Annotated in this window: 48 protein-coding genes (1 of these 48 cut by a window edge); 26 read left to right on the top strand and 22 right to left on the bottom strand. The window is 66.2% G+C overall.

Going from position 1 to position 56,932, the window contains the following annotated elements:
• Positions 1–692: the 3' portion of an IS30 family transposase gene (locus ACFPN5_RS11305; RefSeq protein ID WP_379783217.1), read on the top strand. It extends 469 nt beyond the left edge of the window; the window shows 692 of its 1,161 coding nt (coding positions 470–1,161); its start codon lies off the left edge, out of view; the stop codon is at positions 690–692.
• A gap of 91 nt (positions 693–783) precedes the next feature.
• Here ACFPN5_RS11305 and ACFPN5_RS11300 read toward each other — a convergent pair whose 3' ends face one another.
• The 3 genes from ACFPN5_RS11300 to ACFPN5_RS11290 all read right to left on the bottom strand — a co-directional run bounded on the left by ACFPN5_RS11300 (position 784) and on the right by ACFPN5_RS11290 (position 3,482).
• Positions 784–1,257 (bottom strand): hypothetical protein, encoded by a 474-nt coding sequence (locus tag ACFPN5_RS11300; protein WP_379783215.1) that lies wholly within the window; start codon positions 1,255–1,257, stop codon positions 784–786.
• Positions 1,258–1,619: 362 nt separating this feature from the next.
• Complete coding sequence (locus tag ACFPN5_RS11295; RefSeq protein ID WP_379783213.1) at positions 1,620–2,096, bottom strand: hypothetical protein; 477 nt, start codon at positions 2,094–2,096, stop codon at positions 1,620–1,622.
• 990 nt (positions 2,097–3,086) lie between these two features.
• A complete protein-coding gene (locus tag ACFPN5_RS11290) occupies positions 3,087–3,482 on the bottom strand; it encodes a helix-turn-helix domain-containing protein (RefSeq protein ID WP_379783211.1) in 396 nt (131 codons plus the stop codon).
• Positions 3,483–3,562: 80 nt separating this feature from the next.
• Here ACFPN5_RS11290 and ACFPN5_RS11285 point away from each other — a divergent pair, with 80 nt between their 5' ends.
• Positions 3,563–4,039, top strand: coding sequence for a DUF2938 domain-containing protein (locus tag ACFPN5_RS11285; RefSeq protein ID WP_379783209.1), 477 nt, complete (start codon positions 3,563–3,565; stop codon positions 4,037–4,039).
• A gap of 24 nt (positions 4,040–4,063) precedes the next feature.
• Positions 4,064–4,294: a DUF2798 domain-containing protein gene (locus ACFPN5_RS11280; RefSeq protein WP_379783207.1), complete on the top strand. Its 231-nt coding sequence runs from the start codon at positions 4,064–4,066 to the stop codon at positions 4,292–4,294.
• A gap of 202 nt (positions 4,295–4,496) precedes the next feature.
• Here ACFPN5_RS11280 and ACFPN5_RS11275 read toward each other — a convergent pair whose 3' ends face one another.
• From ACFPN5_RS11275 to ACFPN5_RS11265, 3 genes are all read right to left on the bottom strand, one after another.
• The gene (locus ACFPN5_RS11275; RefSeq protein ID WP_379783205.1) at positions 4,497–4,757 is read right to left on the bottom strand and encodes a TfoX/Sxy family protein; all 261 of its coding nucleotides are present in this window, start codon (positions 4,755–4,757) and stop codon (positions 4,497–4,499) included.
• Between the two features lie 157 nt (positions 4,758–4,914).
• Positions 4,915–5,736 (bottom strand): ethanolamine ammonia-lyase subunit EutC, encoded by an 822-nt coding sequence (eutC, locus tag ACFPN5_RS11270; RefSeq protein WP_379783203.1) that lies wholly within the window; start codon positions 5,734–5,736, stop codon positions 4,915–4,917.
• Positions 5,737–5,746: 10 nt separating this feature from the next.
• Positions 5,747–7,138 carry an ethanolamine ammonia-lyase subunit EutB gene (locus ACFPN5_RS11265; RefSeq protein ID WP_379783201.1) on the bottom strand — a complete coding sequence of 464 codons (1,392 nt, stop codon included), beginning with the start codon at positions 7,136–7,138 and terminating at the stop codon, positions 5,747–5,749.
• A gap of 543 nt (positions 7,139–7,681) precedes the next feature.
• Here ACFPN5_RS11265 and ACFPN5_RS11260 point away from each other — a divergent pair.
• From ACFPN5_RS11260 to ACFPN5_RS11240, 5 genes are all read left to right on the top strand, one after another.
• Positions 7,682–8,287, top strand: a complete 606-nt coding sequence (locus tag ACFPN5_RS11260) for a TonB family protein (RefSeq protein WP_379783199.1) — start codon at positions 7,682–7,684, stop codon at positions 8,285–8,287.
• A 518-nt stretch (positions 8,288–8,805) separates the two neighbouring features.
• Positions 8,806–9,021, top strand: coding sequence for a hypothetical protein (locus ACFPN5_RS11255; protein WP_379783197.1), 216 nt, complete (start codon positions 8,806–8,808; stop codon positions 9,019–9,021).
• A gap of 149 nt (positions 9,022–9,170) precedes the next feature.
• Complete coding sequence (locus ACFPN5_RS11250; protein ID WP_379783195.1) at positions 9,171–9,932, top strand: peptidylprolyl isomerase; 762 nt, start codon at positions 9,171–9,173, stop codon at positions 9,930–9,932.
• Between the two features lie 20 nt (positions 9,933–9,952).
• Positions 9,953–13,024 (top strand): peptidase domain-containing ABC transporter, encoded by a 3,072-nt coding sequence (locus ACFPN5_RS11245; protein WP_379783193.1) that lies wholly within the window; start codon positions 9,953–9,955, stop codon positions 13,022–13,024.
• Positions 13,021–14,322: a sigma-54 interaction domain-containing protein gene (locus ACFPN5_RS11240; protein WP_379783191.1), complete on the top strand. Its 1,302-nt coding sequence runs from the start codon at positions 13,021–13,023 to the stop codon at positions 14,320–14,322. The genes ACFPN5_RS11245 and ACFPN5_RS11240 overlap by 4 nt, the downstream gene beginning before the upstream one ends.
• Positions 14,323–14,348: 26 nt before the next feature.
• Here the strand turns inward: ACFPN5_RS11240 and ACFPN5_RS11235 are convergent, their stop codons facing one another.
• The 7 genes from ACFPN5_RS11235 to ACFPN5_RS11205 form a co-directional block, all read right to left on the bottom strand.
• Complete coding sequence (locus ACFPN5_RS11235) at positions 14,349–15,122, bottom strand: PP2C family protein-serine/threonine phosphatase (RefSeq protein ID WP_379783189.1); 774 nt, start codon at positions 15,120–15,122, stop codon at positions 14,349–14,351.
• 18 nt (positions 15,123–15,140) lie between these two features.
• Complete coding sequence (locus ACFPN5_RS11230) at positions 15,141–15,434, bottom strand: hypothetical protein (RefSeq protein ID WP_379783187.1); 294 nt, start codon at positions 15,432–15,434, stop codon at positions 15,141–15,143.
• 126 nt (positions 15,435–15,560) lie between these two features.
• The gene (locus ACFPN5_RS11225; RefSeq protein WP_379783185.1) at positions 15,561–15,749 is read right to left on the bottom strand and encodes a hypothetical protein; all 189 of its coding nucleotides are present in this window, start codon (positions 15,747–15,749) and stop codon (positions 15,561–15,563) included.
• 265 nt (positions 15,750–16,014) lie between these two features.
• Entirely contained in the window at positions 16,015–16,209 is a 195-nt protein-coding gene (locus tag ACFPN5_RS11220) for a hypothetical protein (protein WP_379783183.1), read from the bottom strand.
• A gap of 79 nt (positions 16,210–16,288) precedes the next feature.
• Positions 16,289–16,540: a hypothetical protein gene (locus tag ACFPN5_RS11215; protein WP_379783181.1), complete on the bottom strand. Its 252-nt coding sequence runs from the start codon at positions 16,538–16,540 to the stop codon at positions 16,289–16,291.
• A gap of 16 nt (positions 16,541–16,556) precedes the next feature.
• Positions 16,557–16,832 (bottom strand): hypothetical protein, encoded by a 276-nt coding sequence (locus tag ACFPN5_RS11210; protein WP_379783179.1) that lies wholly within the window; start codon positions 16,830–16,832, stop codon positions 16,557–16,559.
• A 55-nt stretch (positions 16,833–16,887) separates the two neighbouring features.
• Entirely contained in the window at positions 16,888–17,169 is a 282-nt protein-coding gene (locus ACFPN5_RS11205; protein WP_379783177.1) for a hypothetical protein, read from the bottom strand.
• 346 nt (positions 17,170–17,515) lie between these two features.
• On the opposite strand from ACFPN5_RS11205, the gene ACFPN5_RS11200 reads away from it, so the two are divergent.
• Positions 17,516–19,570: a serine/threonine-protein kinase gene (locus ACFPN5_RS11200; protein WP_379783175.1), complete on the top strand. Its 2,055-nt coding sequence runs from the start codon at positions 17,516–17,518 to the stop codon at positions 19,568–19,570.
• A 17-nt stretch (positions 19,571–19,587) separates the two neighbouring features.
• Here ACFPN5_RS11200 and ACFPN5_RS11195 read toward each other — a convergent pair whose 3' ends face one another.
• Positions 19,588–20,712, bottom strand: a complete 1,125-nt coding sequence (locus tag ACFPN5_RS11195; RefSeq protein ID WP_379783173.1) for a formylglycine-generating enzyme family protein — start codon at positions 20,710–20,712, stop codon at positions 19,588–19,590.
• Positions 20,713–20,831: 119 nt separating this feature from the next.
• On the opposite strand from ACFPN5_RS11195, the gene ACFPN5_RS11190 reads away from it, so the two are divergent.
• The 6 genes from ACFPN5_RS11190 (at position 20,832) to ACFPN5_RS11165 (ending at position 28,189) form a co-directional block, all read left to right on the top strand.
• Positions 20,832–21,293: a DUF4399 domain-containing protein gene (locus tag ACFPN5_RS11190; RefSeq protein ID WP_379783171.1), complete on the top strand. Its 462-nt coding sequence runs from the start codon at positions 20,832–20,834 to the stop codon at positions 21,291–21,293.
• A 67-nt stretch (positions 21,294–21,360) separates the two neighbouring features.
• On the top strand, positions 21,361–21,759 hold the full coding sequence (locus ACFPN5_RS11185; protein WP_379783227.1) for a DUF4399 domain-containing protein: 399 nt from the start codon (positions 21,361–21,363) through the stop codon (positions 21,757–21,759).
• 18 nt (positions 21,760–21,777) lie between these two features.
• A complete protein-coding gene (locus ACFPN5_RS11180) occupies positions 21,778–23,742 on the top strand; it encodes an HD domain-containing phosphohydrolase (RefSeq protein ID WP_379783169.1) in 1,965 nt (654 codons plus the stop codon).
• Between the two features lie 25 nt (positions 23,743–23,767).
• On the top strand, positions 23,768–25,210 hold the full coding sequence (locus ACFPN5_RS11175; RefSeq protein ID WP_379783167.1) for an efflux transporter outer membrane subunit: 1,443 nt from the start codon (positions 23,768–23,770) through the stop codon (positions 25,208–25,210).
• Positions 25,211–25,225: 15 nt separating this feature from the next.
• Positions 25,226–26,794 (top strand): FHA domain-containing protein, encoded by a 1,569-nt coding sequence (locus ACFPN5_RS11170; protein WP_379783225.1) that lies wholly within the window; start codon positions 25,226–25,228, stop codon positions 26,792–26,794.
• 9 nt (positions 26,795–26,803) lie between these two features.
• Positions 26,804–28,189 (top strand): HlyD family efflux transporter periplasmic adaptor subunit, encoded by a 1,386-nt coding sequence (locus ACFPN5_RS11165; protein WP_379783165.1) that lies wholly within the window; start codon positions 26,804–26,806, stop codon positions 28,187–28,189.
• Between the two features lie 8 nt (positions 28,190–28,197).
• Here the strand turns inward: ACFPN5_RS11165 and ACFPN5_RS11160 are convergent, their stop codons facing one another.
• Both ACFPN5_RS11160 and ACFPN5_RS11155 read right to left on the bottom strand, forming a co-directional pair.
• A complete protein-coding gene (locus ACFPN5_RS11160; RefSeq protein ID WP_379783163.1) occupies positions 28,198–28,488 on the bottom strand; it encodes a TehB family protein in 291 nt (96 codons plus the stop codon).
• Positions 28,489–28,499: 11 nt separating this feature from the next.
• Complete coding sequence (locus tag ACFPN5_RS11155) at positions 28,500–28,874, bottom strand: group III truncated hemoglobin (RefSeq protein ID WP_379783161.1); 375 nt, start codon at positions 28,872–28,874, stop codon at positions 28,500–28,502.
• A 201-nt stretch (positions 28,875–29,075) separates the two neighbouring features.
• Between ACFPN5_RS11155 and ACFPN5_RS11150 the strand changes: the two genes are divergently transcribed.
• From ACFPN5_RS11150 to ACFPN5_RS11105, 10 genes are all read left to right on the top strand, one after another.
• Positions 29,076–30,080: a glycoside hydrolase family 43 protein gene (locus ACFPN5_RS11150; protein WP_379783159.1), complete on the top strand. Its 1,005-nt coding sequence runs from the start codon at positions 29,076–29,078 to the stop codon at positions 30,078–30,080.
• 17 nt (positions 30,081–30,097) lie between these two features.
• Complete coding sequence (locus ACFPN5_RS11145; RefSeq protein WP_379783157.1) at positions 30,098–31,399, top strand: extracellular solute-binding protein; 1,302 nt, start codon at positions 30,098–30,100, stop codon at positions 31,397–31,399.
• A 12-nt stretch (positions 31,400–31,411) separates the two neighbouring features.
• Positions 31,412–32,347 carry a carbohydrate ABC transporter permease gene (locus ACFPN5_RS11140; RefSeq protein ID WP_379783155.1) on the top strand — a complete coding sequence of 312 codons (936 nt, stop codon included), beginning with the start codon at positions 31,412–31,414 and terminating at the stop codon, positions 32,345–32,347.
• The gene (locus tag ACFPN5_RS11135; RefSeq protein ID WP_379783153.1) at positions 32,344–33,177 is read left to right on the top strand and encodes a carbohydrate ABC transporter permease; all 834 of its coding nucleotides are present in this window, start codon (positions 32,344–32,346) and stop codon (positions 33,175–33,177) included. The genes ACFPN5_RS11140 and ACFPN5_RS11135 overlap by 4 nt, the downstream gene beginning before the upstream one ends.
• 30 nt (positions 33,178–33,207) lie before the next feature.
• Positions 33,208–34,353, top strand: a complete 1,146-nt coding sequence (locus ACFPN5_RS11130) for an ABC transporter ATP-binding protein (RefSeq protein WP_379783151.1) — start codon at positions 33,208–33,210, stop codon at positions 34,351–34,353.
• Between the two features lie 52 nt (positions 34,354–34,405).
• Positions 34,406–35,374 (top strand): glycoside hydrolase family 43 protein, encoded by a 969-nt coding sequence (locus ACFPN5_RS11125; RefSeq protein ID WP_379783149.1) that lies wholly within the window; start codon positions 34,406–34,408, stop codon positions 35,372–35,374.
• 84 nt (positions 35,375–35,458) lie between these two features.
• Positions 35,459–37,159 carry a hypothetical protein gene (locus tag ACFPN5_RS11120; RefSeq protein ID WP_379783147.1) on the top strand — a complete coding sequence of 567 codons (1,701 nt, stop codon included), beginning with the start codon at positions 35,459–35,461 and terminating at the stop codon, positions 37,157–37,159.
• A gap of 108 nt (positions 37,160–37,267) precedes the next feature.
• Entirely contained in the window at positions 37,268–38,584 is a 1,317-nt protein-coding gene (locus tag ACFPN5_RS11115; RefSeq protein ID WP_379783145.1) for an MFS transporter, read from the top strand.
• A gap of 81 nt (positions 38,585–38,665) precedes the next feature.
• Complete coding sequence (locus ACFPN5_RS11110; RefSeq protein WP_379783143.1) at positions 38,666–40,276, top strand: phytoene desaturase family protein; 1,611 nt, start codon at positions 38,666–38,668, stop codon at positions 40,274–40,276.
• A gap of 61 nt (positions 40,277–40,337) precedes the next feature.
• On the top strand, positions 40,338–42,752 hold the full coding sequence (locus ACFPN5_RS11105) for a glycoside hydrolase family 31 protein (RefSeq protein ID WP_379783141.1): 2,415 nt from the start codon (positions 40,338–40,340) through the stop codon (positions 42,750–42,752).
• A gap of 50 nt (positions 42,753–42,802) precedes the next feature.
• Here ACFPN5_RS11105 and ACFPN5_RS11100 read toward each other — a convergent pair whose 3' ends face one another.
• Genes ACFPN5_RS11100 through ACFPN5_RS11080 form a run of 5 tightly spaced genes read right to left on the bottom strand, consistent with a single transcriptional unit; the run spans position 42,803 to position 53,398 of the window.
• Entirely contained in the window at positions 42,803–44,878 is a 2,076-nt protein-coding gene (locus ACFPN5_RS11100; protein WP_379783139.1) for an SWIM zinc finger family protein, read from the bottom strand.
• Positions 44,875–46,002, bottom strand: a complete 1,128-nt coding sequence (locus ACFPN5_RS11095; RefSeq protein ID WP_379783137.1) for a VWA domain-containing protein — start codon at positions 46,000–46,002, stop codon at positions 44,875–44,877. The genes ACFPN5_RS11100 and ACFPN5_RS11095 overlap by 4 nt, the downstream gene beginning before the upstream one ends.
• The gene (locus tag ACFPN5_RS11090) at positions 45,999–48,476 is read right to left on the bottom strand and encodes a DUF5682 family protein (RefSeq protein ID WP_379783135.1); all 2,478 of its coding nucleotides are present in this window, start codon (positions 48,474–48,476) and stop codon (positions 45,999–46,001) included. Before ACFPN5_RS11090 ends, ACFPN5_RS11095 begins: the two co-directional genes overlap by 4 nt.
• On the bottom strand, positions 48,473–49,576 hold the full coding sequence (locus ACFPN5_RS11085) for an ATP-binding protein (protein ID WP_379783133.1): 1,104 nt from the start codon (positions 49,574–49,576) through the stop codon (positions 48,473–48,475). The genes ACFPN5_RS11090 and ACFPN5_RS11085 overlap by 4 nt, the downstream gene beginning before the upstream one ends.
• A 36-nt stretch (positions 49,577–49,612) precedes the next feature.
• A complete protein-coding gene (locus ACFPN5_RS11080; protein ID WP_379783131.1) occupies positions 49,613–53,398 on the bottom strand; it encodes a DUF4132 domain-containing protein in 3,786 nt (1,261 codons plus the stop codon).
• 279 nt (positions 53,399–53,677) lie between these two features.
• Between ACFPN5_RS11080 and ACFPN5_RS11075 the strand changes: the two genes are divergently transcribed.
• Positions 53,678–54,745, top strand: a complete 1,068-nt coding sequence (locus ACFPN5_RS11075; protein WP_379783129.1) for a glycoside hydrolase family protein — start codon at positions 53,678–53,680, stop codon at positions 54,743–54,745.
• Between the two features lie 19 nt (positions 54,746–54,764).
• Here the strand turns inward: ACFPN5_RS11075 and ACFPN5_RS11070 are convergent, their stop codons facing one another.
• Positions 54,765–56,225: a tetratricopeptide repeat protein gene (locus tag ACFPN5_RS11070; RefSeq protein WP_379783127.1), complete on the bottom strand. Its 1,461-nt coding sequence runs from the start codon at positions 56,223–56,225 to the stop codon at positions 54,765–54,767.
• Positions 56,226–56,932: the final 707 nt, after the last annotated feature.

The raw sequence follows: 56,932 nt of genomic DNA, 5'->3' as shown, positions 1-56,932 counted from the left end.
AGCAGGCATACACGGGTAATAAGGACTTTCATGTGTCGCACGAAACGATCTATCGTAGCCTGTATATCCAGGCCCGAGGCGCTTTGAAAAAGGAATTACTCGAGCACTTGCGGCGCAGCCGAAACATGCGCCGATCTCGCCATCACACACAAAAGACCGACGACCACGGCAGGATTAATGGGACGGTATCGATCAGCGAACGTCCTGCCACTGCTGAGGATCGAGCAGTACCCGGGCACTGGGAAGGTGACCTTCTCTTTGGTAGCCACAACAGCCAGATTGCCACCTTAGTCGAGCGCCAGACACGTTACGTCATGCTTGTGAAAACTGCTGGCAAAGACACCGCGTCGGTCGTTGATGCACTCATCTTGAATGCACGAAAGCTGCCACAGGAGCTCTATAAATCACTGACATGGGACCGCGGAAAGGAAATGGCTGACCACAAGCGCTTTACTTTGGATACCCATATCCAAGTATATTTTTGCGATCCTCATCAGCCTTGGCAACGTGGCTCGAACGAAAACACCAACGGACTCTTGAGGCAGTATTTTCCAAAAGGTCTGGACCTCTCAACGTACTCGCAGGAGAATCTGGACGACGTAGCCAGGCTGCTGAACGAGCGCCCACGGAAAACTCTCAACTACCAAACACCCGCGCAGCGATTTCATGAATGTGTTGCGTCGACCGGTTGAATGCGCAGTCAAAAGCGGACGCTACAATAGTTTCGCCATCGGCCAGGAGCGAATTTATGATGCTTGATATGTCAATGACGAAATGCAAATATCAGATGGGTTTAGCAAGAGCCTTCTTATACAAGTATTTTTGCGCATCATTCCAGAAGCGGACGAACTCTGTGCAACTGGCTTCGTTATCGTCATCTTCGACGGGAACCTTGCATGGAGCAGGTTGATCAGCGTAATCAGGAATAGTCCCTCTGATCAGCCGCCCTTTTTTGAAACTTGCTATCGAAAAGGGCTTTGCCGGCCCGTGTTCAAGCATCCACGCATATGCACAGCCAGAGTAGCCCGCCGGTATGGTGGCCGGGTAGAGCACGAATCCTGGCAGAATTGCGCCAGGTTCGGCAATGATTTTTCCGTCTGCCGGCATCGGAATGAAAGGACAATTTGGCACAGGTGAATTGTTTTGATCAGCGTGGGCGTTGCCGTGCACCAGGATGATTCCCACGCACGCAATAAGTAACCAAGCTCCCATCACTTTAGACATAACTAAATACCTCAAGCTGGGCAATTTCTGCATGTTTGCCTCTTAATCCCATCATGATTAGGAGTTCGGATGTGATCCGCGCCGACGAATGCCATCGTTAACGATACCGAGCCAGAAGGCGAGATTCCGTGATGGTCCACTAGATATGCGACAGGCAAACCGCCGGCCACAAAGGTGCACCCCTGAACGCAGTCCATGCTTGCTGGTATCAGCGCGACGACCTCGCGCGGCACAAGGCTAGAGAGCAACGTTGCCGTCATACCTGCAAAAAAGTGCAAGGAAATCTTCTTCATGGGGGTTGCGCTCATCGATAAATGAGGCGGGTTCTAAAAAGGCAGCTTCTGGCCGAATGCTCCCGGCCGCGACCGATGGATCCGGCTACTCATGTCCGGCGATTATTCGCTCCAGCGATTCTTCAATGCCACGTACCTTCGAAAGTCATTCATCTGACGCTCCGGAATCAGGCCCTTTGCAAAGGCTGCTTCTACTCGGCTTCTATAGGTTTCTGTGAATTCCCTTGAGCTATGCTGAATCACGAGAAATGCCACCTCAAGGTTACTGCCTATAAAGGGTCCGTCTTGAGGCCAACCGCATGCTGCAACGATCGTGTCGAGCTGCGCCTGGTTCTCTACGTCCTGTGCTAAAAGTCGATGGCGCAACTCCATTTGACGGTCTTGACCTGCTACGTTGAACTCTGCAGCTGCAATGGGCCCGCGCAGTTTCTGATCCTTTACGAAGAGGTCGCGATAGAAGGACTTCTGGGCTTCGGCCGAACAAGATTCCAGCGCTGTTTGGGCATAGGGGAGATTACCACTGCCAGCAAGCAGGGCGATGCTGATCAGAATTGCAATATTTTTCTGCGTTCTCATCATTGAATTGTAATCTTTGCTTGCGCCCAAAAGCGGCCGGCGTTTAGCGACGCACGACCTGCGCGCGAAGCATCATTAAGCTCGTTGCGCAAGCATCCGAATCGACACCCATGGCTTGGCGTTTCAGTTCGCGTTTGGACCCTTTTCTTTTTTGAACCTAGGGCATCAATAGTACGTCCGCTTCTGGCCGAGGCTGTGTAAAAACGCCAGATCCGAATGTGTTCAGGGATCTTTTTACCATTCCAGACCTTGAGAAAGCGCCGTAGCGACTGTTGTGAGAGGTCGAGTGTTGCGAGCGTGCCGTTCGTTTCGCGTTTTTACACAGCCTGGGCCGTTTGCGGACGTTATAAGGCCATCAGTCTGCCGAAATTGTTGCTTTATGGGGAAGTTTGGCGTGCCTGAGAGAGGCGAACTGACCTCGACTTCCGGCCCGAAGCGGACGCAAGCTGAACAATGGGGCGCTCAAGGATTCCGACGCTGGTGTTGGGTTCACAAATTTGCCTCCTAGACAGCGCGCCCCTACCGTGTGCTCCGCATCCCATGCTGTTTCACAGCCAAGCTCAGTCAGCGTTCCACCACCAATCTGGGTGACGACAAGAAAGATGAGTTTCACATGCTTCCATCCTTCCTTCAGCAAGGCGATATTCGGAAACGGATGCCGACGGTATCGAATTCGCCTCGCCGATGTCCGTCCAGACACATGTCCGGAATGTTCAAACACTGCCTGCGTGACGATGGGAAGCCATCCAGGTAGAAGACCGGGTATCGCGCATGCGGCCGTTAATGCAGCAGGGCCGGGGGCCTTAGGCGGGCCAAAGCTGCAGGCGGTACCAACCGTTGCCCCAGCCCGTCAGGTGACATAGAGTCAAGGCCCTTCAAGCTGACGCGAACGCGATAGGAGCCCGAAGGATAATCCTGGACGCAGCGACTTCGAGCGGTTGCATCAGCGTGCGCGGCTGCGCCGCTGGCAGGGGAGTCGATGCGCCAGGACGGTCATCTATCGAGTCTGGCAGCGCCCTTCAGCCCCAGCAGGCGCTGGAAGGTGGGACATTCCATGTGAGTCGGCGCCGGACAGGCGGCAGCGTGGCGCAACCCGTCGCGCATGGCGGTAAGCTTGTGGATGGTGACATCGAGTTCATCCGCTTTGCTGCTGAGCATGCCGCGGTCTATCTGCGGGCCACCATCGGGCCCGAACATCGTTGCAATCTCGTCCAATGAAAAACCGGCGGTACGGCCCAGCCTGATCAGGGCCAGCCGCTGCAGTACATCATTGCCGAACAACCGGCGCAGGCCCCGTCTTCCAACCGAACTGATCAAACCCTTCTCCTCATAAAACCGCAGTGCCGAGGTCGATATTCCGGAACGCCGCGCCACTTCCCCAATGTCCATGATATTTCCCTTGACTTCAAGTTGACTTGAAGTCGTACGCTACCAGTACTGCATGACAAACGCAAACCGGTGGGGAGATCATGGAACTGACATTCGCAGTACTCGTCATGGGTGTGGGCGCCACTTGGACAGTCGACGTATGGGCCGTTGTCCGCCAACTGTTGCTTGGCGTGCCCCGGCCGAACTATGGACACCTTGGGCGCTGGCTGGGGCACATGACGCGGGGCCGGTTCCTGCACAAGTCGATCGCTGCGGCTGCGCGGTATCCGGGTGAGGCGGTGATCGGCTGGATTGCCCACTATCTGATCGGGATCGTGTTTGCCGCGCTACTGCTGGCCGTCACGGGCCCAGGCTGGCTGGCCCAACCCACCATCGGTCCGGCTCTGTTGTTTGGCATCAGCACTGTGCTGGCGCCGTTTCTCTTGATGCAGCCTGGAATGGGGGCCGGCATCGCGGCCGCGAGGGCGCCGCGCCCGGCCTTTACGCGCTTGCAAAGCGTCTTCACCCATGCAGTGTTCGGCCTTGGACTGTATGCCAGCGCCTGGCTAACACATTAATCATTTTCAACCAGGAGAGTCACCATGCAAATTCAGGCCCGCTTCGCACCAATTCTCTTCAGCGCCATCTTGTCGGCAATCATGGTCAGTATCGTCTCGGCGTTCGTACTGCTTAATACACAGGGCCTGCACCCCGGACTTCCCGGGCAGTGGGTGCGCAGTTGTCTAACCACCTGGCCGGTTGCGTTTCCCACTGTCGCGATCGTCGCGCCCCTCGTGCGCAAGCTGGTTGCCAGGCTCACCATGCAAGTCTAGCTACCTACGGAGCTAGCCAGGCATGGCCCGCAAGCATGCCGATGAGCGCCAGAGCGACCGCCGGCAGCAGACATGCAATCCATCGTGCACCTCTGCACTAATCCGATTTCTCGACGCTTGGAACGGCCCCCTTCTGGCCGTTCTCGGCCGATCATTGTATGGAAGCTGTCCGCCCATTCGGGACGTTCGGGTAAACCACCAGTTAACCCATGTGTTCAGCCTGATCCAAAGCGATCAGCAGGCGCGTTCTCTCGATTCTCGCAACATCTTTCCAATGTCGGCCCGTAAGAGCGCCTTCCAGAGCCCATAAGAGGTTCAGGCTCGCAGGCTGACCTGTCCGTTTCACGGCAATAAACGCCTGAACAGAACCCGCTATCCGTAGCTCTTTTTCTGTAGTAATACCTGCACGGGCGAGCATATAAGCGGATTTCGGTCCAAGGCCCGCCATGTCCTCTATTCGCATTGTTCAGTTGCTCGATCAAAAAGGTTCATCGCAGCCGGTCGGCACGGGAGCGGCCGCTCCTGGTCGACAGACCGGCAAATCACATTGAATCGGCCTTCCTTTGGCTTGCCTGCTCGCTCATCTGTTGGAGGTAGGTCGAGAGGTCTTGTCGGGCGTTCTAAAGCAGGAACGCGCGCCCGCCAGCAGGCGCGAGCGCGCCGACACCTATCGTCTCGTCCTTGAGATGGATGCCGGTCAGCCGCCGCCTGCGCGCCTCGGCCAGCAAGTAATGCAGCTTGCCCGCCGCGGCGTCGATGGACAGCCCGGCCGGCCGGACGTTCGAGATGCAGTTGCGGCGCTCGTCGGTCAGGCCCACGCGCGGCGCCCAGGTGATGTACAGGCCCATGCTGTCGGGTGAGCTCAGGCCCGGCCGCTCGCCGATCAGGACCACAACGACCTGCGCACCGAGCAGTTCGCCGACCTCGTCGCCGATCGCCACACGGCCCTGCTCGACAATGGCCAGGGGCGCGAGCGTCCATGCCTCGGCCGACAGCCGTTCGCGCAGCGCCTGCAGCAAGGGGGTGGCGTTCTGCTCGATGCCGAGCGCGCTTAGGCCATCCGCGACGACGATCGACAGGTCGTATCCCCTTTCGCCGCCGCGGTCGGCGCGGAGCCGCGCGCGCGAAGCGTCATCGAGCCTGCGGCCGAGATCGGGACGTTGCAGGTAGACGTTGCGGTCCGCCGCCGCGCTGTGCAGCAGCAGGGGGGAAGGTACCTCCGGCCACGCCGCCCCGAGCGCGCGCGCGAGGCTGGCGGTATCCAGGGCCTGGTGCACGGCGTCGCGCGCCCGGGCGTGGGCCAGCTGGAAGTCGAGCTGGGCGCTCGTGCGCTGGCTGACCCCGCTGTGCCCGAGCGCGATGCGGGCGGCGGTGAACTGGCGCAAGGCCTGCCAGGGGTCGGCATTTGAATCAGGATCAAGTTCGGTCGTGATGTCCGCCATGTTGTCTCCTTCAGGGAAGCTGGAGCAGCGCGCGCTGGAACGGCGCCGGCACCGCGCCGCCCAGCGTCGCCCGCGCGTTGTCCGTAAAAATACCCAGGCCGCGCAGCCAGGCGTGGAATTCCGGCGCCGGCTGCAGGCCGAGCGCACGCCGCGCATACAGGGCGTCGTGGAAGGACGTGGTCTGGTAGTTCAGCATGATGTCGTCCGCGCCGGGCACGCCCATCACGAAGGTGCAGCCGGCGGCGCCCAGCATCGTCAGCAGCACGTCCATGTCGTCCTGGTCGGCTTCGGCATGGTTGGTGTAGCACACGTCGACCCCCATCGGCAGGCCGAGCAGCTTGGCGCAGAAGTGGTCTTCCAGGCCGGCGCGAATGATCTGCTTGCCGTCGTACAGGTATTCCGGCCCCATGAAGCCGACCACGGAATTGACCAGCAGCGGTTGATAGGCGCGGGCCACCGCATAGGCCCGCGCTTCAGCTGTCTGCTGGTCGAGGCCGTGATGCGCATTGCTTGACAACGCGCTGCCCTGGCCGGTCTCGAAGTACATGACATTGTCGCCCAGCGTGCCGCGCCCGAGCGACAGGGCAGCCGCCCGTGCTTCACCCAGCTGGGCCAGGTCGATGCCGAAGCTGGCGTTTGCGGCCTGGGTGCCGGCTATCGACTGGAATACGAGGTCGACCGGCGCGCCGCGTTCGATGGCGGCCATCGTATTCGTGACATGGGTCAGCACGCACGACTGGGTCGGGATCGCGTAGCGGCTGATGATATCGTCCAGCATCGTGACCAGCTTGATCACCTGCGCCACGTTGTCGGTGGCCGGGTTGATGCCGATGACGGCGTCGCCGCTGCCGTACATCAGGCCGTCGAACAAACTCGCCGCGATGCCGGACGCGTCGTCCAGCGGGTGGTTCGGCTGCAGGCGGGTCGACAGCGTGCCGGGCAGGCCGATGGTGCCCCGGAAACGCGTGAGGACGCGGCACTTGCGGGCGACGAGCACCATGTCCTGGATGCGCATGATCTTCGAGACGGCGGCCGCCATCTCCGGCGTGATGCCGGGGGCGATCCGGGACAGCATAGCGTCGTCGGCCGCGTCGCCGAGCAGCCAGTCGCGCAGGCCGCCGACGGTCAGGTGTCGGATGGGGGCGAAGGCCGCCGCATCGTGGCTGTCCATGATCAGGCGGGTGACCTCGTCCAGCTCGTAGGGCACCACGGCCTCGTTCAGGAAGGTCGTCAGCGGCAGGTCGGCCAGCGCCATCTGCGCCGCGACCCGTTCCTCGGCGCTGCCGGCCGCGACACCTGCCAGGTAGTCGCCGGAGCGCGCGGGGGAGGCTTTGGCCAGCAGCTCGCGCAGGCTGGTGAAGGTATGGGTGCGACTGCCGACAAGGTGGGTGATCTGGCTCATGGCGTGCTCCTGGTTCGCCGCTCATCTTGCCACATTTTTTGGTGCTTCCTACAAGAAGGACAGCGGCAGGTCGCATGAGAGAGCGTTACTGGACGGATACCCGCCGTCTGGGCACCCTTAAAAACCTCAGGGACAGGTACGTGCATGTGAACGGCGGCCCGACAGGCTTTTGACAGCCGGGATCGCTTCGACATGCGGCATGTTCGCATCCACAAGGCGACGGAATGCTGGCAGCGTTAATGCCGGCTCGATCCCACAGGATCTGGTCTTGCTCACGGAGCCGGCGCAAGCCTGCCTTATGAATGCGCTGCCAGATACGGGCTTCCATTCATCGACTGCCTCATGGTAAGCCACCCGACCGTGCGGTTGATTATTTACGGGAACGAGACAGTCATTCAGAATTAACCGCTGTGTTGCAAACTGCCAGCGTTAAAAAACCGCTATTGATATTTAAAGTTGGGTTTTATTAACAAAGTTATTCTAATGATTTCTGTTCCGAGTTGCCTGGTCTTGCTTGCGGCCTTGTCATGTATGGCGATACCTGTGGGCGCTATCGATGCAAAGCTGCTCGCCAAATTCGACACCTGCGAACGTCCCGAATACCCGGAACGAGCCATGAAGGCTTCAGAAGACGGGATTAGCCTGCTCGGCTTTCTCGTGGGGGGCGATGGCGCGGTTGTGGATGCCGTGGTACTGAATTCCAGCGGTTCGCGCCACCTGGACCGCGCAGCGACCCTTGCATTGTCCAAATGCGCGTTCCAACGGCCTGGCGACATCGACAAGGCTGCCAATCTCTGGGTGAGCGTTACCTATATTTGGGGGTGCACCGACGACCCGGGCATGCTTCGCGCAATGCGCGCCGCGGCCGTCGCTGGAGGTAGAGGCAACGTCTCCGCACGCTATCACCTTAGTCTTCTTCTATTTTCTACGGCAAAGACCGATGCCGACCGCGGGAAGGCCTTGATCGTGCTACGCAGCGCCGCCGAATTGGGGCACGCGCACGCACAGTTCGATCTGGGCAGGCGTCACGAAATTGGCGATGGGGTCGAGGCTAATCTCGACGAAGCACTTCGCTGGTATCGGAAATCTGCCGAACAAGGCGATCCGCTTGCCAAGCAGCGTTTGACGCTGGGGATGCTGCTAAGCTGAACTTCCACTTTATCCAGGCACTGAATTCATAAAATAATAAGTCCGCTCCTGGCCTATTGTGGTGAAAAACTTGGCTAAGTTGAACGCTGGATAGAAACCCTGGCAGGCTCGACTGATCAGAACAGTTGCTATCGAACGATCTCGAAGGTGTTGAACCCCTAAGGCGTCCTAAAACTGTTGCCGTCGGACTTTTTCACCACAATAGGTCGGATGTAGCCCCCAGAACGGCGCAGTGTAAGTGCTGTGTGATTGTTCCAGCAAGCTGGAACGTCGGTTGGACGTCCTGCATCATGGCGATGTTGGGTCGCGCCCAACCAAATTGGTCAACCTGTCGTTTCAAATACAACTTCCAGTCCACTCAGAAAAGTCTTCAAGTTCGCCGCTCGCCGACTTCCCCCGAGCATCCTTGATCGTGATGGAGTTGCGCTCGAACCCTGGCACATTCCATGCATGGAGCATAGGGTGCGCACACATGGCGCTCATTCCCTTCACCTTCATCTGTCTTAAGGAGCACGATCATGAAAACCCTGGTCATCAAGGATCTGCCGGTCCCGCACGGCTCGGCATGCAGCACCGGCACCGAAGTCCGTTCGCTGTCGCGAGAGGAAATGAAACGGGTGCAGGGAGGCCGGCTCATCTCCGTCCTGGTCGACGGCCAGCCCGGCGGGGTGGTCGACGATTTTGCGCTGGACATGGCGATCTTCAAGGGCGACATCGGCGTCCGGGTCGTCTAGCCGGCATGAGGCCCGCCGCGGCGGGCCTCATGCCGGTGGCAGGGATGCGCATGGAACAAATCCGGCGCAGGGAAGTCCCACGATAAAGAGCGGCGGCATTGAAATCCGTTCGCCGGGCTGCTACAACAAGTAGGGTGCAAGGAGAATTCATGGCTGGGATTGTGCGCATCGACGATGAGGTGATCGACACCGACTACTTCATCCGGACCCTGAAGCTCACCGGGCAGTTCGAAGCACTTGTCGAGCAGCTGGTGCGCGAGAAACTGACGGTGCTTGCTGCGAAGAAGCAGGGGCTGGTGCTCGCGCATGAAGAGATCCAGGAGCGTGCCGACCAGTTCCGCCGCATCCAGGGACTGCACCGTGCCGCCGACATGAACCATTACCTCGACGCGCTCGGGATCAGCCTGGACGAATTCGAAGACTACGTGACCGAAGAGCTGTACCACGAAAAAATGATGGCGCAGGTCTGCAGCGACAAGGCGGTCGACCAGTATTTCAAACTCAATTCGCCGAAGTTCGACAGCGTCGACATCAGCCATATCGTGCTCGATTCAGAAGGCAAGGCGAAGGAAATGATGTCGGCCCTCAGCGACGATCCGGACAGCTTCGCCGAGATGGTGGAGGAACATTCAGTGGGCGACGCGCGCGAGAACGGCGGGGTGATTGGCAAGGTGCTGCGCGGTTCGCTCAGGCCCGACCTCGAGGCGCGCGTCTTCAGCGCCGCCGCCGGCGACCTGCTGGGGCCGTTTCCATCGCCGGACCGGTCCCTGTACGAGATCTTCGTCGTCAACGCCCGGCATCCGGCGGCGCTCGACGATGAGACGGCAGTCGAGGTGCGGCGCCTGCTGCGCGAGGAATGGCTGGCGGCGCGGGCGCAGGAACACATCATCGAAACCTGTCCCGCGCGCTAGGGCGGCCGGCCACACGCCAGATGGAATCCTCCACAGCGCAACGGCAGACTTCCGCCGACTTCCTGTCGTCGGTTGAAATCCTCTCGAGCTTCACGCCAGAGGAACTGGAGCAGCTGGCCGAGGCGGCTGAAAAACGCGTGTTCGCTTTCGGGGACACCGTCTGCAGCGCCGGCGACGCGGCCGAGGGCCTGTATGTCGTCAAGTCGGGGTCGGTACGCGTGTTCAGCGAGGAACACGGCAAGGAAACCAGCATGGGGGTGCGCAAGGCGGGCGAGGTATTCGCCGAGATCGCCATGCTGCGCCCCTGGCGCCACGAACTGTCGGCGCGTGCCGCCCTGAAGACGGAGTTGTGGTTCATCCCCCGCGCCGCGATCGAGCCGGTCCTCGCCCGCAACCCCGCGGCACTCGAATTCATCAACAACTACGTGGCCATCAGCTCGGCCGGCGGGCTCGTGGCGCGCCTGTTCGACCTGCGCGGCAAGGTCAGCAAACCCGAGCTCGACGAGTTCGTGCGCAGCGTCGGCGTCAAGCGCGTCGGTGCCGGCAAGGAGATCCTGAAGCAGGACGCGCGCGACGACCGCCGCCTGTACGTGGTGCGCCAGGGGCAGGTGCGCGTGGTGGTGCACGATGCGGGTGACGAGTATCTGCTGGCTACCCTCGGTCCGGGGGAGATTTTCGGCGAGAAAGCCTGCCTCATGCGCCAGCAGCAACCTGCGCAGGTCGTTGCCGCGACCGACGCGGTGCTGCTCGTCATCCCGGAAAAGTGGGCGCATTTCATCCTCGAGCGCAATGCCAAATTCCGCGAGGTGATCGAGGACCGGGTGCGCTTTTTCGAGCGCGAGCTGCAGCGCCAGAAACGGCTGGCCGAACGCCGCCGGCGTCCCGTCATCCTCGACCTGGCATCGACGCCGAAGGCCGGCGAAAAAATCATCAAGCGCTTCGCTTGGGTCGAACAGGCCGAAGAAATGGATTGCGGCGCGGCCTGCCTGGCCATGCTGTGCCGTCACTACGGCATCAACATCACGCTCGGCAAACTGCGCGAACTGGCCAACGTCACCACGCAGGGGGCAACGCTCGACAGCCTGGCGCGCGCCGGCGAAGCGTTGGGTTTTGGCGCGCGCGGTGTCCAATGCACTTTTGATGCGCTGCTCGGCTTCGAGCTGCCCTTCATCGTGCACTGGGAGGGCTACCACTATGTCGTCGTCTACGGCGTCTCGCCGAACGGGGTCTGGGTGGCCGACCCGGCGGTGGGTTTCCGCAAGATGAGCACCGAGGAGTTCGAACGCGGCTGGAGCGGCACCTGCCTCGTGTTCACGCCTGGCCAGCAGCTGGCGCAACTGGACGTTGCGCGCTCGCCCTGGCTGCGCTTCGTGGGCTACCTGCAGCCCTACAGGAAAATCCTGCTGCACCTGTTCCTCGCGACGTTTGTCATCCAGATGCTCGGCATCGTGCCGCCGCTGATCATCCAGAACATCCTCGACGGCGTGCTGGTGCACCAGAACCTCGGCCTGCTGCACCTGCTGATCCTGGGCCTGGTCATTTCCACCGTGTTCAGCCAGGTCATGTCGACGCTGCGCGCCTACCTGTCGAACTACATGGTGCGCAACCTCGACTTTTCGATGATGGCGCAGTTCTTCAAGCATACGATGTCGCTGCCGTATTCCTTCTTCGCCAAGCGCAAGACGGGCGACATCCTCGCGCGGTTTTCGGAAAACCAGACGATTCGCGCCTTCCTCACCGAGTCGACGGTGACGACGCTGCTGAACCTGCTGATGGTCTTTATTTACTTCACGATCCTGTTCTTCTACAACGTGAAGCTGACCCTGCTGCTGATCGGGTTCGTCATCCCGATCATCGCGCTCACCGTGCTGGTGACGCCGAAAATCAAGGACTACGCGCGCGAGGTCTTCACTGCCTCCACCGACGCCCAGGCCTTCCTGATGGAAGCGCTGGGCGGCATCGAAACCATCAAGGGGATGGGCAGCGAGCGCCCGGTGCGCCTGAAATGGGAAAAGAAATACGTCAAGGCGCTGGAAGTCCAGTACCGGTCGCAATCCTTCAACATCCTCGTCGGGCTGGCCAGCCAGGTCCTCAATTCGGCCACCACGATCGTGATCCTGTGGGCCGGCGCGACCCTGGTGCTCGCGCGCGAGCTGACGATCGGCCAGTTGATGGCCTTCAACGCCCTGATGGGCAGCGTACTCGGGCCGCTGATGGGCCTGGTCGGCCTGTGGAGCCGGATGGCCGATGCGACGGTTGCCATGGAACGCCTGGGGGACGTGCTCGACATCGAGCCCGAGCAGAAACCGGCGGACCTGGCCTCGCGCGTGGTACTGCCCGACCTGCAGGGGGAACTGAGGCTCGAGCGCGTGTACTTCCGCTACGGCGGCGAAGACACGCCCTGGGTGCTGGAAGACATCAGCATCGACATCAAACCAGGCGAGCTGGTGGCCATCGTCGGGCGCAGCGGTTCGGGCAAGACGACGCTGGCAAAACTGCTGGTGGGCTTCTATCCGCCCGTCGAGGGGAAAATCTTTGTCGACGGCTACGAGATGGGCGCCATCGACAAGGATTACTACCGGGCGCAGGTGGGCTATGTCATGCAGAGCAATCTGCTGTTTTCGGGCACGATCGCCGAGAACATCGCCAGCGGCGACGACAGCCCCGACCGGCGCCGCATCGAGGAAGTGGCGAAGATGGCCGACGCCCACGCCTTCATCGCGAAGATGCCGCTCGGTTACGAGCAGGTGGTGGGCGAGCGGGGTGTGGGCCTGTCGGGCGGCCAGGTGCAGCGGCTGTGCATCGCGCGCGCCCTGTACCACGACCCGCGCCTGCTGGTCTTCGACGAAGCCACCTCGGCGCTGGACACCCAGTCGGAGAGCAACATCATGGCCAACATGGAGGCGATCCTGGCTGGACGCACGGCGGTCATCATCGCCCACCGGCTCAGTACGATCATGCGGGCCGACAAGATCGTCGTGCTGTACGAAGGGAAGATCGTCGAGCAAGGGCGCCACGAGGAACTCCTCGCGCGCCGCGGCATGTATTACGAACTGGTGCAGAAGCAATTGGGCGCAGGATTAGACTCATGAAACTCTACAACCCCGGTGGCGAGCGCGGATCGGCGATGTCCTACGCGGCGCTGCTCGAGAAGATCGAGATCATGCGTTCGACGCTGCGCTGGGCAAGCAGGATCGAACGGCCGGAGGTCGAGAAGCTGCTGCGCCAGGCCAATACGCTGCGCGACGAAGTCATGGGCCTGTCGCACAAGGAGCGCTTCGTGCAGGCCTTGGGTGCGGAAACTGCGGGCGACCGGCGCGCCGAAACGCCGGCCGAGCTGCCGCCTGTCGAACGGGCGGCCGGCGAACGGCGCCAGGCGCTGCTGGCGCGCAGCTTCGTGTTCGAAGGCACCTTCGGCGATAACCCGAAGCTGCTCGACGCCCTGGAGATCGCGGAAAAGGCGGCGCCGACCGACCTGCCGGTGCTGGTCGATGGCGAGAGCGGCACCGGCAAGGAACTGATGGCCAAGGTCATCCATGCCAACGGGGCGCGCGCCGACAAGCCCTATATCTCGGTCAATTGCGGCGCGATTCCCGACAGCCTGCTCGAGTCGGAACTGTTCGGCCACAAGAAGGGCGCCTTCACGGGCGCCGCCAACGACCGCAAGGGGAAATTCGAAAGCGCGCACAAGGGGACGATCTTTTTGGACGAGATCGGCGAACTGCCCCTGCCCGGGCAGGTCAAGCTGCTGCGCGTCTTGCAGTCGCACGAGATCCAGCGCGTCGGTTCCGACGAGACCATCTCCGTGGATGCGCGCATCGTCGCCGCCACCAACAAGAACCTGCGCCGGCTCATCGAGCAGGGGACCTTCCGCGAAGACCTGTTCTACCGGCTCAGCGTGATCCACGTGACGCTGCCGCCGCTGCGCGACCGCAAGGACGAGATACCGCTCCTGGTTGCGTATTACGGCGACGAGTCGGCCGAGGCCCTCAAGCGCCGGCCGGTGACCTTGACACCGCGCCTGCGCGCCTTCCTGATGGCCTATTCGTATCCAGGCAACATCCGGGAACTGCGCAACATCATGTACCGGCTTTCCTGCCTGGCCGGCGAGACGGCGGACCTGTCGCACCTGCCGGAAGATATCCGGCAGGAGGTCGGAGCCGGGGCCATTGCGGCGCCGAAAGCGCCGGCACCTGCCGCCGAGATCACACTGGCCGAGGCGAAGCGGCTTGCCAGCGATGAGGCCGAACGCAGTTGCCTGGAGCGCGGCCTGCAGGAAGTTGGCGGCACGGTAGCCGAGCTCGCGCGGCGCTGGGACATGAACCGCTCGCACCTGCAGATCCTGCTCAAAAAGCATGGCTTGCACTCGAAGGATTTCCGCAAGCATTAGGAGCACCTGACGCTCGACCCTGCACATCACAGCGAAGGGTTGATGATCGCCGGGTTAACGATTGTCTTGTCGCTCGACATGTCGTCGACCCGCACCACGATCACCGTGATGTTGTCGCGTCCGCCACTGGCCAGCGCCAGCGCGACCAGCTCGTCGGCCGCCCTGGCGCAGTCTCCGGGCGCCAGCGCGGTCATCAGCGCGGGCTCCTCGACCGGATTGCTGAGACCGTCGCTGCACAAGAGGAACATGTCGCCATCGCGTACCGTGAGCGTCACCGCGTCGACATCGATCGCCTCGGCCGCGCCGACTGCGCGCGTGATCATGTTGGGACTGGCCATGCTTGCCGCCATGTCAGCGCCGCGCGCCTTGAGCGCTTCGAGCTGGCTGTGGTCGCGCGTGAGCTGCTGCAGGCGGGCCTGGCGGTACAGGTAGATCCGGCTGTCGCCGGCCCACAGGCAGGCAGCCTCCATGCCGCGGACGAGCAGGGCGGCGACGGTGCTCCCGATCACGGGCACCTGGCGCGCGCGCGCTTGCGCCCGCAAGTCCTCATTCACGCCGTGCAGCCGCTGGCGCGCTTCTTCAATGGCGTCTGCCACCGTGCCGCCCGGCGGCAGGCTGGCAAGCGCATCGACCACGGCGCGGCTGGCGACGTCGCCGAAGGCGTGGCCGCCCATGCCGTCCGCCACGGCCCACAGGCCGCGCTCCGGCTGCGCGAGATACGCATCCTCGTTACGGCTGCGCACCAGGCCGACGTCCGTGCGCGCCGCGCAAGTCCAGCGCAATCCGCTGTCAACACCCATCGCATCGTCCAGGTTAATTCACATCCCAGCCGCCGTCAGTGCATTGTTCACGCTGCTCTCGTCCACGGTCACATTGAGCGTGGCGTTGGCGCCGGAATTACTCACCGACACCGTCTGGAACTGATTGATCATCTGCTCCGCGAAATTATTGATTTGGAAGAAGTTGATTACCGGGCGTTCGCTTGGCGCCAGGTCGACATAGGGCCGGATCCATCCAAACACCCAGGGCGCGCCGGCGCCGCGGATGGCCGACATCGCCTTGCGGTCCAGGGGCGTACTGGATGGAAGGTCGTGGATCGTTAGGCTGGACATGATGGGTCTCCGTGCTCGATAAGGAGGTTGACACTGGGGAGAGCGGACCGGTATCCCCAGTGTAGGCCAACTTGGGCGAAACTTCGATGGGTGGCGTGGGGTGGCGTTGGGTGGCGTGTAGCGGCATCAGGCACGCTGCGGCAGCGTGGGTGCGCGCACGACTATCGCCCTCGGGTCGGCCGCCGCGCCGTCGCGTGCGACGGACGTCGATCGTTCCGCGTCCGCTTCCCGAACGCTGTCGAGCGCGAAGGTGCCGGTGCTGACGACGACCAGCGTGACGACGAAGATGGCTTCCATGTGCTTGTGGATGTTCATGATGTTCCCCCTGGATGGTTAATGTCGAAAAAGGCGGCGCGTTTCGTTTCGCCCGCGACGTCAATACAGCACGAGGCGTGCCAGCTCTTTCGGACATGGCGCTACGAGGGGAGAGGGCGTCCGCCGGCCGCAAAGCGTCGGGGCAGGGGCAACAGCCTGGCGGAAGGTGTCGGCCCTGGCCCAACACCGCACCGTAGCGCTCAGCGGACGGACGAAAAAAAAACCGTCCGGCTTGCGACCGGGCGGTTGGGTGCGCAACGCGCGGTCAGCGCGCTGGCGGCCTGGCCGCGGGCTGCCTGGCGGTGGCGGGTGCGAGCTCGAACAAACGGACCTTGGGCGCGGCAGGCCGCACGACGGCCGTTGCGCCGGCGCGAAAGCGCGCGCCGCCGGCGATCGCGAGCATTGCGCTGCGATCGAGTTCGGTACTTTCGGTTAAATCGTTGATGACGATGGTGGCCATGGTGCCTCCTTGGTACGGCAAGTGTTAACGACCTCCATCCCATTGCTGGGATGGAGGGTGAAACTGCGGTGCGGTGTGATCAGAATACCACCTTGTTCTCCGCCCACAGTGCGGCGGCGACATCGATGTCCGGGCCCTTGAAACCGGCCCCGATCACGCCGTTGTTGTTCAGGACGTTGATGCCGATCTGCTGGAACTGCCCGATCTGCTGGTTCACGTCGACATTGACGTTGACGTCCTTGCCGAACCCGCTGCCGCCGCGGACGGCCGACATTGCACGGCGGTCCAGTTCGGCGTTGTGGGCCAGGTCGGAAATGGCGATGGATGACATGTCTGTCTCCCCGCGCTTAGCCGACGATCGTGTTGCGGCCGTCCTGGTCGACGTCGCTCTTCACATGCACGCCGTGCACGAACGCCGAGCCGTTGGCGGTGGCCAGGGCCACGCTCTGTTGCTGCAGCAGGTTCTGGGTGGCGGTGATCGACGAGTCGTGGCTCGGGGCGTAGCTCAGGTCGCCAAACTTGTAGGAGGGCGCCTTCGTGCTCCAGCCGCCGCGCACGCCGGCCATGGCGCGGCTGTCGAGTTGTTCGGTACGGGCCAGGTCTTTGATGGTCAGGGTTTTCATGGTAATGCTCCTTGAATTGATCAATACGTAAATGGGTCAATGATTTCTGGACAGATCAGGACCGGCGCACGATCTTGTTTTGGCCGTCCTGGTCAACGTCGCTGTTCACATGCACGCCGTGGACGAAAGCCGAACCGTTGGCAGTGGCCAGCATGACTTCCTGCATCTGCGCCAGGTTCTGCGTGGCCGTGATCGACGAGTCGAATTTCGGGGCATAGCTGACGTCGCCGTGCGGGTAGCCGGGCGTGCCCATCTTGAAGCCGCCGCGGACCAGCGTCATCGCGCTGCGGTCGAGTTCTTCGGTGCGGGCCAGGTCGGTGATGATCAAGGTTTTCATGGTGATTCTCCTGAAGTAGTAAGTAGTAAGTGGTTTGGGTTGAGGCATTTGGTTTGCGCTCGATGGACATATAGCGAAAGGCGTGCCAGGTCCCGGCGCCACTCGAGCGAGTGGCACAAGTCATTGAATTGAAAGAGATTTCCTAAGATCGTGTGGAGGCCGGGAATGAACTGGCAAGAACCGCGAATGCCGGGGTGACGGGTCTCCCCCAACACGTTTCGAAGACCTGTTCGGCGCCGTCCAACAGGGCGTGCGGCATGGCCGGATTGAGGTGCCGCAAAGGCTTCATCATCCGCCGCTTCATGCTAGTCTCAAGCTGGCGGCTTGAAATCCAAACAATCACATCATGGAAAGTTTCGCTCAGGCGATACATCAGTTGCAGAGCGGCGCCTTGTCGCATCCCGCGTTTTTCGCGCAGCTCGACCGGGTGCTGGAGAGCGCCCCGGAAAGCGCCGGCCGCCTGCTCGAGCTGCTGAGCGAGGAGCACGCACGTCACCCCTTGCCGGGTGATGTCTACCGGGAAGTGCAGCAGCGCATCGGGCGCCTGATCGCGGCGCGCCAGCGGCTCGGCGGGGACGACACCTACGTCCAGACCAGGCCCGGCGCGCACGCCGGCCTGCACACTTCGCCAATGCCGCCGCACCAGGGGAGCGAACCGGTCGACACCGAGCCGGAGCGGGTGAAAGGGGTCGGCGAAACGCTGAACGGCCGTTTCGTGCTGGAAGAATGCATCGGTTTCGGCGGCATGGGCACGGTGTACAAGGCGCTCGACCTGCGCAAGCTCGAGGCCTCCGACCGCAAACCGTATATCGCCATCAAGGTGCTGAACGTCCAGTTCCGCGGCCACCCGAAGTCGCTCATCGCCCTGCAGCGCGAAGCCCGCAAGGCGCAGGCGCTGGCGCATCCGAATATCGTGTCGGTCTACGATTTCGACCGCGACGGGCCGATGGTCTACCTGACGATGGAATACCTGCAGGGCAAACCGCTGAGCCAGGTCCTGCGCGCACCGGGCTTTACGGGCATGCCCTACGAGCAGGCGCTGCCCATCGTGACAGGCATGGCCAATGCACTGGCTTACGCGCACGAACGCGGTTTCGTCCACTGCGACTTCAAGCCCGGCAACGTGATCGTGACCGACGCCGGCGTCGTCAAGGTCATCGATTTCGGGATCGCGCGCGTGTTCCAGAAGACCGAGGCAGACGCCGACGCCACGGTGTTCGACCCGGGCAGCCTCGGCGCCTTGACGCCGGCCTATGCCAGCCCGGAAATGCTGGAGCAGCGCGAACCCGACCCGCGCGACGACATCTATGCGCTGGCCTGCATCACCTACGAACTGCTGACCGGGCGCCATCCATTCAACCGGATGTCCTCCGCCCAGGCGCGCGGCACCGGCATGAAGCCGCAGCGCCCGGCCAACCTGGGGCGCATCCAGTGGCAGGCACTTAAATGCGCCCTGGCGCTCGAGCGCGACGCGCGTACGCCCACGGTGGCCCGGTTCCTCGCCGACTTCGGCAAGGGCGGCTTCCAGGCGCGCTACGGTCCCATGGCGGCAACAGCCGCCGGCATCGTTGTGATTGGCGTGCTGGCGGTGGCCGGGGGGCGCTACCTGGGAACCGGATCTGGGGGCCAGGCATCCGCGCCGGCCGTGGTGGAGGCGCCGGCCATGCCGCCGGCAAGCGCACCGGCGCCCGAGCCGACGGTGTCCACTGCGCCCACCGTGCCCGTACCGGCAGCGCCCGCCATTGCCGCCACCCTGGCACGGATTCCCTGCTCGGCGCTGGCCGCCGATGTGCGCGCCGACAGGGTCGAGGTGCAAGGTGTCGTGTCGAAGGCGGTGGGCGCCGCCGGTGTCCGGGAGCGGCTCCTGGCAATGCCCGGCATGCCGGAAGTAGACCTCGATGTGCGCGAGGTCGATCCCGGCATGTGCCCCGTGATCTCGACGTTCGCGCCGTACTGGCTGGCGCACCGGCAGGCGGGCGGGGGCGCGGCCCTTCGTCTTGCGGGCGCCGCCGCCGGCAAGGCGGCCCTGGCCGAGGGAGACTCGCTGATGGTCGAGGTGACGACGCCGGCGGCCGCATCCTTCATGACGGTCGATGCCTATTTACCCGGTGCCGGCGTCATCCACCTGCTGCCGAATGCGCTGGCGCTGGACAACCGGGCGCCGCCCGGCCGCAAGGCGACGATCGGCAGGCCGGGCGACTGGACGATCGGCAAGTCCAGCGGAGCCGGGCTGGTGGTCGTGCTCGTGACCACGCCGGCGCCGCTGTTCGAGACGCTGCGGCGCGAGTCGGAACCGGGCGCCGGATACCTGGCGGACGTTGCGAAACGCCTGGAGCGGATCCGCGCGCAGAGTGGCGCCGGCAAGATCGGCGTCGAATTCCTGCCGGTCGCTACCCGCTGAGCGAAGCGGGGATCACCTCACTTCAGGCTGCGGGCAACCCTGAAACCGTTCTGCCACTGGCGCACGCTGGCGTCATACCGGAAGCGCGTGGACGCCACCATATACGCGGCCCCTTCGCGCCACGATCCGCCGCGGATCACCCGCACCCTGCAATTGGGCTGGTCCCACGAACTGCCGTCGACGGGCGCATTCTTGAAGTTGTTGTGCCAGCAGTCGCTAACCCATTCCCACAGGCTGCCGCTGGTGTCGTGCACGCCGTAGGGGTTGGCGGCAAAACTCCCCACGCCCGCCGGCCTGTCGGCGCTCCAGGGAGGGCCGCAATCCTTGCAGTTGGCTTTGCCGGGGACCATTTGTTCGCCCCACCAGTAGCGCGTCGCGGTGCCGCCCCTGGCCGCGAACTCCCATTCGGCCTCGGTGGGCAGGCGGTAGGGCTTGCCGCTGGCGGTGCCGAGCCACTTCACATACTGCTGGGCGTCGTCCCAGCTGAGGTCGCGCATCGGCGCATTCGGGGGGGTATTCGCAGGCTGCGCGATTGCCGGGCAGCCGCGGGCGTCCACGCAGGCATTCCACTGCTGCACGGTGACCTCGAATTTTCCGATCGCAAATGGTGTCGCGATGGTGACCTGGTGCGCCGGCTTCTCGCTGGGGTCGCTGGTATTGTTCCCCATCGTGAACGAGCCGGCGGGGATGGCGACCAGCACCGGACAGGCCGGGCAATCCCTGATTTCCGCGCCCGCTTTTGCGACGGCAGGCGTAGCGGCCGCGGCCGCAGGTGGGGCGGCAGGTGAGGCGCCAGATGAGGCGGGCGCGGCTGGCTTGGCTGGCGCCTGTTTCGCTTTGGCAGCCGGCGCCGGTGGGCCCTGCGCCGCGGCGCCCTGGGCCGGCGGGGCACGCAGGCGCGCCATCCGGGCTTGCGCCAGTGGCGCGAAGCGCCCCTTCGGATAGGCCTTCAGGTAGGCCTCGTAATCGCTGGCGTGGGTGCTGTCCTTGATCGAATTCCAGAACGCCAGTTCGAACTGTTCGGGACTGGCTTTCGGAACGATGCCCGGCGCCTGCATGTCGGGCGCGCGCCCATGCGCGTTGCCGCAACACGCGAAGGCGGGCCCAACCAGTACGCAAACCTTCAACAGCGTGTGCCACATGTCCCGCTCCTCGTCCGTGTTGCCTTTGACAGGAATTGACTTGCGATCTGACTGAGAGTGTGCCAGATTTAGATGTATCGATGCGCACATCCATACGACCCCGGCTGGAGTTTCCCATCATGCGCCAGACCACCGTCTTTTTCGTGCTGTTGGCGGCAGTCCTGCAATCCGCGCTGGCCGGTGCCGGCGCGATCGCCGCGCCCGCCGCCGCAGCTGCGGCCGAGTCTGTACCCAATCCCACGAATGCCCAGGTCTACTTCATCTGGCCGCAGGACGGCACCGTCATCAACGGCGGGAAATTCTGGCTGCGCATGGGATTGCGCAACATGGGCGTGGCGCCGAAGGGCACCGACATTCCGAATACCGGCCATCATCACGTGCTGATCGATACCGAACTGCCGTCGATGACGGAACCGATTCCGAACGACCGCAACCACCTGCATTTCGGCGCGGGCGAAACCGAGGCCCGCATTGAACTGCCACCCGGCACGCACACCTTGCAATTGCTCGTGGGGGACATGAACCACGTGCCGCACAAGCCGCCCGTGGTGTCGAAGAAAATCACCGTCACGGTCCGCTAGCTGACGATACCCCGGCGCCGCCCCAAGGGAGAACACCATGCGCACACCGTTCGCCGCCTTCGCCCTGATGCTGCTGCTTTCCGGCGCAACCGCTGGGGTTGCCAACGCCGTGAACGCTCCCGCCAACGCCTACTGCTACATCGGCTGGCCGAACGACGGCCAGGTGCTGGCGGCGGGCAAGCCCTTCCGCGTGTGGTTCGGGCTTCGCCACATGGGCGTGGCGCCGAAGGGCGTGCGCTTCGAGAACACGGGCCACCACCACCTGCTGATCAACACCGAATTGCCGCCCGCCGGGCAGCCGATTCCATCGGACCGCAACCACCTGCACTACGGCGCCGGCGAGACCGAGACGATGATCGAGCTGCCGCCCGGGAAGCACACGCTGCAGCTGTTGATGGGCGACGAAAATCACGTCCCGCATACGCCCCCCGTGATGTCGAAACGCATCACGGTCACGGTCAAATGAGCCGTCAAGTGAGCCGTCATGGAACCGAAGGCCGCATTGTCCGCTGCATTCTCCGGCCCTGAGGGGACCGGCGATCCCGTCAGGGCCTATATCGAATGGATGGGTGCGCCGTCTCCCGGGCCCGCGGTGTTTCCCCTGCACGACGAAGCGGTGCTGGGGCGCGACCAGCAGGATGCGCTGGCCTCGAGCAAGTACATCTGCATTCCCGAACAGACCATCAGCCGCCGCCATGCCCGCATCCGGCGCCGCGGGGCCAATTATTTCGTCGAAGACCTGCATTCGCGCAACGGTACCTTCGTCTGCGGCGAGCGGCTTGCGCCGGGCGCCTGGCATCTGCTGCGCGATGGCGACGAGCTCGCGCTGGCGTCGGCGCAACTGGTCTTCCACTCGCTGATGGTGCCCGAGCGCGGCAACCTGGACACCGTGATCACGCGCTCGGTCGATGCCACCCAGTTTGCACCCGTGGTCGACCCCGCCCGCGCCGGGCGCAGCGACCTGGAAAAGACGGTGCACCGGCTGCACGCGATGGCCCAGGTCAGCATCGCGCTCGGTGCAGTCACCGACCAGGCCACGCTGATCGAAAAGATCATGAACTTCATCTTCGACCTGTTCCCGCTGGCTGAGCGGGCCTTCATCATGCTGCGTGGCAGCGAGCAGGACCCGCCGCGCCCCGTCGCCGCGCGGCGCCGCGGCGGGGCGATCGAAGACCCCGCGCAGGTGCGGATCTCGCGCACCATCGTCGACCAGGTACTGGTGAAGAAGCGCGCGGTGCTGTCGGTCGACACGCTGTCCGACCGCCACTATGCGGCGCACGAGTCGATCGTCGCGCAGGCGATCCTGAGCGTCATGTGCGTGCCGCTGATCCTGGGCGACGAGGTGCTCGGCCTGATCCAGGTCGACACGTCTTCCGACCCGCACGCCTTCCAGGAAGCCGATCTCGAAATCCTGAGCGGCGTGTGCGCCGAGACCGCTGTCGCGCTGCGCAACTTCCAGCTGTATTCCGACATCAAGGGCCTGCTCGACGGCTTCGTGTGCGCATCGGTGCAGGCGATCGAGGAACGCGACCCCGTCACGGCCGGGCACTCGTTCCGCGTCGCCGACTACGCCGGACACTTGGCCATGGCGCTGGAACATGCCGACGATCCTTCGCTGCGGCGCGCGGCCTTCAGCCCGGCCCAGCTGCGCGAGATCCGGTATGCGGCGCTGCTGCACGATTTCGGCAAGGTCGGCGTGCGCGAACACGTGCTGCGCAAGGAAAAAAAGCTGCACCATGCCGACATGCGCCTGCTCGAGGGGCGTTTTCGCTACGCCCGTGCCTGCCTTGAACGGCATGCCTGGCGCGCCCTCGCGCAGCAGCACCTGCAGGGCGAGCTCGGCATGGAGGCATTTCGCCGCGCGTGCGAGCGCATCGAGGCCGAGCTGCAGGCGGAAGGGGAGCGCCTCGACGCCTTCCTCGACACCATCGTGCGCGCCAACGAGCCGTCGGTGTCGCATACGGCACCCGTGTCCGGCCTCGACACGATCCGCAGCCACCGCTGTGCGGGACTGGACGACCGGGAGTTCCACCTGCTCGGCGACGACGAATTCGCCGCGCTGAACATCGGCAAGGGCTGCCTGACGCCCGACGAGCGGCGCCAGATCGAGGCCCATGTGGCCGATTCCTATTCCTTCCTGATCCTGATTCCCTGGACACGCGAACTGGCCGGCGTGCCCGCCATCGCCCATGGCCACCACGAAAAGCTCGACGGATCGGGATATCCGATGGGCCTGAAGGGCGACGAGATCAGCCTGCAGACCAGGATCCTGACGATCAGCGACATTTTCGACGCGCTGACCGCGCGCGACCGTCCCTACAAGGAGGCCGTCCCGGTCGAGCACGCGCTCGACCTGATCGCCGAGGAATGCCGCGTTGGCCACCTCGATGCACGGCTGTTCAAGGTGTTCGTGGATTCGAAGGGATGGGAGGCGCGCGCCCACGCATGATCGGGGCTGGCCGGGGAGCTTGCATATGACGGTACCAGGGAAGTCGAGGAGGAGCCTTCGGAAGGGCGCGGCAGCGGTGGTGACTGGCGCGGCCCTGCTGTGCGCCTGCGCCGATGTCAGCATGAAGCCCTATCAGACTCCCGACAGCCCGGGGAAGGCGGCGTGGTCGAGCCAGCAGGGCTTGCCCGTCGCTCCGAGCGAGATGATCGCGGCCGACTGGTGGAAGCAGTTTCGCGATCCCTACCTCGACGGCCTGGTCGAGCGCGCGCTGGCATCGAACTTCGACCTGAAGGTGCTGGCGGCGCGCATCCGCGTGGCGGGGGCGCAGATCGGCGAAGCGCGCGCCGGCGCCCTGCCGACCCTGGAGGCGGGGGCGGGCGCGAGTTTCGAGAAAAGCACCGGGCAGAAATTCAGCAAGCAGTTCAATCTCGGCACCCAGGTCAACTGGGAGATCGACGTCTGGGGCCGCGTGGCCAAGGGCGTCGAGGCGCAGACCGCCGAGTTCAAGGCCACCGAGGCCGACTGGCGCGCGGGATACCTGTCGCTAGTGTCGGATGTCTCGACGACCTATTTCCAGATCCTGCAGTTCGACGAGCAGATCCGGCAGCAGCAGGCGAGCCTGGCCAAGAACCGGGAGATTCTCGCGACCTACGAAGCGATGCTGCAGCAGGGCCTGGTGCCGCAGACCCGCGTGCTGCAGCAGCGCGCGGAAATCAACCAGGGGAGCCGCGACCTGATCGAGCTGGGGCGCCTGCGCGCGCTGGCCGGCAACGCGCTGGCCACCCTGCTCGGCACGCCCGCCGGGGAATTCACCGTGCCACCCGGCGCCCTGCAGGGGCGCGTGCAGCTGCCGACGGTGCCCGAAGGCCTGCCGTCCCAGCTGCTCAAGCGCCGGCCCGACATCGTCGCCGCCGAATACCGCGTGCTGGCGGCCTACGACCTGGTGGGACAGGCCAAACTGGCCCAGCTGCCGTCGATCAGCCTGACCGGGCGCGGCGGCACCTCCAGTTTCGCGCTCGGCTCGCTGTTCAAGTCGTTCACCCTGGGCCTGCTTCCCAGCATCAACTTCCCGATCTTCGACCCGAGCGTCAAGGCGCGCCTGAAAACCAGCGAAGCGCAGACAGGCGTGGTTGAGCAGGAGTATCGGCGCGTCGTCATGGCGGCCTTCGAGGAAGTGGAGAACGCGCTGGTCAACTTGGACGCCCACCGGCGCCAGCGCATCGAGCTGCAGGAGCAAGCGGAACGGCTCGGCATCGTCGCCGCGCAGGTGGAGGCGCAGCTGAAGGAAGGCATGGTGTCGCAGCTGGAAGTCTTCGAGGCCGAGCGCACGCTGCTGGCGTCGCAACTGGCGCTGCTGGCCAACCACCAGCAAATCCTGTCCGATACCGTGACGCTCTACAAGGCCCTGGGCGGGGGCTGGCCGCCAGTGCAGGTACAGAATGCGGCGAGCAATGCGGCCACAGAATAACCGGAGCGAGCCGTGATGGCGCTTGATGCGATGACCACCACTTCGCGCGCTGCGCCGGCAGGCCGGCTCATGATCGTGCTCGAGCCCGTTTCGCACCCGGAACTCGAGCCCATCCATATTCACGAGAGCCTGTTCGCGATCGGCCGCACGGAAGCGCCCTTCGACAGCTACCCGAAGGAACTCGCCGCCGACCTGTCGCGCCGCCACGCGCGCATTTTCTGCGAACACGGCGCGATCTATTTTGCCGAACTGGGCAGCAAGAACGGCAGCACCGTCAACGGTATCGCGGTACGGCAGGCGATTACCATGCTGCACAGCGGCGACGTGCTCGGCCTGGGCAAGTCGCTCGCCTACCGCGTGCGCTTCGAACCCGCCGCGCTGCAGCCGCACGCCAGCCTGGCCAGGCTGTCGAGCCTGACCCTGGTCCCGGAAGAGGGCGGGGCCGGCCTGCAGCCGATCTTCGTCACCGACTTTCCCTTCATGGTCAGCAAGGCCGACGACACCTTCGCGCGCTATCGCGACACCGAACCGGCGCAGGTGAACTACCTGTCGCGCCGCCACGCGCATATCTTCCTCAGGGCCGGCGCACTCCACATCGAGGACCTGGGCAGCACCAACGGCACGTTCGTGAACGGCAAGCGCCTCGACGAACATGCGGTCGCGCTGGTCGACGGCGACCTCCTCGCGTTCGGCGGGCGCCACTTCGTCTACCGCGCCAGGCTGGAATGGGAGGCTGCGCGCGACCCGACACTGACGCGGATCGGCGTCGCGCATGGGGCGGCGGCCTCGGCCGGGCTGGATGCCGACCGGACCACCTTCGTCGCCGCCGCCGATTCGTTCCTGGATATCTTCTGTGTCGACCCGGCGCCCGTGCCGGTGGACACGCCGCAAGCGCCCGCGGCGTCCGCAAGCCAGGCGCAGGACGACGCAACGGGGCGCCCCCAAGGCAGGGCTGCGGCCATGATCTCGGGCCTGTACATGGCGCTCGGCGGCAAGGGGCCGCTGCAAGGACGGCGCCTGCGCACTTGGGGGATCGCCGCGCTGCTGCTCATCGTCCTGCTGGGGTGGGCCATTCATCGCGCCACCAGCCCCGAGCGCGAGGTGGAAAACCTGCTGGCCTCAAAAGCGTACGCGCAGGCCGCGGCCGGCGCCGATGCCGCGCTGGCAGGCGACCCGGGTAACAAGAGGCTGAAGTCGCTGGGCACGGAGGCACTGCTCAAGGCCAACCTGCCCGCCTGGATGGCATCGATCGAATCGGGCCAGTACGCGAATGCGGCGCGGCAGGTGGCCGCCATGCGCCAGCATGTGCGCAACAACCCGGAGCTCGCGCCCCTGCTGGACGAGCTCGACTGGATCGTCGCGCTGGAAGCCTTCGTGGCCGGCAGGGGCGGGGCGCAGGTACCGCCCCTCGATGCGCGCGACGGCGCCAGGATCGAGCAATTCCTCAAGCAATGGGAAGAGCGGAACGATGCCTACCAGCGCGCCTTCGAGACCATGGCCACCCACGTGCCGGCCTACCGCGACGCCTATGCGCGGGCACTGAGCAACGTGCGCCGGCTCGCGCTGGCGAGGGGGCAGGTATAAGGGGGGGCCATGAAACGCGACCTGATCAAACCGCAATCCTTGCGGCCACTGGCCGAGGCGCTGGAGGACCACAGCGCGGAAGGAATCTCGATCCTGACCGCCGATCCCTGGCGCTTTACCAACGCGCTGGTCTACGGGATGGCCGCGCTGGTCGTCGCCGCGCTGGTCTGGTCGTTCTTCGGGCACGCCGATGTGCTGGTGACGGCCAACGGCAGCCTGGTGCCGGCGTCCGAGGTGCGGCGCCTGTACGCTCCGATCGATGGCGAACTGGCCAACATCTACATCGCCGAGGGGCAGCCGGTGAACAAGGGCGATGTGGTGGCCCGGCTGTATGCGCGCGGCGCGATCGAGGCGGCCAGGAACGCGCTCGAGGCGCGGCTCAAGCTCGAGGATGCCGAGCGGGAGTGGAAGGAATTTCCCGAAAAGAAGGCGCTGATGGAGCGCAATGCCGCCGCGTTGAAGGAAGCGACCGAAGTCGAGGAGCGCCAGCACCGGCGCCGGCTGCTCGAGGGCACCGGCAGGCTGGCCCAGGGCCAGGCTGCGCAGCAGCAGGAGGCGCGCACCAACTTCGAGGACGCCCGGCGCGCGCGCGACGCGGCGGCGCTCGAAGCCGACAAGTATGCGCGCCTGTTCGCGCTGCCCGGTGGCGGCGGCGTGTCCCAGCTTCAGGTGGAAAGCAAGAAGAGCGCGCTGCAGGCGGCGGAGAATGCCATGCGGGTAGCGCAGGCGCGCATGACCGAGCTGGCGGCCAGGCAAGGCATGGAAGCGACGCAGGCCAGGTCGGAACTGGAAACGAGCGGCCAGGAACTCGAGAAGCTGCGCCTGCAGGCGGAAGCGGCGGCCAGGGAGGTGGCCAATGCCGAGGACAAGCTGCGGCTCCAGGTGCAGACCGCGCGCCTGGTGGCCGACGCGGCGGCGCGCATCCGTTTCGAAAACATCGACAAGGACAATTTCCTGCGGATCGTCGCCCCGGTCGACGGCGTGATCACCGGCGTCACCTCGACCCAGCCCGGCGACAAGATCCAGGCCAACGCGCCGCTGGGCGGCATCGCGCCGAAGAACGCGAAGGCGATCCTGAAGATCGAGATTGCCGAGCATGACAGGGGTTTCCTGCGCGAGGGCTTGCCTGTCCAGATCAAATTCAATGCCTTCCCCTACCAGCGCTACGGCGTGGTACGCGGCACGCTGCAGTTCATTTCGCCAGCCACGAAACCGTCGCTGCAGACCAAGCAGCCGGTCTACGAAGGGCGGGTGTCGCTCGAGCAGAGCCAGTACAAGGTAGGGGAGACGGTCTATCCGCTGCGCTACGGGATGACGGCGACCGCGGAGATCGTCGTGCGGGAACGCCGCCTGATCGACCTGGCGCTCGACCCGTTCCGGAATATCGGCGGGTGAGGATGAATTTATGCAGACTGCATGGAGCGGTGGAACTCTACGCAAAAACGCACCGGCCCGTCGATTGCCACATGATGCGCGACCTGTGGCTCGACGATCCCCGCATTGCCGGGCCCGAGCAGGTGCTCTTCGAATTCCGGCTCTTCAATCACGTAGCGCAGGCTGCCTTCGTGCACCACGATGCGCCCCCAGACGCCCGCCGCCGTCGTGTGATTGCGCTGCAATCCGGCCGGGACGGACTCGTGGTTGAACTCCGGCGTCGTCTTGTAGAGGACGACATTGGCGGGGAGGGGTTTCATGCTGACTCCAGTCAGGCCGCATCGAGGCGGCCAAAATAACCATATTGCAGGCTGGCGGCGATACGCCGGGCCACCACCAGGAACTCGTCGGCCACCGCCGGCTCGAACAGGCGCCGCACATGCGTCTCGAACAGGCCCAGCCAGTGCCGGAAATGTTCCATCTCGATTCCCTGAAGCGCCATGTGCTTGCGGAATACGTTGCCTTTGAACTCGCCACTGGACAGCATCACCGAACACCAGAAATCGACCATGCGTTCGAGATGCGGTTCCCAGTTGGCGCCGATGGCGCGGTCGAAGATCGGCTGCAGCACACTGTCGCGCCGGATGTCGGTATAAAAGTCGCCGACCAGGGTAGTAATCGAGGCGCGGTTGAGTTCGGAATACATGATGTGATGTGCTTGTGACGGGAAAGAACGCGGCTGCCGTACGCGCATTGTGGCAGATGCCGGAGCTCGCCTGCGTGCGGGGTTGAATACGGACTTGGCACATGTCCCGCGCACTTAACTATTGGAAACCTCGCGCCGCGCTTACATGATCGCTAGCATCATATGCGCAAACGATCATGCGCGACGAGGAGACCGCTGTCCATGAACCATGACTTGTTTGGGATTGACCGGGGCAGGAACAAGGCGCTGCCGGCGCGCCTGGCCGCGCTGTGCACCGCGGCGCTGCTGGCCAGCGGCTGTGCGCACCAGGCTGCGCAGCCGACGAATCCGATCGGCGACTTCCCCGATCCCTTCATCCTGGCCGACAGCGCCGGCTATTACGCCTATGCGACAAATGCCAACGGCAAGAATGTGCAACTGCTGGCGTCAAAAGACTTGCGGGCCTGGCGCGCGCTGCCGGACGCGATGCCGGCCCTGGCGAGCTGGGTGCGCAAGGAAGTGCCGCACGTCTGGGCGCCCGAAGTCATCAAGCTGGGGAACCGCTACGTGCTGTATTACACGGCGCGCGACCTCGCCTCGGACAAGCAGTGCGTCGGCGCGGCCGAGTCAGGCTCGCCCGCCGGGCCTTTCGTTGACGCCGCCAGCAAGCCGCTGGTCTGCCAGGCGGAGCTGGGCGGCACCATCGACGCCAGTCCCTTCCTGGACGGCGGCCGCCTCTACCTGTATTTCAAGAGCGACGGCAACTGCTGCAAGCTGCCGACCCACATCTTCGCGCAGGAGCTGCGGCCCGACGGCCTGGGCCTGGTCGGACAGCCGACCAGGCTGCTGACCAACGGCCGCAGCTGGGAGGGCAAGGTGATCGAGGCGCCGACCATGCTCAATCGCGACGGCAAGTACACCTTGCTGTATTCTGCCAACGACTTCGGGGACGGGACCTATGCCGCCGGCTATGCGCAATGCGCCGGGCCGCTCGGGCCCTGCCAGCCGGTCGGCGACGCGCCTTTCCTGAAAACCACCAAGGAAACCGGGCTGTTCGGGCCGGGGCACCAGGGCGTGTTCCGCGTCGGCGCGCAGGATTACATCGCCTATCATTCCTGGGAACTCAAGCCGGACGGCAAGCGCGGCGACCGGCGCGTCCTCTACATCGACAAGCTCGACTGGGTGGACGGCAAGCCGCTGGTACGGGGCCCGACCCAGGCGCGCTGAGCAGACATGGAGGCAATGTGACGCAACGCAGGAATTTTCTCGCAGCTTCCATCCTGTTCGGGACGCTGGGCGCGCCGCCGCTCGTGCGGGCCCAGGGCCAGGTCCAGGTTCGGCTGTGGACGCTGCTCAGCGGCGGCGACGGCGCGCGCATGCGGGCCCTGATCGACGAGTTCAACGCCAGCCAGGGGCAGGTGCGGGTGGTCAGCACCACGCTGAAGTGGGGCGAGCCTTTCTATACCAAGCTCATTACCTCGTCCGTGGTCGGCGAAGGCCCGGATATCGCCACCGTGCACCTGTCGCGCCTGCCCAACCTGGCCGGCGGCGGGGTGCTGCGTCCGATGGGCGAGCCGGAGCTGGCGGCGGCCGGCATCAGGGGCGGCGATTACTTCCCGCGCCAGTGGGAAAAGTCGCGCTACGGCGGCTTTCATTACGCGATTCCGCTCGACCTGCACCCGCTGGTCCTGTACTACAACAAGACCGTGGCCGGGCAGGCCGGGCTGCTCGACGGCGCCGGGCGCTTGACCCCGATCGTCGGCTACGAGGCGCTCACCGCGGCTTTTCGCGGCGTGAAGGAGCGCAGCGGCAAGGCCGGGCTGGCGATGGAGTCGGGGCAGGGCTCGTATGCGATCTGGCGCCTGTGGCTGTCGTTGCTGGCCCAGCGCAAGGCGCCGCTGATCGAGAACGGGCGCTTCGCCTATGGCAGTGCCGGCGTCGAGGAACTGGCCAAGGTCAGCGCCTGGTTCACGCGCGGCTACGCCCCCGCGGGCCTGGACTACCCGGCCTCGACCAGCCAGTTCATGGGCGGCGGCGCAGGTTTCATGATCAATGGCGTGTGGGAGGTGCCGGAACTGGTGCGCGCAAGCAAGGCCGGCACGCTCGGCTTCGACTACGGCATCGTGCCGCTGCCGCGCCTGTACCAGGATGCCAGCGTCTGGACCGACTCGCACGCGTTCGCCATTCCGTCCAACGAAGGCCGCCCGATGCCGCCTGAGAAAGTGCGCGCGGTGCTCGCCTTCATGGCCTGGGTCAGCCGGCACTCGATGGGCTGGGCCGAGGGCGGCCACGTGCCCGCTTACCGGCCCGTCGCCGAATCGGCGGCGGCGCGCGCGCTGATGCCCAACGCGCTGTATGCGGAGGCGGCGCGCAGCGTCGTCTACGACCCGGGCGGCTGGTACATGGGTGCGGCCGGGCCGGTGCAGTCGATGGCGTCCAAGTTCATGCCGGGCGCGCTGTCCGGCCAGCTGACCCCGGCCAAGGCGCTGGGCATGTTCGAACGGGAAGCGTCGCGCCTGCTGCGCAAGCGCCCGCCGCGTTATTAAGGGAGATGCGTGATGGAGAATCCGACCTTGACACGCGCCGCGAAAGTAAACGACGCCCTAAATGCCCAACGCGCGCTGCCGGCGGCCACCGCCACGCGTGGCAAGCAGGGCGAAAACCTGCCCGCCGCGCTCCTGCTGGCGCCCTTCCTGCTGGCCTTCCTGCTGTTCTTCCTGGGCCCGGCGCTCCAGACCTTTTACCTGAGCCTCACGGAAAGCAGCCTGACGCGCACCAGCGTCTTCGTGGGCCTGGCCAATTACGCGACCCTGGTGCAGGACCCCTCGTTCTGGGCCTCGCTCGGCAACACCTTCTATTTCGCCGTGCTGACCGTGATTCCGCTGACCAGCCTCGGCCTCGTGATGGCGCTGCTGGTGCACCGCTTCGTACGCTTCCAATCCTGGCTGCAGGGCGCCTTCTTCCTGCCCTATGTGCTGCCGATCTCGGTGATGACCCTGATCGCCGACTGGATGCTGCAGCCTTCGTCGGGCGTCATCAACCACCTCGTCGGTGGCCAGCGCGCCTGGCTGGCCGATGTCCACTGGGCCTTGCCGATGGTGGCGATCGGCACCGTCTGGTGGACCGTGGGCTTCAACATGCTGATGCTGCTGGCGGGCCTGCGTAACATCCCGGCCGAACAGTACGAGGCCGCGGCGCTCGACGGCGCGCGCGGCTTCACGCTGTTCCGGGCGATCACCTGGCCGGCGCTGAAACCGGTCTTCAGCACCGCGCTGCTGCTGCAGCTGATCGCGTCGCTCAAGGTCTTCGGCCAGACCTATATCCTCACCAGCGGCGGGCCGTACAACACCAGCCGCGTGACCCTGCACTATATGTACGAAACCGCCTTTACCCAGAGCGACGCTGGCTACGCGGCCGCGATCGCGATGGCGTTCATGTTCGTCGTCATCGCCTTGTCGCTGCTGGCGAGGATGGTCGCCAGGAGGGCCGGATGAAAAATCGCTCCCAACTCTGGTGGAGCGTCGCCGCCGTCGCCTCGGCCGTGGTGCTCGCCGCGCTGTGGATGTTCCCCTTGCTGTGGGCGGTGTCGACCGCGCTGCGGCCCGAACACGAGACCGTGTCCGCCACCTTCCACTGGCTGCCCCAGACCTGGACCCTGGACGCCTTCCGCAAGACGCTCGGCGCCGGCAACCTGCCGCTCTGGCTGTTCAACAGCGCGCTGGTGGCCACGCTCGTGACCGTGGTGACGATGGCGATCAGCTTGAGCTCGGCCTACGCTTTTTCCCAGCTGCGCTTTCGCGGGCGTTCGCTCCTGTTCGGCCTGGCGATGCTGGCCTTTTTGCTGCCCTTCGAGGCGCTGCTGGTGCCGCTGTTTCGCACCATGCACCAGCTCGGGATGATCAACAGCTATGCCGGGCTGGTGCTGCCGCAGGTGGTGTCGCCGGTCGTGATCTATGTGTTCAAGCAGTTCTTCGACCAGGTCCCGGCGGACTTTCGCGAAGCGGCCGTGATGGACGGCGCCAGTCCGCTGCGCGTGCTGTGGAGCGTCTACCTGCCGCTATCGGGCAACATCGTCTGGGCGATGGCGATCGTCACCTTCATCGGCGCCTGGAACAACTTCCTTTGGCCCTTCATCATCGTGACCTCGAACGAGATGATGACGATCCCGCTCGGCCTGACCCAGACCTACGACGCCTTTGGCGTGCGCTACGCCCAGCTGATGGCGGCAGCCCTGCTGGGCGCGCTGCCGGTCGGGCTGGCGTATGCAGTCTTCCAGCGCCGGGTGACCCAAGGTTTCCTGGCTACCAGTGGACTCAAAGCTTGACTATTCAGGAGCAGTTTTCAGGAGCAATACATGGCATCGGTCACCCTTCGCGGCATCAGGAAGCAGTTCGAGAGCAACAGCGTCATCAAGGGAATCGACCTGGCCATCGAGGATGGCGAATTCGTCGTCTTCGTCGGCCCCTCGGGCTGCGGCAAGTCGACCCTGCTGCGCATCATCGCCGGGCTGGAGGACATTACCGAGGGCACGCTGGAAATTGGCGGGCGCGTCAGCAACACGATCGAGCCGGCCCAGCGCGGCATCGCGATGGTGTTCCAGAGCTATGCGCTGTACCCGCACATGAGCGTGTTCGAGAACATGGGCTTCGCCCTCAAGCTGGCCAAGGTGCCGAAGGCGGAGATTGCCGAGCGGGTAGGGCGCGCGGCCGCGATCCTGCAGATCGGGCACCTGCTCGACCGCAAGCCCAAGGCGCTTTCCGGCGGCCAGCGCCAGCGGGTGGCGATCGGCCGCGCGATCGTGCGCAAACCCGAGGTCTTCCTGTTCGACGAGCCGCTGTCGAACCTCGATGCCGCGCTGCGCGGCCAGACCCGCGTGGAGCTGGCGCGCCTGCACCGGGAACTGAAAAGCACGATGATCTACGTGACCCACGACCAGGTCGAAGCGATGACCCTCGGTACGCGGATCGTGGTCCTGAACGGTGGGCGCATCGAGCAGGTCGGCACGCCCTTCGACCTGTACGAGCGCCCGGCCAACAAATTCGTCGCCGGTTTCCTGGGCTCGCCGCGCATGAACTTCTTTAATGCGATTCTCTCCGGGGAGGGCGACGACTTGTACCCCTGCGCCAGCGTGCAGCTGGCCGGCGGCGCACGGGTCCAGGTGGCCGCCGACGTCGGGCGGGCCGCAACCGGCGCGCGCGTGACGCTCGGCGTGCGGCCCGAGCACCTGCAGATCGCCCGCCACGCACATGGCGACGGCATCGGCGCCACGGTGGCCCTGGTCGAGTACCTGGGCGACGTGACCCTGGTCTACGCCCAGGTCGAAGGGGCCGGCGAGATGGTAGCGGTCAAATGCGATGCCGATACCGCGCCGCCCAGCCTGGGCGCCCGGGTCGAACTGGTGTTCCCGGCGACCCGCGCCTTCCTGTTCGACGAAGAGGGCCAGGTGTTCGCGCCGGGATGGGTCGACAGCACCGCCGAACCCCTGTCGCGGGTGCCATGAGGGATTCGGATAGCTCCAGCGTGTTTGGTTATTGGACTTAACAGGAGACACGATGCAGCGCACTTACCAGAATCCGGTGTACCCCGACACCATGGCCGACCCCTTCGTGTTGAAACACGAGGGCATGTACTACGCTTATGGCACCGGGCCGGGCGGCGCGGACGGGCGGCAGGTGCCGGTGCTGCGCTCGCCCGACCTGGTCGACTGGGAGCCGCTGGGCCACGCGCTCCTGCCGAACGGCGCGAAGCACTACTGGGCGCCCGAGGTAGCGTTCCACGAAGGCCGTTTCTACATGTACTACTCGTCGGGCTCGGCGGACGAGGGCACGGACCAGCGGTTGCGCGTGGCCGTCGCCGGGCACCCGGCAGGCCCGTTCGTCGATGCCGGCAGCGTCCTGGTCCCGGACCAGCCGTTCTCGATCGACGCCCACCCGTACCGGCACACTGACGGCCAGTGGTACCTGTTCTACTGCGTCGACTTCCTCGAGGAGTCCGGCGAGCACCTGGTCGGCACCGGCATCGTGGTCGACCGCCTGCTGGACATGACGACGCTCGCCAGCGCGCCGCGGGTCGTGGTGCGCCCGCACCAGGACTGGCATGTGTTCCGCAAGGGACGCACGATGTACGGTGCAGTCCATGACTGGCACACGGTGGAGGGCGCATCAGTGCTGGTGCACGGCAACCAGATCTACTGCTTCTACAGCGGCGGCGCCTGGGAGCGAGAGAACTACGGCGTCAGCTACGTGGTAGCCGACCATCCGCTCGGCCCGTATCGTCTTCCCGAAGGCGGGCAGGAAGCGCTGCTGATGCGCAGCCGCCCCGGTGCGGTGATCGGCCCCGGCCATAATTCCTTCACCACCTCGCCGGACGGCAGCCAGACCTGGATCGTCTACCACGCCTGGGATGTGGCCCAGACGACGCGCCGCATGTGCATCGACCGGCTCGACTGGGAGGATGGCCGGCCGGTGACTGCGGGGCCCAGCTGCGGGCCGCAGGCAGCGCCGTCGAGCGCTGCGCCATAAGGGACGCTTCCGGACAGGCCCGCGCCGGCGGGCTGTTCCTTGGGTAGAATGGCTGGTCGTTTTCCACTACTCACAGACTTCAGCGTGCAATCCGCCATCAAGCCACTCATTCGGACCATCGTTTTTTATGTGCTGTCCGTATTCATGGTTGCGGCGGTGCTTGTGGCGGGTACCTTCGCCTACGACGCGATTCGCGATGTGATCGTGTCGCGCGGCGATCTGGAGACGCTGCGCCGGGTGCAGGTGGACGTTGCAAGCTACCGGGAACGGCAGGCAGGAAACCTGGCGGAACGACTGGGCGGCGCCACACAACAACCCCTTGCGGCGGTGGACCGGCGTATCGGGGCGCTGGCGCGCGAACTGCGTACGAATCCGGCGCAAGGTGACTTCGACCCGTATGCCTTGTTGCGCACCGGTCCGGCCCGGTACGCCGAACGGCTGGCCTCGCACTACGAGACGGCGCTCACGCGCGAGCTGGCGGCGCAGGAACTCGCCTACCTCCAGCAGGTGCGGGCGCATCTGGTGATGATCGAAGGCCGCGCCGCGGCGCAGCGCGAACTGGAACGGCTGCACAGAGTGCACATCGCCATCGATCAGGCCTACCGCCAGAAACAGTTGCAGGTCGCCCAGCTTGGCTACCTCGATCAGCGGCGCATGGAGATCAAGCTGTTGCGGGGGCCGGTGCTGAACCAGCTCCTCAGTGATGTCGCCGCACGGCGCATGGACGAGCAGCGCGCCGCCGCGGCCTGCAACGCGCAAAAGGCCGCACTCGACCGAATGGAAGTGCCAAAGCAGCTGGTGCCGTTTTCGCTTGACGCGCCGGCGCTGGACCGCGCCGTTCAGCCGCTCGACGCGCTGGTGGACGAGTTGGAAAGCGCCGTCACCATGCACCCGGTGTCCCGTATTTCCGGGCTGCTTTTGCAGGCCCTTCCTGTGGCAGCCGGCTTGCTGCTGATCGCCCTTGCCGGAAAGTTCGGGCTGCGGGCCTTCCTGTATTTTGTGCTGGCTCCGCTGGTCACCCGGCGGCCCCCGGTGCGCCTCGACAGTCCAGTGCCGGGCCAGCGCAGCGGGCCCCCCGAGGCGGTGTCAGCCTCCGCCGCATCGCAAACGATCCGGCTCCGTCCGCACGAAGAATTGCTGGTCCTGCCGCGCTACTTGCAGGGCACGCCGGTCGCCGCGGCGAAGACAACACGCTGGTTGTTGCATGGCCGCCCGTGGACCAGCCTGGTGTCGGGCATGGTCCTGCTCACCTGTGTGCGGACCCGCACGGGCGAGGAGCCCGTCGTTCTGTCGGCCGGCGATGGCGGGGTGGGCGAACTGGCGCTGGTCCGCGTCCCGCCAGCGTCGGCCCTGGTGTTCCAGCCGCGCGCCCTGGTCGGCCTGGTGTGCGACCAGGGCGCGCCGCTCCTGGTCGAGCAACACTGGCGCCTGGCGAGCCTGCATGCCTGGCTGACCCTGCAATTGCGTTATTTCGTGATCCGCGGCCCGGTCATCCTGATCCTGCAAGGCCGGCGTGGCGTGCGTGTCCGGCAAGCCGACGGCGGCCACCTGATCAGGCAAACGGCAACCCTGGGATTTTCAAGCGATGTGGCGTATTCCACGCGGCGCAGCGCTCCCTTCCTGCCTTACCTGCAGGGCCAGACGGATTTGTTCTACGACCGCTTCGAAGGCGACCACGGCATTTACGTGCATGACGAAACAACCGATGCCACAGGCAAGGGTGGCCGGGTCAAACGGGGGCTGGAAGGCCTGACCGACGGGGTGTTGAAGGTTTTTGGCCTCTGAGCGCAAAATTGCACGCTTTTTGTCCAGCCTGTGTCTCCCATTGCACGGTTCTCAACGGTTCTTTTCTGCAAAATCGACGGGAGACAGTCAATTTTGGAGGAAAACACAATGTCCACATTGCCGATCACGGTGGAGCAGGGCATTCAGGCGGCAGGCGTGGGGAAATTCCAGTACCGCCTGTTCCTGATTTTCGGCCTGGTATGGATGGCCGACGCCATGCAGGTGCTGTCGATCGGCTTCAGCGCGCCGTCGATCGCCAGGACCTTCGGGATCGCGATGCCACAGGCGCTGCAGACCGGGACGCTCTTCTTCATCGGGATGCTGGTCGGCGCCTTCGTGTTCGGCCGCCTGGCCGACCGCATCGGACGCCGCCCGGTGCTGATGGCCGCGGTCGTGATCGATGCCTGCTTCGGCGTGGCCTCGGCGTTTGCCCCTGATTTTACGTGGCTGCTCGTGTTCCGCTTCGCGACCGGCATCGGGGTCGGCGGCACGCTCCCGGTCGACTACACCATGATGGCCGAATTCCTGCCGAGCGACCGGCGCGGGCGCTGGCTGGTGCTGCTCGAATCCTTCTGGGCCGTCGGCACCATCCTGCTCGCCGTGCTGGCCCTGGTCGCCCTGCGCTGGGGAGACGATGCCTGGCGCGTCATCTTCTTCGTCACCGGCCTGCCTGCCCTGATTGGCGTCGTACTGCGCTACTTCGTGCCCGAGTCGCCGATGTACCTCAACCGCAGCGGCAAGCCGGCAGAGGCGCGTGCGGTGCTGCAGCGCGTCGCCGAAGTCAACGGCCGCAAGGTGACGATCCCGCCGCTGGAGCCGGAAATCGCCGTGAAAAAGCCGCTGTCCGCGCTGTTTGCGGGCGCGCTGCGGCGCCGCAGCATCGCCCTGTGCGTGGCCTGGGCGCTGATCTCGATCGCCTACTACGGCGTGTTCGTCTACCTGCCCGTAAAGCTGAGTGCCGAGGGCTTCGGCTTCATGCGCGGCCAGGAATTCCTGATCCTGCTGGCCGTCGTGCAGCTGCCCGGTTTCGCCCTGTCAGCCTATGGGGTGGAGCGCTGGGGGCGCAAACCGACCCTGGTCGGCTTCCTGTTGCTGAGCGCCCTGGGCTGCATGCTCTACAGCTTCGGCAACGCGACCGCCGTCGTGGTGGGCTCGACCTTGCTGATGAGCTTTGCGCTGCTCGGCACCTGGGGCGCGCTGTACGCCTTCACGCCCGAGGTCTACCCGACCGACCTGCGCGCCAGCGGCATGGGCATGGCGGGGGCGATCGCGCGCTTCGGCGGCCTGTTCGCCCCCATGATCGTGGCGCCGGTGATGGCGACGCAGTTCACGCTGTCCCTGGTGATGCTGGCCGCTTTACTCGTCATCGGCGCCATCGCGATCATGTGCGTCGACGTGGAATCGCGCAACCGCGCCCTGGAGTGAGGGGCGAACCTGCGCATTCTGGCAGGTGCAATTTCGCCGGCCCTGGCGCACAATGCATGTGTTATCCGGGGGAGGAAGCAGATGCGGGACGTCGTCATCGTCGGAGCCGGCCACAACGGCCTGGTATGCGCCTTTTACCTGGCCAGGGCCGGTTTGAAGGTCACGCTGCTGGAGGCGCGCGGCGTCGTCGGCGGCGCGGCGGTCACCGAAGAATTCCACCCCGGTTTTCGCAACTCGGTGGCCGCCTACACGGTCTCCCTGCTCAACCCCAAGGTTATCCATGACATGGACCTGGCCGGGCAGGGCCTGCGCATCGTCGAGCGGCCGCTGTCGAATTTCCTGCCGCTGGACGACACCCGTTACCTGAAGCTCGGCGCCGGCAAGACCTTCGATGAAGTAGCCCGTTTCTCGCAGCGCGATGCCGACCGGCTCGATGCCTTTCACAGCTACTTGGGCAGCGCAGCGGACCTGCTGCGCGACCTCGTGCTGCAGACCCCGCCGAACCGGGTGCAGGGCAACTGGCTCGCCGCGCTGCCCGAGCTCATCAAGGCAGGCAAGCTGGGCAACCGGATGCGCAAACTGTCGGTATCAAGCCAGCGCGAACTGTTCGACCTGTTTACCAAGTCGGCGGGGGACTACCTCGATGGCTGGTTTGAGAGCGCGCCGATCAAGGCGGCCTATGGCTTCGACAGCGTGGTCGGCAATTACGCCAGCCCGTACTCGCCCGGATCGGCCTACGTGCTGCTGCATCATGTGTTCGGTGAAGTCAACGGCAAGAAGGGCGCGTGGGGGCACGCCATCGGCGGGATGGGCGCGATCACGCAGGCGATGGCCAAGGCCGTACAAAGCCTGGGCGTCGAGATCAGGACCGGCTGCCCGGTGGACCAGGTGCTGCTCTCGAGGGGGCGCGCCACCGGCGTCGTCACCACGAAGGGCGAACGCATCGACGCCCGCGTGGTCGTGTCGAACCTGAATCCGCGCCTGTTATATACAAAACTGGTCGACCCGGGCGCGCTGCCGGCGGATTTCCTGCGCCGCATGCAGGCCTGGCGCTGCGGTTCCGGGACCTTCCGCATGAATGTGGCGCTGGCGGAGCTGCCCAGCTTCAGCTGCCTTCCCGGCCGAGAGGCGGCTGAACATCACGGCAGCGGCATCATCATCGCGCCCAGCCTGGGGTACATGGAGCGGGCCTACCACGACGCCCGCACCCATGGCTGGTCGCGCGAGCCGATCGTCGAGGTGCTGATTCCGTCCACGCTCGACCCGACGCTGGCCCCGGCCGGCCGGCACGTCGCCAGCCTGTTCTGCCAGCATGTCGCGCCCCAGCTGCCGGACGGCGCGAGCTGGGACATGCACCGCGAAACGGTCGCCGACCTGATGATCGATACGGTCGACCGCTACGCGCCCAACTTCAAGCGCGCCGTGCTCGGCCGGCAGATCATGAGCCCGCTGGACCTGGAGCGCACCTTCGGCCTGGTCGGCGGCGACATCTTCCACGGCGCGCTCGGGCTCGACCAGTTGTTCGCGGCGCGCCCGATGCTCGGCCATGCGGACTACCGGGGGCCAATCGCGGGCCTGTACACCTGCGGATCGGGCACCCATCCAGGCGGCGGCGTCACCGGCGCGCCGGGGCATAACGCCGCGCGCGAGGTGTTGCGGGACTTCGGGAACCGGCACAGCCGGCAGCTATAATCCGGCTGCGGCCGCCATCGGACACCAGCGGCCACCCGATTCCCATAAAGACAAACAAGAAATGACAAAAGCAACGATTGGCGGCCTGGCCCTGGGTTTGGCGCTATGCATGGCCGCGACGCCGCATGCCGGCGCCCAGAACGCCGACCGCAAGCTCCAGGGCGTCACGCAAAACGGCAACACCCTGGAAATCGCCACCAGCGACGGCCGCTACCTGGTCAAGCCCTACTCGAGCAACATCGTCGAGACCACCTTCATCCCCACCGGCGAACGTCTCGATCCGGCCTCGCACGCCGTGATCCTGGCCCCAGGCCAGGTGCCGGTCACGCTCAAGGACGAGGGCGCGCGCCTGAGCTTCGCCACCCCCGGCATCACCGTCACCATCGACAGGCAGCCGTTCAGGATCAGCTATGCCTACAGGGGCAAGCCGCTGGTGGCCGAGAAGCGCGGCTATGAAGCTAAAAAAGCTGCCAGGGACATGGAAACGATCGAGTTCGCGCTCGAGGATGGCGAGGCGCTGTACGGCGCCGGTGCGCGCGCGGTCGGCATGAACCGCCGCGGCCACCGCTTCGAGCTCTACAACAAGGCCCATTACGGCTACGGCGATCGTTCGGAACTGCTGAACTACACGATCCCGGTGGCGCTGTCCTCGAAAAAGTATGCGATCCACTTCGACAATCCGCAGACCGGCTGGCTCGATTTCGACAGCCGCAAGGACGGCACCCTGCGCTATGAGGTGGGCGGTGGACGCAAGACCTACCAGGTCGTCGCCGGCGACAGCTGGGACGAGGTCATGGCGGGCTACACCGGCCTGACCGGACGCCAGCCGCTGCCGCCGCGCTGGGCCTTCGGCAATTTCGCGAGCCGCTTCGGCTACCGCAGCGAAGCCGAGACACGCGCCGTGGTCGACAGCTTCATCGCTGAGAAGATTCCGCTCGACGCCGTCGTGCTCGACCTGTACTGGTTCGGCAAGGAGGTCAAGGGCACGATGGGCAACCTCGACTGGGACCGCGATACCTTCCCGAACGCCGAGAAGATGATGGCCGACTTCAAGCAGAAAGGCGTCAAGACCGTCGTCATCAGCGAACCGTTTGTCCTGACCACCTCCAAACGCTGGCAGGAAGCGGTCGACGGGAAGGTGCTCGCGCTCGATACGAGCGGCAAACCGTACACCTACGATTTCTATTTCGGGAACACCGGCCTGATCGACCTGTACAAGCCGGAAGGCCGCAACTGGCTCTGGGACATCTATCGCAAGCTGAAGGCGGGCGGCGTGAGCGGCTGGTGGGGCGACCTGGGCGAACCGGAAGTGCACCCGGCCGCGCTGCAGCACGCCAACGGCGCAGCAAGCAAGGTCCACAACATCTACGGCCACGATTGGGCGCGCCTGATCGCTGAAGGTTATGGCAAGGAGTTCCCGAACGAGCGCCCGTTCATCCTCATGCGCGCCGGCTATTCGGGTTCGCAGCGCTTCGGCATGATTCCGTGGTCGGGCGACGTCAGCCGCAGCTGGGGCGGCCTGCAGTCGCAGATGGAGATCTCGCTCCAGATGGGCATGCAGGGCCTGGCCTACATGCATTCGGACCTCGGTGGCTTTGCCGGCGCGGTGCTCGATGACGAGCTGTACGTGCGCTGGCTGCAGTACGGCGTATTCCAGCCCGTGTTCCGTCCGCACGCGCAGGAAGAGGTGGCGCCGGAGCCGGTGTTCCGCTCGCCGCGCGCCAAGGTGCTGGCGCGCGCGGCGGTGTGGCTGCGCTACGCGATGCTCCCCTACAACTACACGATCGCCTTCGACAACAGCCAGACCGGCATGCCGCTGATGCGTCCGCTGATGTTCGTCGAGGCCGATCCGGGCAAGCCGTTCGAGCGCGCCGGCACCTACCTCTGGGGCCCGGACTTCCTGGTCGCGCCGGTGGTCGAGCCGGGCGCCACGCGCCGGGAAGTGTATTTCCCGAACAGCGGCAGTGTCTGGTTCGACTTCTACACCGGCGACAAGCATCGCGGCGGCGTGCTGGAAGTGGTCAAGCCGGAAGAAGCGCATATCCCGGTGTTCGTGCGTGCCGGTGCCTTCGTGCCGATGGCGAAGGTGGTGCAGACCACGCGCGACTATACGGGCCGCCAGATCGACCTCAACTATTACCACGACGCCTCGGTGGCCGCATCGAACGGCAAGCTCTACGACGACGACGGCGAAACCGCCGGCGCTTTCGAACAGGGCAAATACGAGATCGTGCGCTTTACCAGCAGATACGTCGGCGGCAGGCTGGAGATCGGTTTTGCGACCGAGACCGGCAAGGCCTATGCGGCCGCCGAGCGCGGCTTCAGCCTGAAGGTGCACAACGTCCACGCGAAGCCGCGTTCGGTCACGATCGATGGCCGCGCCGCGGCCAGCCGCTGGAATGCCCGGCACAAGCTGCTGGAAGTGACGGTCCCGGCGCGCAAGGGACAGGACGCGCAGCTCGCCATCATGCTGTGATCATCGTGCCGTGATCATCGTGCTGTGATTCGGGCCGGCCCGCCGTCCTGCTACAGGAAGCCGGTATCGAGTTCCAGGCAGGTCTGGCCGGCGTGATACAGGGCCAGGGCCCGGCCGACGTCGGGCGCGGCCAAGTAGCGCGCCAGCAGGTGCGCCAGTCCGTCCAGACCGAGCGCCAGCAGGGTCGGGCGCAGCGCATGCAGCTCGTCGTCGCGGCGCGCCAGGTGCAGGTGGCCGCTCATCGCCTTGCGCTCGAGTTGCGCCAGCAGGGCGTGCACGACGCGCCCGTGGCCGCGCACGGCGGGAGCCGCTGCGGGGGCGGTGCGGCCGCGCAGCATGCGCCTGATGCGCGTCGCCAGCATGGGCCGCGCCTGGCCGGCCTCGAAGTCGAGCGAGACCGGGTGCACCCTGGCGTCGCGCCCGACCAGCAGGGTCACGGGTTCGAGCAGCCCCTGGCCGCCGCGCTCCAGGCGCGCGCCGACGCCGGCGATCGTATCGCCTGATGCGGCCCAGGCCTCGACATTGTCCAGGCGCGCGGCCTTCCACGCTTCGTAGGGCAGGCGCAGCGTGAGCGAACGCCCGGCGCGGTCGCGGATGCGCCAGGTGAGCTGCTGGGCGGCCTCGTCGAGCTGCGGCTGCTCGCAGGCGGCGGGGCGCAGCAGCACCATGTCCAGCGGCTCGCCGAGCAGGCCGGCCGTGCCGGCGATTGCCTCGCGCAAGGCGCTCCAGTCGTCGAATCCCGCTTCCTGCCAGCGGCTGTCGCGCAGCAGCCAGGCCGGCTGCGTACTGGCCCGCGTCGCGCCGCCGGTGCCCAGGCGCCCATCCTCGGCCAGGCGCGGTTCTTCGAGCACCAGTGCCTTGCCGGCGAGCGCGGCGGCTGCTCCGGCGCCGGGCCACAGGCTGTGGCGGGCCCACGCGCCGTCCTTGCTGAACCCGGGATCGCTGTCGTCGCGGCGCGCCAGCACGGCCTGCCGTACCTGGCCCGCTTGCGGGTCCCAGAACGCGCTCGTCAGTCCCCGGGCGCCGCTGCGGGCCTCCCACCAGTAAGAACCAAGCGGCAGGAGTTCGAGGGTGGCGCCGGCCTCGAAACTGCGCCGGGCGGTGCCGCGCAGGCGCGCCAGCAGCGCCGGGTCGGCCTGCGCTGCCGGGGCGCCCAGGGCATGGATCAGCGCATGGGCCTGCGCGGCAAGCTGCAATGCCTGCGCTTCGTCGGCGCCGAAATCGCGCGCGGCGAGCAGGTCGGCGATCCCGGCCAGGCCGCGCAGCAGGCCCGCCAGGCGCGGGAAGGACTCGACCCGGGCCGAGGTGGCCAGCGCGCGCAATTGCGGGGCGGCGATGTCGCTCACGTGCGACCAGCCGGCGGCGCAGGTTTCGTGCACCAGGGCGCGGGCGTGCAGCAGGAAGCGCCGTTCCTCCGCGCTTACGCCGCCGGTGGATGGGGTTGTGTCCGCATCGGACGGGGCGGTGCCCGCCTGCGCCGGCCAGGGGAGGACGCGCCCATGCGCATGCCAGACCGCGGCCAGCGCCAGCAGGTGCAGGGCCTTGGCCAGGCGCGGGGCGGCGCCCGACACCATCCCTTCGTAGCCGGTCCCGGCAACATAGCGGCACACCAGGTCCAGCTCGGGAATGGCGATGACCAGCACCGCGCCCTGTTCCGCGATATCGACCCTGCCCAGACCGGCGAGCATGCCGGCGGCCTTGCGCACGGCAGCGGTGCCGGCAGCCTTGAACAGCGCGTCCTGGTCCAGCGCCAGCACCTCGTCGAGGACGCCCGCCTGGCCCGCTTCGGTAGCCCCTTCAGTGGCCGCTGCGGCCGGCGCATCGGTGGCGGCCGGCGCGCGCAGCCAGAGCGCGGCGGCGAGGATGTGCTTGCAGATGCCGGGCGCCGGGCAATCGCAGCGCGCGCCGCCCGGTCCCTGGATGGCCAGCTCGACCCGCTGGCCGTCCGCCGCGACCAGGCCGGCCGCGGCGCCGCCGTCGGGATGCCAGCCTACCTTGCCGGCCTCGACATCCTTGCCGGCGCGCCGCAGCAGGCCGGTGCTGGCCAGCGCGGCCAGTGCCTCGTCGTCGTAGTTGCCCCAGGCGCGATGCCAGTCGGCGGGGCCACGGACGCCGTTCCCGCTCATGCCATGACCTCGGCCAGCCACTGCGCGAAATGGGTGGGCGTGAGCGCCGCCACCTGCATGCCGCGGTCGGCCAGGCGCTGCGCCATCGCGCGGTCGTACACGGGCTGGGCGTCCTGGTCGAGCGCCGCCAGTCCCAGCAGCCTGACGCGCGCTTCGGCCAGGCGCCGCACGCTGGCCAGCAGCGCACCGGGCGCGCTCCCCTCCATGAAATCGCTGACCAGGGCCAGCACGGTGCGCTGCGGCGACTGCACCAGGCTTTCGCAGTACTGCATCGCGCGGCCGATATCGGTGCCGCCGCCTAGCTGGACCGTCAGCAGCACCTGCACCGGGTCGTGCGCCAGGTGGCTCAGGTCGACCACATTGGTGTCGAACACGACCAGGCGCACCCGCACCGCCGGCAGGCTCGACAGGATACCGGCGACGATCGCGCTGTACATGACCGAGTCGAGCATCGAGCCGCTCTGGTCCACGCACAGGATCACGTCCCACGGCAACTGGCGCTTGACGCGGGCATTGAAGCGCGGCCGCTCGATCAGCAGCTGGCGCCGCACCGGGTCGTAGTGCTTGAGGTTGGCGTCGATGGTGGCGCGCCAGTCGAAGTTCTGCGCGCTGCGCAGCGCCGACTGGCGAAAACGGTTGCGGCGCCCCTGCAGGGCATTGACGAAGTCGCGCCGCAGCGTGCGCGTGATCTCGTCGACCACCTTGCGGATCACGCTGCGCACCGCGTCCAGCGTCGCGGCGTTCATGCGGCCGCGCATTCGCAGCAGCGTGCGCACCAGCGCCTGGTTCGGTTCCAAAGAGAGCAGGGTGGCCGGATCGTCGAGCAGTTCGCGCATGGCGTAGCGCTCGAGCGCATGGGACTGCACGCGCTCGAATACCTCGCGCGGGAACAGTTTGCGGCTGCGCTCGAGCCAGTCGAGGGCCTGGATCTGGCTCGGGTCCAGTCCGGCTCCGCGCGCGCCGCCCCGGGAGCGGACCTTGCCGTCGTACTCGCGCCCGTACAGGTAGTCGAGCGAGGCGTCGAGCTCGCGGTCGCGCGCGTCCAGCGCATCCTGGCCGAGGGTGTCGCCGGCATAGCGGCCGAGTACCAGGCGCCAGCGCCGCGCCGCGTCCTGGCCGCTCATGGCGCCGCTCCCGCGAGCCACTCATCTGCCCACTCACTTAATCCGTCGCGCGCCAGGCACTGCGCCAGTGCCGCCTGCAGCGCGGCGCCGGCCGCCATGTCGTCCTCCGACATGCCGTACTGGACCGTGGAGAGCGCTTCGTCCAGCCCGGCGTGGGTGCGCGCCAGCGCTTCGGCCAGGCGCGCGGTCTCCGGCGGCTTGAGCTGGGCAAAAGCCAGGCGCAGGTCGGGCAGGTAGGCGAGGAAGGCCGCTTCGTCCCAGCCGGCCATGATGCGGTCCAGGTCCGCCTGCAGGCCGGGTTGGGTCAGCAGCAGTTCGGGGGCGGCCGCCATCAGGCCGCCGAGCGCGCGCACGGCGCCGCCCGGTTCGGCGCCCGGCCCGAAATGGGCGCCCAGCACGGACGTCAGCTGCGCGCCGCTCCAGGCGCCGCCCAGGAACAGCAGGGCGCCGGCGGCCAGCCCGATGCCCGGTACCCCGGGAGCGGCCGCCAGCCGGCCGAGCGCCGTGGTCCAAGCCTCCTCCTGTGCCGGATCGGCCAGCGCCAGCCCGATCGCGCGCAGGTCGATTAAGGTGCGCACCGCGGCCGCCTCCTGTTCCGGCTTGACCGCCGCCAGGCCGGGCAGCAGGGCCAGGCTCGACGCCCAGGCCAGCTGCAGCAGCGCGTGCACGCCGGCGTCGTCCTGCACGCCCAGCGGCTCGCGTGCGCGCCACAGGCTCAGGAGCTGGTGCGCGCAGCTGGTTACCGAAGCGATGTCCGGGTCTTCCGCCAGGTGGCGCGCGAGCAGGTCCAGCAGGTGCGGCAGGCGCGGCTGCAGCCCGACCAGGCAGGCGCGGGTCAGCAGCTTGACGGCGGCGCCGGCGCAGCGCCCCTGTCCCTGGTCCGCCAGGGCCGCTTCCTCGCGCCGCAGCCGCGCCAGGGCCACTTCAGGCAAGGTGGCGCCGTCGGTCGCCAGCTCGATCAGGCGCGCCTCGACCAGCGGCGTCCAGGCGACCGTCCACTCCTCGACCAGCAGCTCCAGGCGTATGCCGGCGAGGAAGTCGGGGCCGCCCTGCCACCGCCCCAGGCCCGTGCCGAGGTAGTCCATCAAATGCAGGAAGCGGCTGCGCACGCGATGCCCTTCCTTGCGGTACAGGTCGAGGCGGACGGTACGCGGCGCGCTGTCGTCGAGGCGCACGCGCTGGGCCAGGGCGCGCCGGCGCGCATCCTCGAGCAGGGGCGGGGAGCCGGCCGACGGCGGGATGTCGCCCAGCGCCGTGCCGCCGAGGAAGCTGCGCAGGTCCTGCGCCAGGCCGGCCGTGCCCTCGTCGATCGCGTCCTTGACGAAGCACGAGCGCAGCGCGTCGAGCACGTCCTCGCGGCCCGGGCCGGCGTGCCCGCGCAGGGCGGCCAGGCGCAGCGCCTGCAGCACGCCTGCCTGCACGTCGGCGGTCGACAGCTGCAGCAGGCCGCGCTCGCGCCCCTGGCGCGCGAAGCGTGCCAGCGCGTCGGCCGCCACCCGGTCGAGATGCGGGCCTTCGGGCCCGGCCTGGGCGCTGTCCCAGACCCATTGGTGCCAGGCGGGGGAAGTCATGCCGGCGGCATAACCGTTGAGCGCGTCGAGCCGGTCGAAACTGTAGCGGATCAGCCAGTCGCCCGCGCCCGCGGCTCGCCCGTGCTGTCCGGGTGCGGGAGCGGGCGCGGGCGCCGCCAGCATCTGCTGCAGGGCGAGCGTGTGAAAGCCGCCGCTGACCACGACGATGGCGCCGCTGTTGCCGGCCGCCCGCAGCGCGCTGTGCCTGCGCCGGACATGGTTGGCCATGTGGCGCTCGCGCGCCAGGCTGCCGTCGGCTTCCAGCACCTCGGCTTCGTAGTCCGTGCGCGCCAGGGCGCAGTAGGCAAAGATGTCGCCGAACAGCGTGCGCCAGTCGCGCAGTGCGCTTGGGGGGCGCAGCTCGAACAGGTGGTCCCAGAGTTCGTCCTGGCTGCGGCAGCCGCTGGCGCGCGCGAGCGCTGCCAGGTAGGCGCTGTGGGCCAGGTAGCGTTCGGCCATCAGGCTGCGGGCCTGCTCGTCCACCGCCGCGTCCTCGCCGTCGTCCTCGCCGTCGTCCGCGCCGCGCGCCTGCCAGGCGAGGTCGATGAAGGCGAATTCGGCCCCGCTCTCGCGCGCCAGCCGCAGCGCCACCCACTCGGGGCTGTAGTCGCAGAAGGGAAAGAAGGCGCTGCGCATGCCCGCTGCGCCATCGGCCTGGGACAGGATGGCGACCGGCGGGCGCGTGCGTTCGTCATGCAGGAGCGGCAGCAGGGCGTCGAAGCTGTCCGGGCCCTCGACCAGGATCGCGGCCGGCCGCAACTCGCGCACCATCGCCTGCAGCGCCAGCGCGCAGGCCGGGCTGTGGTGGCGCACGGGCGCAAAGTGCACCCCGTCCATCTCCATGCGCGCCAGGCCTTCGCGCACCTGCGGCGGCAGGGTGCCGGCGGGCGCGCCCGCGTTCATGCCCACAGGCTGCGCGCGGCGTCGCCGAAGGCCTTCCAGGCGCCGTCGCGGCGGCCGCGCTCGCGCACCACGGTATCGAAATAGTGCTGGACGCGCTTGACGTCGTCGGCGCTGTCCTTCAGCAGCACGCCCTGCATCTGGTTGGCCACCTCGCGCGGCGTGACCCGGCCGTTGCCGAGGAAGGTCGCCTCGAGGGCCGCTGCGTGCACCACGTTCACCGCTTCCGCGGTCGACATGACGGCGTCGAGCGTCTTGAGCGGCGTGCCTTCGCGCGTGCTGCCGGCGCGCAGTTCCTGGAACACCGTCACCAGCAGGCCTACCACGTCCGGCTCGACGCGCGCGCCGATGGCGGCGCCGTCGAGTTCGCGCTGCACCTGGGCCAGCACCAGCTCGACCTCGAAGGCGTGGTCGCGGATCGGGCGCACGGTCTCGAAGTTGAAACGGCGCTTCAGCGCTGAGGACATCTCGTGCACCCCGCGGTCGCGCAGGTTGGCCGTCGCAATCACGTTGAAGCCGCGCCGCGCGTGCACCCGTGCGCCTTCGCCCAGCTCGGACACCATGATGTGCTTTTCCGACAGCAGCGAGATCAAGGTGTCCTGGATCTCGGGCGGGCAGCGCGTGATCTCCTCGAAGCGCACCAGTTTGCCCGCGACCATGGCGCGGTACATCGGCGAGGGCACCAGCGCGCGCTCGCTCGGCCCTTCGGCCAGCAGCAGCGCGTAGTTCCAGGCATAGCGGATGTGGTCCTCGGTGGTGCCGGCCGCGCCCTGGATCGTCAGCGCCGAGTCGCCGCTGATCGCCGTGGCCAGCAGCTCGGACAGCAGCGACTTGGCGGTGCCGGGCTCGCCGACGAGCATCAGGCCCTGGTGGCCCATCAGGGTCACGATGGCGCGGTCGACCAGCGGGTCGTCGCCGTAGAACTTGCGGCTGACCGCCAGCGCCGGGTCGCCCAGGATGAAGCGCCGCACCGCGCGCGGCGACAGCACCCAGCCCTCGGGACGCGGGTCGCGGTCGGCCGCGCGCAGGCGCCCGAGTTCATCGCTGTAGCGGATTTCGGCGCTGCTGCGCAGGGTTGCGGCGTTCTCGCGCATGGTCGTCATCTGTATATCGTCCCGTTGTCCCATGAACCCTGGCGCTTACCAGGGCATCTTGCGTTCCCAGTCCGGGTCGAAGCCCTGGCAGGCGGCGGCCACGGCGTGGTAGTCGCAATACGCCTCGGCCAGCAGCACCGGCGGCACCTTGCCCAGTGCGACGCTGCCGCCCCTGTGCATGCCGAAGCCGCGCCCCGTACCGATGCGGACAAACTCCAGGGTCTTCAGCGCGGCCGGCATGTTTTCCTCGGGCAGGGAGCTGCCGGAAAATTCGATCCGCACCTGCAGCCCGGCGTTGGCGAAGTCCCTGGTGTATTCCATGAACACGCCGCCATCCTCGGCCGAGCCGCGCTGGTAGCCCAGCTTGTTGAAGGCGCCGCGCAGGGTGAAGGTGTCGCTCGTCCAGCCGAGGCGGTCGTCGATCTCCTGCGCCGCCGGGTCCGCCAGCACCGGGCCGCGCCGTGTCAGCTGGGAGAACAGCGGCGCCACCTTGTAGTCCTTGAAGTGCGCCAGCCAGGCGCGCACCTGCTCCTCGTCCAGCAGCGAGGCGTGGGCAAGGCCGATGCGTTCCTTTTCGTCCAGGCTCACTTCCTCGTCTTCGGCATCGATCAGGCTGCCGTCTTCGGTCGGGCGGAACAGCCCGGAGATGCTGCCGTCCGCGGCCAGGCGGGTCCAGGCCAGCCTCTGCGCCAGGCGGCCGACGATCGGATGGCGCCGCACGTATTCGGTCCACTCGGCGGCCGGCCAGGCCCGGCTTGCGCACATCGCCTCGTACAGGCGCGCCGTCTGCATGTCGAGCACCTGCTTGACTTCCTTCTTGCAGGAGGTGAACAGCTGCTTGCCTTCCTTGATCGCTTCCGGCGCATCGTTCTGGCGCGCGGCGGGCAGGGCGGCGATCGCCTTGCCCTCGGCGTTCTGCAGCACGATCTTGAGCTTGTCGTCCAGGACCACCGACAGTTCGCGCGCGCCGTACTGGAAACTCATCCTGCCCGATTCGTCGAGGCCGCCGGTGGGGATGGTGCGGTCGGCCAGCTGTTCCTCGGTCCAGCCGTTGCGCTCGGCGATGCGCTCGACCAGCACCCGCGCCTTCTGCTGCACCGAGGCGGTGCGGTAGCGGCGCGCGATGCTCAGCACGAACTGGATGACGGCAGGATCGTCCGATACGGCGGCCGCCTCCAGCATGGCTTCGATCTGGGCGCGGCGCGGATAATGGTCGCGCATGTACTGGCGGATCGCGTCCACCGCTTCGTGTCCCGGCATCGCGCAGGTCAGGGCCAGGATGCCTTTCTCGCCGATCGCGCTGCCCAGGTATTCGCCCAGCTTCTCGCGCTTGACCAGCTCGAATACCTGGCCCTGGCTCATCTCGCCGAGCTCCGTGTAGTAATCCGGATACTGCTTCGCCATTTGCTGGAACTGCTGGTAGCGTGCGGGCGCATGCTGGCCGGCCCAGGCGATGGCTTCCTCGAGCGGCGGATGGGCTGTGTCCTGGCCAATGAACGCGTGCAGCAGGAAGCGGCCCAGCGCGGCGCGGCTGGGCGCGTCGAGCAGGCCGAGGTAGCGCACCAGCAGGGCGTTGGCGGCAGGTTCCTTGAGCTTGGCGGCCAGGATGACCCACCAGCGCACTATCTCCGGATCGACCGCGCCATTGCCCCCTTTCGCATCCTGCCAGGCGCAGGCCGGCAGTTGCTCCAGCTTGAGCCAGGCAAGGCCCGCCGGTGCCCGCGCCTTCAGTCCCTTGAGCGCCTGCGCCAGCAGGGCCTCGGGCGCCAGGCGCGCGGTGATGTCTTCGCCGAGGATTTCCAGTGCCGTCATCAGCTCGGCGCTGACCGGTTCGCGGGTTTCCTTGTCGAGCGCCGTGTACAGGGCCGGCACGGCCGCCCGGTAATCCATCCGCGCCAGCCAGCGCGCCGCCTCGATGCGCAGTTCCTGCTTGTTCGACTGCAGCGCATCGGCCACGCGCTTGCCGATATCGGGCAGCTTGCCGAGCAGGCGCTGGGCCGCCTGGCGATGCAGTTTGGTCTCGCCCAGCGCGAATTCCAGCACCCGCGGCAGCCAGCGCGCCGGGACCGTCGGGAAGGTGCCCAGCACCGCCAGGGTCTGGCCGAGGTCGAGATTCTGGTAGCGTCCCCGTTCGGCTGCGGCCATCCCCAGCCCCTCGTCGATCAGGTCGGGGTGGCCGGCCAGGCAAGGCCAGACCCCCTCGGGCGGCAGGATTGCCTGGGGCAGCGACCCGGGCGACCAGGTGTGGCGCAGGCACTCCAGCGCAATCGCGTCGGCTGGCGCGCCGCAGCGCACGGCAGCATCGCGCAGATGGCGCAAGTCGACCTGCGACGGGTCCTGGCGCCGCAGCCAGGCCTGGATGCGCGGGCTGGACCAGAGCCATGCTGAGCCCGACCCCCAGTTCAGGTGCCAGCGCAGCGCCTGCAGCAGGCCGAAGTCGGCGCGTTCTTCGAGCCGGCCGCCATAACCCAGGGTTTCGTTGACGTTGTCGTCCGCCAGGACCTGCAGGGCGTCCCGGTCGCCGTTGAGGGCGCGCACGGCGTCGCGCAGCTTGCCCGTGCCGAGCCGGCGATAGCGCTCGTAGTGCCTGGCGCGCCAGGTGTACTTGTGTTTGCCGCTGCGGTTCTCTTCCTGTTCTTCCTCCGCCGCCAGCCGCAGGTGCTCGAGCAGCTGCTCGCGGTTTGCCAGCAGCAGTTCGACCGCGTCGTCGGCCAGCGTCACCTCGGGCAATGGGGGCAGGGGCGGCGGGTCGGGCAGGCCGATATCCGCGGCGTCGGCGGCGGCGCCGATGCGCGACAGGGCCAGACGGATCGCCTGCTGCACGGCTTTGCCCGGTTCCTGCGCCAGCGCCGCTTCCAGCACCGGACCCGCGGCGTCGCCCTGCACCCGCGCCAGCAACTCGGCGGCATTCGCCCGTTCCTCGCCCTGGCCTTCGCGCAGCAGTACCGCGAGCCCGGCGTGGCAGGCGGCGCGGTCGAGCGCGTCGAGGTGGCGCGCGGCGGCGGCGCGCACCGTCTTGCTGTCGCTGACCGCAAGCCGCATCAGCAGGCCGGCATACGCGGCGCGCAAGGCGTCGGCGCCGCCGATGCGCTTGACCAGCACGACCCTGCCGATTGCCGACAGCGTCTGCGCGGCCGAGGCCACGTCGTCGGGCCGGGCCAGCATGTCGTCGTCGAGCGGGCCCGCGGCCAGCAGGCGCCGGTAGACCTGGTCCTGGTAGTACGAATCGATCGCGCGGCGCTCGAAGACGATATTCAGGGCCATCGCCTGCGGCAGGCCCGCTTCGTCCAGCAGCGCGCGCAGTAGGCGGATGTCCCAGGCGGGACGCGCCTCTGCGACCTTGCCTTCATCGCGCGCGCTGCCGTCGTTCGGCATGCAGGCCCAGAACGCGTCATTCAGTACATAGGCCAGCCAGTCGGGCGCGCTCGAGCCGGCGCGGTCGAGCGACTGGCCCTGGTCGGCCGCTTCGAGCAGCCGCCCCATGCGCATCAGGAGGGCCATGTCGGCCGGCCGTGCCTCGATGCGCCGGTACAGGGCATGGCGCGCCGCCATCCCGGCTTCGATCGCCTTGGCCTGCTGCTTGTCGTCCTGGACGGCATGGAAGTTCCAGCGCAACCGGCCCGGCTTCCCCAGCAAGTCGCCCGCCTGCGCATGGCGGCGCAAGTCCAGTAGCACGGTGGCGTCGCTGCCGTCGGCAAGGTAGCCGGCGGCGCGCGCTGCCAGCGCGGCGTCCAGGTGAGCGAGCGGCGCCGCGACCTGGCGAATCAGGGAAGTGTCCGGGGACAGGATGTTGCGTGCCGTATCGAGTACACCGAGGAGCGATTTGAGCATGGCTGGGCGATAGCAGTGAGGTGGCTCATGCTGCCATGGATCATGACGTATTGCAACGATATCGGGGTCGCATTCGCTTCGGAGTTAGCGGCGGACCCGCGGTGAACGATGGCATCGGGCGTCCGTCTTCGATGCACTCAGTTTCATGATTCTTTCGTAGGTGCGCCCCGACAGGATTGACTGCGGTGCCGCTCGATCCCGATACTGGCGCCACCCCGCCGGCGATATCGATGCCGCTGCGGATTCGATAACGCTCTTTTTTGTGGTGGACGCTTCCCGATGAATGCTTTCCCGCGCGCGCTTGCCTGCGCCATTACCTTCGCCGGCGCATGCGCGGCGGTGCACGCCGAACCGGCCAATCCGCCCGAGGGCCAGCGTGCCGAGTCGCCGTCGACCCTCGGCAAGGTCGCCGCCAAGCCGCTGTTCCGCGACCCCGTATTCGATGGCGCGGCCGATCCCGTCGTCGTGCGCAACCCCGCGCGGGGAAGCTGGTGGATGTTCTATACCAACCGCCGCGCCACGGAGACCGGCCTGCCGGGCGTCTCCTGGGTACACGGCACCCGGATCGGGATCGCGGAGTCGTTCGACGGGGGCGCGAGCTGGAAGTATGCCGGCACGGCGGACATCGCGCTGCCGCCGGAACTTGGCGGGGCCGAGGCGACCCACTGGGCGCCGGACGTGGTGCGCGCCGACGACGGCACCTGGCACATGTTCCTGACCGTGGTGCCGGGCGTGTTCACCGATTGGGCGCACCCGCGCCGGATCGTGCACCTGACCAGCAGCGACCTGCGGACCTGGCGCAATGCCCGGCAAATCACGCTCGCTTCCGACCGCGTCATCGATGCCGGCGTGGCGCGCCTGCTCGGAGGTGGCTGGCGCATGTGGTACAACAACGAGCGCGATCGCAAGTCGATCTACTACGCCGACAGCCCGGACCTGGCCAACTGGACCGAAAAGGGCCGCGTGGTGTCCGACCAGGCCGGCGAAGGGCCGAAGGTCTTCCAGTGGCGCGGCGCCTGGTGGATGATCACCGACGTCTGGCGCGGGCTGGCCGTGTACCGTTCGCCGGACGCCGTCACCTGGGCGCGCCAAGCTGGCAACCTGCTCGAGCAGCCGGGGCAGGGCGTCGACGACGCCGTCATCGGCGGCCATGCCGACGTCGTCGTCAGCGGCGACCGCGCCTGGCTGTTCTACTTCACCCATCCCGGCCGGCGCGGCGCGGACAAAGGCAAGGACGGCGCCGAGCAACGCCGCAGCACGCTCCAGGTAACGGAACTTTTCGAGTCGGGCGGCCTGCTGCGAGTGGACCGCGACGCGCCGACGCACATTCAGCTGCGCGAGCGCTGACGCGCCCACGCGGCCCTCCTTACGGGGCGCTCTTCGGTTTGAGCACCGCGTCGACGCGCACGCGGTCGGCTGCCGTCAGCATCGGACCGAGTTGCGCGAGCGCCTTCGCGGCGCCTTCGTGGCCGGCGCCTTTTGCCAGCGTAATCCAGGCGTAGGCGGTTGCCATGTCCTTGACGCCTGCTTCGCCCTGGGCCGTCATCACCCCCAGGTTGAACATCGCGTCGGGCTGACCCTGCCGGGCTGCGGCCGCGAAGAGTTTACGCGCCGTGGCCAGGTCTTTCTGCACCACTTCGCCCGTATAGAAATAGGTGGCGAGCGCGCTCTGCGCATCGGCGTTCGATCTCAGGGCCGCTTCCTTGTAGTAGACGATGGCCTTCTGCTGGTCGACCGGCACGCCTTCACCCAGGTCGTACATGCGTCCGGCCGCAAACAGTGCGCCTGCGTGCCCCGACTTGGCCGCTGCCGCAAACCAGGCGCCTGCGAGCTTCAGGTCCTGCGGGACCTCATCTTCTCCCATGTAATGGAGCCGGGCCAGGTTGTACTGCGCAGGTGCGTAGCCCGCTTCGGCCGCTTCCTTGAACCAGGCGGCCGCCTTGCGTGCGCTCTTGGGCATGCCGAACCCGTTCATCGCCGCCATGCCCAGCGTGTTCGTGGCCGGGACAAAGCCGATCTCCGCCGCCTTGGCGTACCATTTGCTCGCCTGGGCCGGGTCCTTTGCCGTCCCGATTCCGCGCAGGTAAATCTTGGCCAGCAGGAGGGTCGCCTCGACGCGCGCCGTCATCGCTTCCGGATCCTGCGGATTGAACTCGACGCGGTCGCGTATCGGGTCGAAACGGGCCAGTGCCGCTTTCTCCAGCCAGGACACGGCTTGCGGGGTGTTAAGCGGCACGCCCAGGCCGGACAGGTGCATCCGGGCGAGCATCAGCGCCGCTTCGTCATAGCCGATCTTGGTCCAGGCAATGCTTGCCTGCTCCCTTGCCGTCGCGTAGTCCTGCGCCGCGAAGGCATCCAGGGCTTTGGCCAGGGACTTGTCCTTGCGCAGGATGCGGTTGCGGCCCGCCGCGAAACGCCTGTCGCTCGGCCCGCAGCCGCCGGCGGCGCGCTCCACGGAGGGGTCCTCTTCTTTAGGAATGCTGCTGGCAATGCTCGACGTCGAAGCGTCCCCGTCCGGGCTGCGTTCGTCGAAACGTTCTACCTCGTTCGACAAGCTGTGTTCCATGCCCATGTCGCGCATATAGGCTTGGGTGACATCATCCTCGGCAGCGCTGTAGGCGCTCATATAGTTACAACCCGAGGCAAGATTGCGCGACAGGACGGCGCTCTTGGCAGCTGTAACCATCCTCGGATCGCTATTCGTGACCCGCTTGCCGGTGACGGTGACGCTCTGTGGAGCAGGTTCGGGCGCGGCCTGGGCAAGGACGCTGCCCGCCGGGGCGAGCATGACCAGGCTGAGTGCGGTGATGGACTTCAAAACGGACATGGCGGATTCTCCTGGCAGGAATGGCGAACGCACGCGTTCCGGGAAGGCGAGGAGGCCATAAGGAATACCGATGCGCATCGTACATTCTCATGTATTCCGTTCAGTTTCTTTCGTCGCGGCATCAATTGCTCATGTTCTTGATTGTTCCCATTCGGAAAGCATAAAGAGGCAACCCTGCGGAAATCTCGCCGTACGGAAACTTAAATCGCATTCCGTCGTAAAAAAGACACTTGCGGATTGCCGCGAGGGTTCGCTATAATTCGCCTCCTGCTGCAGTGGTGCTGCGAAACGGTCAACGAAATCAAGTAGTTGAGTGTGTCGAAAGTGCGCCACAAACAGCGGGGTGAAGTAAAAAGAGGTTGACGAAGAACGCGAAACACTGCATAATCTCATCTCTCTGCTGCTGGCGAACAAAACGATTCGCAGAACACAGCAAGGCAGTACCGAACAAGTTCTTTAACAATTAACAGTCGATAAGTGTGGGCGTTTGATGAAGGTGCCAGGAACTTCGGTTCTTGATTACTTAAATTATCAAATGTTCACAAAAGTATTAAACGTTATCTCAGCAATGAGGTGACGGTCAGTATCTTGAGTGAGCGACCCCCGACCAATGGGAGGGGTTCGAAACCGGAGCAATCTGGTTTCGACAAACAGAGATTGAACTGAAGAGTTTGATCCTGGCTCAGATTGAACGCTGGCGGCATGCT

This window comes from Massilia niabensis (assembly GCF_042655085.1).
Classification (GTDB): domain Bacteria; phylum Pseudomonadota; class Gammaproteobacteria; order Burkholderiales; family Burkholderiaceae_D; genus Telluria; species Telluria niabensis.
This window is presented reverse-complemented; position numbering and strand designations above follow the sequence as displayed.

Bases quoted from the DNA above. Each gene is read 5' to 3' on its own strand.
- ACFPN5_RS11300 (WP_379783215.1), bottom strand. From the start codon at position 1,257: ATGCAGAAATTGCCCAGCTTGAGGTATTTAGTTATGTCTAAAGTGATG.
- ACFPN5_RS11295 (WP_379783213.1), bottom strand. From the start codon at position 2,096: ATGATGAGAACGCAGAAAAATATTGCAATTCTGATCAGCATCGCCCTG.
- ACFPN5_RS11290 (WP_379783211.1), bottom strand. From the start codon at position 3,482: ATGGACATTGGGGAAGTGGCGCGGCGTTCCGGAATATCGACCTCGGCA.
- ACFPN5_RS11285 (WP_379783209.1), top strand. From the start codon at position 3,563: ATGGAACTGACATTCGCAGTACTCGTCATGGGTGTGGGCGCCACTTGG.
- ACFPN5_RS11280 (WP_379783207.1), top strand. From the start codon at position 4,064: ATGCAAATTCAGGCCCGCTTCGCACCAATTCTCTTCAGCGCCATCTTG.
- ACFPN5_RS11275 (WP_379783205.1), bottom strand. From the start codon at position 4,757: ATGCGAATAGAGGACATGGCGGGCCTTGGACCGAAATCCGCTTATATG.
- eutC (WP_379783203.1), bottom strand. From the start codon at position 5,736: ATGGCGGACATCACGACCGAACTTGATCCTGATTCAAATGCCGACCCC.
- ACFPN5_RS11265 (WP_379783201.1), bottom strand. From the start codon at position 7,138: ATGAGCCAGATCACCCACCTTGTCGGCAGTCGCACCCATACCTTCACC.
- ACFPN5_RS11255 (WP_379783197.1), top strand. From the start codon at position 8,806: ATGAAAACCCTGGTCATCAAGGATCTGCCGGTCCCGCACGGCTCGGCA.
- ACFPN5_RS11250 (WP_379783195.1), top strand. From the start codon at position 9,171: ATGGCTGGGATTGTGCGCATCGACGATGAGGTGATCGACACCGACTAC.
- ACFPN5_RS11245 (WP_379783193.1), top strand. From the start codon at position 9,953: ATGGAATCCTCCACAGCGCAACGGCAGACTTCCGCCGACTTCCTGTCG.
- ACFPN5_RS11240 (WP_379783191.1), top strand. From the start codon at position 13,021: ATGAAACTCTACAACCCCGGTGGCGAGCGCGGATCGGCGATGTCCTAC.
- ACFPN5_RS11235 (WP_379783189.1), bottom strand. From the start codon at position 15,122: ATGGGTGTTGACAGCGGATTGCGCTGGACTTGCGCGGCGCGCACGGAC.
- ACFPN5_RS11230 (WP_379783187.1), bottom strand. From the start codon at position 15,434: ATGTCCAGCCTAACGATCCACGACCTTCCATCCAGTACGCCCCTGGAC.
- ACFPN5_RS11225 (WP_379783185.1), bottom strand. From the start codon at position 15,749: ATGAACATCCACAAGCACATGGAAGCCATCTTCGTCGTCACGCTGGTC.
- ACFPN5_RS11220 (WP_379783183.1), bottom strand. From the start codon at position 16,209: ATGGCCACCATCGTCATCAACGATTTAACCGAAAGTACCGAACTCGAT.
- ACFPN5_RS11215 (WP_379783181.1), bottom strand. From the start codon at position 16,540: ATGTCATCCATCGCCATTTCCGACCTGGCCCACAACGCCGAACTGGAC.
- ACFPN5_RS11210 (WP_379783179.1), bottom strand. From the start codon at position 16,832: ATGAAAACCCTGACCATCAAAGACCTGGCCCGTACCGAACAACTCGAC.
- ACFPN5_RS11205 (WP_379783177.1), bottom strand. From the start codon at position 17,169: ATGAAAACCTTGATCATCACCGACCTGGCCCGCACCGAAGAACTCGAC.
- ACFPN5_RS11200 (WP_379783175.1), top strand. From the start codon at position 17,516: ATGGAAAGTTTCGCTCAGGCGATACATCAGTTGCAGAGCGGCGCCTTG.
- ACFPN5_RS11195 (WP_379783173.1), bottom strand. From the start codon at position 20,712: ATGTGGCACACGCTGTTGAAGGTTTGCGTACTGGTTGGGCCCGCCTTC.
- ACFPN5_RS11190 (WP_379783171.1), top strand. From the start codon at position 20,832: ATGCGCCAGACCACCGTCTTTTTCGTGCTGTTGGCGGCAGTCCTGCAA.
- ACFPN5_RS11185 (WP_379783227.1), top strand. From the start codon at position 21,361: ATGCTGCTGCTTTCCGGCGCAACCGCTGGGGTTGCCAACGCCGTGAAC.
- ACFPN5_RS11180 (WP_379783169.1), top strand. From the start codon at position 21,778: ATGGAACCGAAGGCCGCATTGTCCGCTGCATTCTCCGGCCCTGAGGGG.
- ACFPN5_RS11175 (WP_379783167.1), top strand. From the start codon at position 23,768: ATGACGGTACCAGGGAAGTCGAGGAGGAGCCTTCGGAAGGGCGCGGCA.
- ACFPN5_RS11170 (WP_379783225.1), top strand. From the start codon at position 25,226: ATGGCGCTTGATGCGATGACCACCACTTCGCGCGCTGCGCCGGCAGGC.
- ACFPN5_RS11165 (WP_379783165.1), top strand. From the start codon at position 26,804: ATGAAACGCGACCTGATCAAACCGCAATCCTTGCGGCCACTGGCCGAG.
- ACFPN5_RS11160 (WP_379783163.1), bottom strand. From the start codon at position 28,488: ATGAAACCCCTCCCCGCCAATGTCGTCCTCTACAAGACGACGCCGGAG.
- ACFPN5_RS11155 (WP_379783161.1), bottom strand. From the start codon at position 28,874: ATGTATTCCGAACTCAACCGCGCCTCGATTACTACCCTGGTCGGCGAC.
- ACFPN5_RS11150 (WP_379783159.1), top strand. From the start codon at position 29,076: ATGAACCATGACTTGTTTGGGATTGACCGGGGCAGGAACAAGGCGCTG.
- ACFPN5_RS11140 (WP_379783155.1), top strand. From the start codon at position 31,412: ATGGAGAATCCGACCTTGACACGCGCCGCGAAAGTAAACGACGCCCTA.
- ACFPN5_RS11135 (WP_379783153.1), top strand. From the start codon at position 32,344: ATGAAAAATCGCTCCCAACTCTGGTGGAGCGTCGCCGCCGTCGCCTCG.
- ACFPN5_RS11130 (WP_379783151.1), top strand. From the start codon at position 33,208: ATGGCATCGGTCACCCTTCGCGGCATCAGGAAGCAGTTCGAGAGCAAC.
- ACFPN5_RS11125 (WP_379783149.1), top strand. From the start codon at position 34,406: ATGCAGCGCACTTACCAGAATCCGGTGTACCCCGACACCATGGCCGAC.
- ACFPN5_RS11115 (WP_379783145.1), top strand. From the start codon at position 37,268: ATGTCCACATTGCCGATCACGGTGGAGCAGGGCATTCAGGCGGCAGGC.
- ACFPN5_RS11110 (WP_379783143.1), top strand. From the start codon at position 38,666: ATGCGGGACGTCGTCATCGTCGGAGCCGGCCACAACGGCCTGGTATGC.
- ACFPN5_RS11105 (WP_379783141.1), top strand. From the start codon at position 40,338: ATGACAAAAGCAACGATTGGCGGCCTGGCCCTGGGTTTGGCGCTATGC.
- ACFPN5_RS11100 (WP_379783139.1), bottom strand. From the start codon at position 44,878: ATGAGCGGGAACGGCGTCCGTGGCCCCGCCGACTGGCATCGCGCCTGG.
- ACFPN5_RS11095 (WP_379783137.1), bottom strand. From the start codon at position 46,002: ATGAGCGGCCAGGACGCGGCGCGGCGCTGGCGCCTGGTACTCGGCCGC.
- ACFPN5_RS11090 (WP_379783135.1), bottom strand. From the start codon at position 48,476: ATGAACGCGGGCGCGCCCGCCGGCACCCTGCCGCCGCAGGTGCGCGAA.
- ACFPN5_RS11085 (WP_379783133.1), bottom strand. From the start codon at position 49,576: ATGACGACCATGCGCGAGAACGCCGCAACCCTGCGCAGCAGCGCCGAA.
- ACFPN5_RS11080 (WP_379783131.1), bottom strand. From the start codon at position 53,398: ATGCTCAAATCGCTCCTCGGTGTACTCGATACGGCACGCAACATCCTG.
- ACFPN5_RS11075 (WP_379783129.1), top strand. From the start codon at position 53,678: ATGAATGCTTTCCCGCGCGCGCTTGCCTGCGCCATTACCTTCGCCGGC.
- ACFPN5_RS11070 (WP_379783127.1), bottom strand. From the start codon at position 56,225: ATGTCCGTTTTGAAGTCCATCACCGCACTCAGCCTGGTCATGCTCGCC.